This is a genomic window from Streptomyces sp. NPDC000410 (genome assembly GCF_040300305.1).
Classification (GTDB): domain Bacteria; phylum Actinomycetota; class Actinomycetes; order Streptomycetales; family Streptomycetaceae; genus Streptomyces.
The window spans coordinates 333,705-388,684 of sequence record NZ_JBEPDM010000002.1 but is presented as its reverse complement, the minus strand read 5'-3'; the positions used below and the strand labels follow the sequence as shown (position 1 = coordinate 388,684).

Sequence of the window (54,980 nt, the reverse complement as noted above, 5' to 3'; positions counted from 1 at the left end):
AGCGCAGCATCGGCGGGAGCGAGGCGAGCAGTTCGTCGGCGCCGCCGTCGAGGAGGGCCCGGCCGCGGGCGGCCCTGTCGGCCTCCACGGCGGCCTGGATCTGCGTCCAGTACGGGTCCACGGCGGCCCGGTGGTAGCTGCGCAGGGCGCCGATCAGCCGGGCCATCGGCTCGGCCGCGCCCTCGTCGAGCCCGGCGAGCCGGCCGGCCGGTGCGGTGTGCGGACGGTCGGCGGCGAGCAGCCCGAGCTCCGCGCGCAGCCGGCGCACCGGGGTGACGCGTACCGCTTCGAGCCCTTCGTCGAGGCCGTGGAGCGCTTCGGGCGGGGTGAGAAAGTCCGGGAAATAGCCGCGGGACGGCACGAGCGAGGCGAGCAGACGTGTTTCACCATTCAACCGGGCGCGGGTTTCGCTGCGCCATTCCCCGTAGACGGTGGCGCCGCGCCGGTCCCGTAAACGATGAAAGCTGAGAATTGTCTCCCACAATACGTCCGGCCTGACCGCCAGTCGGACCCTCGCAAGGTCCTCCCCGGTGAAATGGATACGCAGCACGGAACCCCCACTGTTGCATCCGCAATCGACCCGCCCCTGAGTATGCACTCAGTCACGCCACGTTACCACGATGTTTCGGTCAGAGCTGAAACGCAGTGCGGAGGACCCTGCCGAACCGAAAAGCTGTACGACGTCGGACGCGAAACCTTCCTGTACCGAAGGGGCGAGGCAAAGACCGTGGGGGGCTTTCCCCGCCCGGCGGCGGTCGGCGGAGGTTGCGGCTCCGTGTCCGGCATAGGTAATGGGGCGTGGCCTGCGGGTGGGGATCCGCAGGTCGCGCCCCGCCTCTTCTTTGCTCAAAGAATGGCGGAAATCAAACCGCCCACAATAGTCCGGAATTCAAGGACGAGGCCAAGGGCTGAACCAAGGGCGGGAAAGCCGAAGAGGGGCGCGCACCTCCGCACAAGGTGCACGCCCCTCTTCTTCTTCTGTGCGCCGGGACCATCGGCGGGTCGGTGAGGGTCAGGATGAACCACCGACGGTCCCGGGGTCATATGCCGGTCGACCGGAGGGCCGACCGGCGCCGCGGCATCACGCCGTACGGGTCAGCGGCTGTCGCTCCCGGTCGACTGCGCGGCCGCGCGGCCCGCCTCCAGCCGCGCCACCGGGATCCGGAACGGCGAGCAGGAGACGTAGTCCAGGCCCACCTCGTGGAAGAAGTGCACCGACTCGGGGTCGCCGCCGTGCTCACCGCAGACGCCGAGCTTGATGTCCGGGCGGGTGGCCCGGCCGGCCTCGGCCGCGCTGCGGACCAGCGCGCCGACGCCGTCCTTGTCGATCGTCTCGAACGGGCTGACGCCGAAGATGCCCTTCTCCAGGTACGCGGTGAAGAAGCTGGCCTCCACGTCGTCCCGGCTGAAGCCCCATACGGTCTGGGTGAGGTCGTTCGTTCCGAAGGAGAAGAACTCGGCGGCCTCGGCGATCTGTCCGGCGGTCACGGCGGCGCGCGGCAGCTCGATCATCGTGCCGAGCGCCAGCTTCAGCTCGATGCCGGTGGCGGCCTGGACCTCGGCGATGACCTTCTCGGCGTCCTCGCGGACGATCTCCAGCTCCTGGACGGTGCCCACGAGCGGGATCATGATCTCGGCGCGCGGGTCGCCCTTGGCGTCGATCCGTGCGGCGGCGGCCTCGGCGATGGCCCGGACCTGCATGGTGAACAGGCCGGGGATGACCAGGCCGAGGCGGACACCGCGCAGACCCAGCATCGGGTTCTGCTCGTGCAGCTTGTGCACGGCCTGGAGCAGGCGCAGGTCGTTCTCGTTGGCGTCCTTGCGGGCCTCGGCGAGGGCGACGCGCACCGACAGCTCGGTGATGTCGGGCAGGAACTCGTGCAGCGGCGGGTCGAGCAGCCGCACGGTCACCGGCAGCCCGTCCATCGCCTCGAACAGCTCGATGAAGTCCTGCTTCTGCTGCGGGAGCAGCGCCTTCAGCGCTTCCTCGCGCTCCTCGTCGGTGTCGGCGAGGATCAGCTTCTCGACCATCTCGCGGCGCTCACCGAGGAACATGTGCTCGGTGCGGCACAGGCCGATGCCCTGGGCGCCGAAGCGACGGGCGCGCAGCGCGTCCTCGGCGTTGTCGGCGTTGGCCCGTACGCGCAGCCGGCGGACCCGGTCCGCGTACGCCATGATCCGGTGCACGGCGGCGACGAGCTCGTCGGCGTCGTCGGCGCCGGCGTGCATGCGGCCCTCGAAGTACTCGACGACCGGGGAGGGCACGACCGGGACCTCACCGAGGTACACCTTGCCGGTGGAACCGTCGATGGAGACGACGTCGCCCTCTTCGACGACCGTGCCGTCGGCGGCGGTCATCCGGCGGCGCTTGGTGTCGACCTCGAGCTCCTCGGCGCCGCAGACACAGGTCTTGCCCATGCCGCGGGCGACGACGGCCGCGTGCGAGGTCTTGCCGCCGCGCGAGGTCAGGATGCCCTCGGCGGCGATCATGCCGTTGAGGTCGTCGGGGTTGGTCTCACGGCGGATCAGGATGACCTTCTCGCCGGAGCGCGACCACTTGACGGCCGTGTACGAGTCGAAGACGGCCTTGCCGACCGCCGCGCCGGGCGACGCGGCGATGCCGCGGCCGATCTTCTCGACCTTGGCGCTCTCGTCGAAGCGCGGGAACATCAGCTGGGCGAGCTGGGCGCCGTTGACGCGCTGGAGCGCCTCTGCCTCGTCGATCAGGCCCTGGTCGACCAGCTGGGTGGCGATCCGGAAGGCGGCACCGGCGGTGCGCTTGCCGACGCGGGTCTGGAGCATCCACAGCTGGCCGCGCTCGATGGTGAACTCGATGTCGCAGAGATCCTTGTAGTGGGTCTCCAGCGTCTCCATGATCTGCATCAGCTGGTCGTACGACTTCTTGTCGATCGACTCCAGCTCGGCGAGCGGCACGGTGTTGCGGATACCGGCGACGACGTCCTCGCCCTGCGCGTTCTGCAGGTAGTCGCCGTAGACGCCCTGGTGGCCGCTGGCGGGGTCACGGGTGAAGGCGACGCCGGTGCCGGAGTCGGGGCCGAGGTTGCCGAAGACCATGGAGCAGACGTTGACGGCCGTGCCGAGGTCGCCGGGGATGCGCTCCTGGCGGCGGTACAGCTTGGCGCGGTCCGTGTTCCACGAGTCGAAGACCGCCTTGATGGCGAGGTCCATCTGCTCGCGCGGGTCCTGCGGGAAGTCCCGGCCGGCCTCGGCCTTGACGATCTTCTTGAACTGCTTGACCAGCTTCTTCAGGTCGGCGGCGTCGAGATCGGTGTCGACGGTGACCTTCTTGGCGCGCTTGGCCTCGTCGAGCGCCTCCTCGAAGAGCTCGCCGTCGACGCCGAGGACGGTCTTGCCGAACATCTGGACGAGCCGGCGGTACGAGTCCCAGGCGAAGCGCTCGTCGCCGGCCTGCTTGGCGAGGCCCTCGACGGACTTGTCGGAGAGACCGATGTTGAGGACGGTGTCCATCATGCCGGGCATGGAGAACTTGGCACCGGAGCGTACGGATACGAGCAGGGGGTTGTCGGCCTGGCCGAGCTTCTTGCCCATCTCCTTCTCGAGCGCCTCGAGGTGCGCGCTGACCTCGTCACGGAGTGCCGCGGGCTCCTCACCGCTCTCGAGGTAGACCTTGCAGGCCTCGGTGGTGATGGTGAAGCCCGGAGGAACCGGGAGGCCGAGGTTGGTCATCTCGGCCAGGTTCGCGCCCTTGCCACCGAGAAGGTCCTTGAGGTCCCTGTTGCCCTCGGTGAAGTCGTAGACGAACTTCTGATCTTTGTTTTCCGACACGGGTCTCGACTCCTCGAGGACTCGGTGGCTGCCCTGACGGCGAGGAACATACCCAGATCGAAGGCAGATCGGTACGTCCACTTGTCTGTCATTCGGCCGTAACCACCCGTCCGCCACTAGATCGCAGGTTACCGATGCGTAAACAGAGTCGCCTCGACACCTTCACCCCTCGAAGAGCGCTTGACTCAAAGTAGGGGATCTGCGCTCAGGTGAGCGCCCTCTCGGGCAAGTGAGTTCAAATATTGAACACAACTAGACGATATTTGGAGCTGAGCCTTCGAGAACTGAAGTGGCTCATGTTTCGCTCATCTGAGCGCAACCCTTATCAAGGGTGGCGAGAATCACGCAGTGCGAGACGGCCTGATTTCACGATACGGACCTTCACGGCTCCCCACCTTCCGAGGCGCGGGCCCGCACGACGAACCCCCGCCGGGAGGTCCCACACCCCCCGACGTGGGGAAGTGTGAGCCCCGGCGGGGGTTCAGGGGTGGAGCCCCGCAGAAGGGGCGGGGCGCCTCAGCCGCCCGACGTGTCCAGTTCCGCGTCCTCCCCGACCGACGCGCAGTCGTACGGGTCCTTCAGCCAGCCGTCCGGCAGCACCACCCGGTTGTTACCCGACGTACGCCCGCGCGGACCGTCCGCACCCACCGGCCACGCCTGGTCCAGATCCAGCTCGCTCAGATGAGCGTCCATCTCGGCCAGCGACGACGTGATCGCCAGCTTCTTCCGCATCTCCGAACCGACCGCGAAGCCCTTCAGGTACCACGCCACGTGCTTGCGGAAGTCGATCACGCCGCGTGCCTCGTCCCCGATCCACTCGCCGAGCAGCTCCGCGTGCCGCCGCATGATGCCCGCGACCTCCCGCAGCGTCGGCGTCGCGTATCCCTCGGCACCCGTGCCCTCGAACGCCGCCACCAGGTCGCCGAACAGCCACGGCCGCCCCAGGCACCCGCGCCCCACCACGACCCCGTCGCAGCCGGTCTCGCGCATCATCCGCAGCGCGTCGTCCGCCGACCAGATGTCGCCGTTGCCGAGGACGGGGATCTCCGGCACGTGCTCCTTCAGCCGGGCGATCGCGTCCCAGTCGGCCGTGCCGCCGTAGTGCTGGGCGGCGGTCCGTCCGTGCAGGGCGATGGCGGTCACGCCCTCCTCGACCGCGATCCGCCCCGCGTCCAGGTACGTGATGTGGTCGTCGTCGATGCCCTTGCGCATCTTCATCGTCACCGGCAGGGATCCGGCGTTGCCGACGGCCTCGTTGAGGATGGCCCGCAGCAGCGGCCGCTTGTACGGGAGGGCCGACCCGCCGCCCTTGCGGGTCACCTTCGGCACCGGGCAGCCGAAGTTCAGGTCGATGTGGTCGGCCAGGTCCTCGTCCACGATCATGCGTACGGCCTTGCCGACGGTGACCGGGTCCACCCCGTAGAGCTGGATCGAGCGCGGCGTCTCACTCGCGTCGAAGTGGATGAGCTGCATCGTCTTCTCGTTGCGCTCGACCAGCGCCCGCGTCGTGATCATCTCGCTGACGAACAACCCCTTGCCACCGGAAAACTCACGGCAGAGGGTGCGGAACGGCGCGTTGGTGATGCCGGCCATGGGAGCGAGCACCACAGGGGGCTGCACGGTGTGCGGGCCGATGGAGAGCGTGGTCATTGGCCCATTGTCGCGCACCGCCACGGTCATTAGTTAGTCGTACTATGCATACATGTCCGAGTCCGCGCTCAGCCCCCGGCGACGGCTCCTGATCCTGGCCATCTGCTGCATGAGCCTGCTGATCGTCAGCCTGGACAACACCGTCCTCAACGTCGCGCTGCCCTCGATGCGCGAGGACCTGCACACCACCATCGCCGGAATGCAATGGACCGTCGACGCCTACACCCTCGTCCTCGCCTCGCTGCTGATGCTCGCGGGATCGACGGCCGACCGGATCGGCCGTCGCAAGGTCTTCAAGGCCGGACTCGTCCTCTTCACCCTCGGCTCCGTCCTCTGCTCGCTCGCCCCGAACCTCGAATCGCTCGTCGCCTTCCGCATGGTCCAGGCCGTCGGCGGCTCCATGCTCAACCCCGTCGCCATGTCGATCATCACCAACACCTTCACCGACCCGCGCGAGCGCGCCCGCGCGATCGGGGTGTGGGGCGGTGTCGTCGGCATATCGATGGCCGCGGGACCGGTGGTGGGCGGTCTGCTCACCGACACCGTCGGCTGGCGCTCGATCTTCTGGATCAACGTCCCGGTGGGCCTCGCCGCACTCCTCCTCACCTGGCGATACGTCCCCGAATCCCGCGCCCCGAGACCCCGCCGCGTCGACCCCGTCGGCCAGCTCCTGGTCATCGCGCTCCTCGGCTCCCTCACCTACGCGATCATCGAGGCCCCCGCGGTCGGCCTCCCCGCCGTCATCCCCTACGCCGTGCTCGCCGTCCTCGCCCTCGCCGGGCTGCTCCTGTACGAGCCCCGGCGCCGTGAACCCCTCATCGACCTGCGCTTCTTCCGCTCGGCGCCCTTCAGCGGGGCGACCGTCATCGCGGTCAGCGCCTTCGCGGCGCTCGGGGGCTTCCTCTTCCTCAACACCCTCTACCTCCAGGACGTACGCGGCCTGTCCGCCCTGCACGCCGGGCTGTTCATGCTGCCCATGGCCGCCATGACCTTCGTCTGCGCCCCGCTGTCCGGCCGGCTGGTCGGCGCCCGCGGCCCCCGCATCCCCCTGATCGTCGCCGGGGTCTCCATGGCGGCGTGCGGGCTGCTCTTCGCCGTCTTCCGGGCCGGGACGTCCACGGCGCTCCTCTTCACCGGTTACGTGCTCTTCGGGCTGGGCTTCGGCATGGTGAACGCCCCCATCACCAACACCGCCGTCTCCGGCATGCCCCGCTCCCAGGCCGGCGTGGCGGCCGCCGTCGCCTCCACCAGCCGCCAGACGGGCCAGACACTCGGCGTCGCGGTCATCGGCTCCGTCCTGGCGACGGGGGCGGGGGCGACGGGAGCCGGGGCGACCACGACCGCCTGGTGGATCATCACCGGCTGCGGCCTGTCCGTACTCCTCGTCGGCCTCGCCACCAGCGGCCCCTGGGCACGCGCCACGGCGGAACGCACCGCGCTCCGCCTGGAGTCGGCCGAGGCGCGCGTACCTGCCGACAGCCGCAGGTCCTGACCCCAGGCCGGAAAGCCGCACACGCACGAAACGGGCCCGGGTCGCCTGAGGCGACCCGGGCCCGTCCGTGTCCGCGAGGTGAGTGAGCGTCAGCTCTGGGCGTCGCCCTGGGCGTCCTGACCGTCCTGGTCGGCGGCCGAGGCGCCCTGGGCGCGCTCCTTCATCTTGCGCAGCAGTTCCTGCTTCTGGTCGGCGGACGCCTTGCGATCGGCGTTGCGCGCCGGGCCGTTGCCCTGCTGGTCGGCGCGGGACAGCTTCTTGCGCTGTCCGCCCACGCCGAGGAGGTTGTTACGGCTCTTGGCCACAGGGGGTTCTCCCGTCCTGGTGAGAAGTGATCCGGAATTCAGGTGATGGGGCGGGACGCGGCCGCCGCACTCTCACTCGTAGATCTGGAAGAAGGAGGACATGCGGGCGACGTTACCGCCCGGCGACGGAACACGGCATCCCATTTCTCGCCCCGCTCACCGCCTCGCCGACCGATCCGCCGTCCGACCCGCCGATCTCCATCGGATGACAAATATTGAAATCTGTCATCCGTCATGCCATAGTCGTCTCACGACCTCCCCCACCCCTCCCCCGAGGAGCCCCTCATGAGCACCTCCACCCCCACCCGCCCCCTCGGCACCACCGGTCCCCGGGTCTCCGCGCTCGGGCTCGGCTGCATGGGCATGTCCGCGCTGTACGGCGAGGCCGACCGGGCCGAGTCCATCGCGACGATCCACGCCGCCCTCGACGCCGGGATCACGCTGCTCGACACCGGCGACTTCTACGGCATGGGCCACAACGAGCTGCTGATCAACGAGGCCCTGCGCACCGCCCCGGCCGCCCTCCGCGAGACCGCGCTGACCAGCGTGAAGTTCGGTGCGCTGCGCGACCCGGACGGCGGCTGGTCCGGCTATGACGGCCGGCCCGCCGCGGTGAAGAACTTCGCGGCGTACTCGCTCCAGCGCCTGGGCACCGACCACATCGACATCTACCGGATCGCGCGGGTCGACCCCGGCGTACCGGTCGAGGAGACGGTCGGCGCCATCGCCGAGCTGATCGAGGCGGGCCATGTCCGGCACGTCGGCATGTCCGAGGTCGGGGCCGACACCCTGCGCCGGGCCGCCTCCGTCGCGCCGGTCTCCGATCTGCAGATCGAGTACTCACTGATCTCGCGCGGCATCGAGGACGAGATCCTGCCGACCGCCCGTGAGCTGGGCATCGGCGTCACGGCGTACGGTGTGCTGTCCCGCGGTCTGATCAGCGGGCACTTCACCAGCGACCGGCAGCTCGCGGCGAACGACTTCCGCGGCATGAGCCCGCGCTTCCAGGGCGAGAACCTGCGGCACAACCTCGACCTGGTCGAGCAGCTCCGCAAGATCGCCGAGCAGAAGGGCGTCTCGGTCGCCCAGATCGCGATCGCCTGGGTGCTCGCCCGCGGCGAGGACATCGTCCCGCTGGTCGGCGCCCGCCGCCGGGACCGGCTCGACGAGGCGCTCGGCGCGCTCGACGTCACGCTCGACGCCGCCGACCTGGACGCGATCGAGCGTGCCGTGCCGGCGGGGGCGGCGGCCGGGGCGCGCTACCCGGAGGCGCAGATGGCGCATCTGGACAGCGAGCACTGACAGGTACCGTCAATGCCATGTCCACCACCGAGATCCTGACCGCCGACCGCATCCTCGAAGCCACGGAGGAGGTGCTGCGTCGCTACGGCCCGGCGAAGGCCACGGTCGTCGATGTGGCGCGCGCCCTCGGGGTCAGCCACGGCAGCGTCTACCGGCACTTCCGGACGAAGGTGGCCCTGCGCGAGGCGGTCACCGAGCGCTGGCTCAAGCGCGCGGTGGCGGATCTGACCGGGATCACGGAGGGCGAGGGGCCCGCGGACGAGCGCCTGGAGCGCTGGCTGCGGGCCCTGTTCACCGCGAAGCGCCACAAGGCGGGCGACGATCCCGAGCTGTTCTCCACGTACGAGGTGCTGATCGGCGAGAGCAGCGGTGTCGTGGAGCAGCACGTGGAGGGCCTGGTCGACCAGCTCGCCCGCATCCTCGAGGACGGCGTACGGCGCGGGGACTTCGCCCCGCCCGCCGTCGACGTCCGTACGACCGCCCGCGCGGTCTTCGACGCCACCAACCGCTTCCACGATCCGGCGTACGCCGGGGACTGGGGGCGCGACGGGATCGACGACGCCTTCGACGCCACCTGCGCGCTGCTGCTGCGCGGGCTGCGGGCGTAAGCACGGAAAAGGCTCGGGACGGAAGAAGGCCGCCGGGGCGCACATCACATGCGCCCCGGCGGCCCTCGGCGTTGCTACCAGGTGTGCGCGACGTCCACGATCAGCTGGTCACCGGACTGGAGCACCCGGAACGGAAGCTTGGCGCGAACACCCAGGCCGACCTGGGTCTGCCCCTCGAAGCTCGCCCCGAACTTGGTGTCCTTGAACGTCTTGTATCCACTGATGTTGACACCCGGCAGGGGCTTCCCTGCCTGCCCCGCGTAGACCGGCTTCATGGTCGCCGGGTCGTAGCTCGGCGCGGACACGAAGATCTGCAGGATGGCGCCACCGCTGACCGGTATCAGGTCACCGGAGGCATCCTGATGGAACGCGTCGACGTAGCTGACGTGGTAGCCGACCTTGCCCGCCGCCGCCCCGGTGACGTCGAAGACCATGCGGTCGTAGCACGCGTTCTGGCCGGTCCGGATGTTCGTGAGCGGCTTGGACTGCGAGGCCGTCGACGACTTGAGGCCGCTGCCCCAGGCCGTCGAACAGGCCGCGGCCAAGGCACGCTGGCCCGCCTGGCCGCTCTCCGCCGCGCCCGCCGTACCGGCGCCCGCCACCCCGGCCGTGCCCACGAGTACGAGCGCAGCGGCCGCTGTCATCCACCGTCGCATGACTTACCTCCCGAATGAGAGCTGAGTAAAGCTTGCATGCGTGAGGACAGAGGCCTGTGGTGACACAGTTGCGCATGTGGTGGCTTTTGGCCAACAGGAACACGATGTTGTCGCAAAAGCGAAGCCCCCGGTTCCTTCCGAGGAACCGGGGGCTTCGTCCTGCAGGTCAGCAGCCAGGCGTCAGCAGCCGATGAGGCGGGTCGCGAGGTAGCCCTGGATCTGGTCCAGGGAGACGCGCTCCTGCTTCATGGTGTCGCGCTCGCGAACGGTGACCGCGTTGTCGTCCAGCGTGTCGAAGTCGACCGTGACGCAGTACGGCGTACCGATCTCGTCCTGGCGCCGGTAGCGGCGGCCGATCGCGCCCGCGTCGTCGAACTCGATGTTCCAGTTCTGCCGGAGGTCCGCCGCGAGGCCCTTGGCCTTCGGGGAGAGCTGCGGGTTGCGCGACAGCGGAAGGACCGCGACCTTGACCGGCGCGATGCGGTAGTCGAGGCGCAGCACGGTGCGCTTCTCCATCACGCCCTTGGCGTTGGGGGCCTCGTCCTCGTTGTAGCCGTCGAGGAGGAAGGCGAGCATCGTGCGGCCGACACCGGCGGCGGGCTCGATGACGTACGGCGTCCAGCGCTCCCCGGCCTCCTGGTCGAAGTACGTCAGGTCCTGGCCGGAGGCCTTGGAGTGGGCGCCGAGGTCGTAGTCGGTCCGGTTGGCGACACCCTCCAGCTCGCCCCACTCGCTGCCGCCGAACTGGAAGCGGTACTCGATGTCCGCCGTGCGCTTCGAGTAGTGCGAGAGCTTCTCCGCCGGGTGCTCGTACCAGCGCATGTTCTCTTCACGCATGCCCAGGCCGGTGTACCAGTTCCAGCGCTGCTCCATCCAGTACTCGTGCCACTTCTCGTCCTCGCCCGGCTTGACGAAGAACTCCATCTCCATCTGCTCGAACTCGCGCGTGCGGAAGATGAAGTTGCCCGGCGTGATCTCGTTGCGGAAGGACTTGCCGACCTGGGCGATACCGAACGGGGGCTTGCGGCGCGAGGTCTGCTGGACCTGGGCGAAGTTGGTGAAGATGCCCTGGGCGGTCTCGGGGCGCAGGTAGGCGATGGAGCCGGAGTCCTGCGTCGGGCCGAGGTGGGTGGCGAGGAGGCCCGAGAACTGCTTGGGCTCGGTGAACTGGCCCTTGTTGCCGCAGTTGGGGCAGTTGATGTCGGCGAGGCCGTTCGCGGGGACCTTGCCGTGCTTCTCCTCGTACGCCTCTTCCAGGTGGTCGGCGCGGTAACGCTTGTGGCAGGAGGTGCACTCGGTGAGCGGGTCGGTGAAGGTGGCGACGTGGCCGGAGGCCTCCCAGACCTCGGTCGCCAGGATCACCGACGAGTCGATACCGACGACGTCCTCACGCGAGGTGACCATGTAGCGCCACCACTGGCGCTTGATGTTCTCCTTGAGCTCGACACCCAGCGGTCCGTAGTCCCAGGCGGCCTTCTGGCCGCCGTAGATCTCGCTGCACGGGTAGACAAAGCCACGGCGCTTGCTCAGGTTGACGATCGTGTCGATCTTGTCGGCGGCCACGGTGCTCTCTTCATTACGACGACGGGCGAAGCGAATGCTTCAGATTACCGGCGGCCGCACCCCCGGGATCAAATCGGTGCCGGGATCGGCGGCCCATGGGCCTGGGGCGACCCTTTGTTGACAATCGTTTCCAGTTTTGTTGAAAATGAGAGTCATGAACGTACGACGCCTCATACCGTCCGCCACCATCGCCGGAGCAGCCGCTCTGTCGCTGGTGACTCTCTCCGCCTGCTCCGGCGCCTCCGACGCCACGAACGGCGAGAAGAGCGGCGGCAAGCTGGACGTGGTGGCGTCGTTCTACCCCATGCAGTATCTCGCCGAACAGATCGGTGGTGACCACGTCGCGGTCACCACCCTCACCAAGCCGGGCGTCGAGCCGCATGACCTGGAGCTGAAGCCCAGGCAGGCCTCCGAGCTCCGCCGGGCCGATGTCGTCCTCTACCTCAAGGGCCTCCAGCCCGCCGTCGACAAGGCGATCGACCAGGCCGGTGTCGAGAACACCGTGGACGCCGCCACCCTCACGAAGCTCGAGGACCACGCCGCGCACGAGGGCGAGTCCCCCGAGGAGCACGCCGACCACGAAGGCGAAGAGCACGGCGAAGAGCACGAGCACGAGGGCGCCGACCCGCACGTCTGGCTCGACCCGGTGAAGTACACCGAGATCGCCAAGGGCGTCGGCGCCTCGCTGGAGAAGGCCGACCCGGCCCACGCCGCCACCTACAAGAAGAACACCGAGGCGCTGGTCACCAAGCTGAAGGCGCTCGACACCAAGTTCTCCGGCGGCCTGAAGACCACCGGCACCAAGACCTTCATCACCACCCACTCCGCCTTCGCCTACCTCGCCGAGCGCTACGGCCTGGAACAGGAGGGCGTCGCCGGCGTCGACCCCGAGTCGGACCCGAGCCCCGCCCGGATCAAGGAGCTCCAGACCATCGCGAAGAAGGAGAAGGTCACCACCGTCTTCTTCGAGACGCTCGCCAGCGACAAGACCGCGAAGACCCTCGCCAAGGATGCCGACCTGAAGACGGACGTCCTGGACCCGCTGGAGGGAATCACGGAGAAGTCCAAGGGCGATGACTACATCGAGGTGATGGAGTCCAACCTCGCCGCGCTGCAGAAGGCTCTCGGCGCGAAGTGACGCACACATCCGGAGGCACCACCGTGAGCGAGCCCGTCGGCACCGAGCCCGTCATATCCGTCCAAGGGGCCAGGGCGACGCTCGGCTCGCGCCACGTGCTGCGCGGCGTCGACCTCACCGTCGAGCGCGGTGAGGTCGTCGCCCTGCTCGGCGCCAACGGCTCCGGCAAGTCGACGGTCGTCCGCTCGCTGATCGGCCAGGTGGCGCTCACCGGCGGGGAGGTCTCGCTCTTCGGCACGCGGCTGCGCCGCTTCCGCGACTGGTCGCGCGTCGGTTACGTACCGCAGCGCACGACCGCGACCAGCGGTGTTCCGGCCACGGTCCGTGAGGTGGTCTCCTCCGGCCGTCTTTCGCGTACGAAGCTGAAGTGGCCGTCCCGTCACGACAGGGCGGCCGTGCGGCACGCCATCGAGCTGGTCGGGCTCGCCGACCGGACGAAGGACTCGGTCAGCTCGCTGTCCGGCGGCCAGCACCAGCGAGTGCTGATAGCCCGCGCGCTGGCGGCCGAACCCGAGCTGCTGATCATGGACGAGCCGATGGCGGGCGTGGACCTGGCCAGCCAGGAGATCCTGGCGGCGACCCTGCGCGAGCAGGTCGCGGCCGGTGCGACGGTGCTGCTCGTCCTGCACGAACTCGGCCCGCTGGAGCCGCTGATCGACCGCGCCGTGGTGCTGCGCGACGGCTGCGTCGTCCACGACGGCCCGCCGCCGCAGGCCGTCGGCCAGCACGCGCTGCCCGGCCACGACCACGTACATCCGCACGCGGCCGACGAGCCGCTCCGCACGGGACTGCTGACCTGATCATGGAAATCCTCCAGGACCCCTTCATGCAGCGGGCGCTGCTGGCCGCCGTGCTGGTCGGCGTCACCGCGCCGGCCCTCGGCATTCACCTGGTGCAGCGCCGCCAGGCCCTGATGGGCGACGGCATCGGCCATGTCGCGATGACCGGTGTCGGCCTCGGCTTCCTGATGCAGGCCAACCCCGTGTGGATGGCGACGCTGGTGGCGGTCGTCGGCGCGATCGCGATGGAGCTGATCCGGGCGTACGGCCGGACGCGCGGCGACATCGCGCTCGCGATGCTCTTCTACGGCGGCATGGCGGGCGGCGTCCTGCTGACGAACCTGTCCGGCACCGGATCGAACGCCAACCTGGTCTCGTATCTCTTCGGCTCGCTGTCGACCGTCTCCGACGAGGACGTCACCGCGATCTGTCTGCTCGCCGGCTTCGTCCTGCTGATCACGGTCGGTCTGCGCAGGCAGCTGTTCGCGATCAGCCAGGACGAGGAGTTCGCGCGCGTCACGGGCCTTCCCGTGCGGGCGCTGAACCTGCTGGTGGCCGTGACGGCGGCGGTGACGGTCACGGTCGGGATGCGCGTCGTCGGCCTGCTGCTGGTCAGCGCGCTGATGGTGGTGCCGGTGGCGGCGGCCCAGCAGGTCACCCGCTCGTTCGCCGTCACGTTCGTCGCCGCTGTGGCGATCGGGGTCGCGGTGACCCTGTCGGGCACTGTCGCGTCGTACTACCGGGACGTGCCGCCGGGTGCGACGATCGTCCTGTTGGCGATCGGCGTCTTCGTGGTGCTCACGGCGCTGGCGACGCCGCTCGCCAGACGGCGCGCGAAGGCGCTGGAGACCGCCGAGGACGAATGCGATCTGGACCTCCCCGCCTCCGCGCGCGCGACCGACCGCGCAAGGGTCTGAACCGGGCCTGGCAGAATGGCCCGCGTCGGAGGAGCGCGGAACGAAGGAGGCACCTGTGGCGACGGCTGGACCCCCCGTACGCGGCCGGTCGACCCGGCAGCGGGCCGCGGTGTCGGCGGCGCTCGACGAGGTGGACGAGTTCCGCAGTGCGCAGGAGCTGCACGACATGCTCAAGCACCGCGGTGATTCGGTCGGCCTGACGACGGTGTACCGGACCCTGCAGTCCCTCGCCGAGGCCGGTGAGGTGGACGTGCTGCGCACGAGCGACGGCGAGGCGGTGTACCGGCGCTGCGAGTCGGGCGAGCACCACCACCATCTGGTGTGCCGCGTGTGCGGCAAGGCGGTCGAGGTCGAGGGCCCGGCGGTCGAGCAGTGGGCGGAGACGATCGCCTCGCAGCACGGCTATGTGAACGTGGCGCACACGGTGGAGATCTTCGGTACGTGCGCGGAGTGCGCGGCAGCGGCCGGGAACTGACCCGGCCTGACCCGGCCCGACCTGACCCGGCCTGACCGGGCCTGACCCGGCCCAGCCTGACCTGCCGGACTAGCCTGTCCGGCCGCTGCCGCCGGGCACTACCGCTTGTCGCGACGTCCGTTGCGACCGGTCAGCGACTCCCTGACCCGTTCCGCCTGTACCTCGATGTCCCGGAGTACGGCGGGGTTGTGTGTCCTGTTGCGGAACAGGTCCACCATGTCGTCCATCGTCCGCCTGGCCCGCCCGAGGTCACCCGCCCTGGCCTCCATCCGGGCACGGCGTTCCATCACCCAGCCCAGAGTGATGTTGTCGACGCCCCGGTCCGCCAGTGTGGCGTCGACGACCAGGTTCAGGTTCCGGATGCTCTCGTCGGGGTCGGCGGGCCTCATGGTCAGCCTCTTGTCGGAGCTCAGGTACTTGAAGTCCCGGGAGGCGTTGGCGCCCTTGACCAGCTGTGGATAGACGGCGAGCGGGTGGTCGGCGTACCGGTCGAGCACCTCGTCAAGAGCCGCGTTCCCGGAGCTGAGCGCCTGGCTGTCGGAGCCGAGCAGGTAGAAGAGCATGCCCTGCTCGTCGCCCATCATCAGCTCGGCCACGCTCTCGTCCTCCTCCGTACGGGGCGAGCGGACCGTCATGTGGTGGACCTGGGAGAGCACCCGGGAGCCGTCCGAGGCGATGTACTGGGCGCGCACCTGGTACCGGCCGGGCTGCTGGAAATACAGGCCGTCCTTGCCGTAGCCGATGTAGAAGCTCTCGTAGATCGCCGGCCGCTCGGCGTCCAGCCGGACGTCCGCGTCCCCCTCCACGCAGCGCGTCAGCGGTGGCCGGTACAGCCTGGTCTCGCCGGAAGGGCCGCTGATGGCGATGGCGACGAAGCCTTCCTCGGGATCCAGCCGCCCGTGGGTGGTGCGCCCGCGCTGGTCGGTGGTGGACAGCTTGAGTTCGACCACGACCGGCTGGCCGAAGCGGAAGGTGCTGTCGGAGCGCAGCTCCAGGGCGAGGCCGGAGTTGTCGGCCACGGGATCGGCGAAGAGGTCCGCGTCGACCTCGGCCGCGCCCACCTGGAACCGGTTCCCGCCCATGACCACGTCGCGGTAGAAGCCGTGCCTCAGGTGGATGAGCTCGCTCTCCGTGTACTGGAACGGGAACGCGGCCCAGTAGGCGGCCAAGCCGCCGGGTGCCGGCGGCGGGGGCCGGAAGTCCTGTGCGTAGTTCATCCATGACAGGTCGCCCAGACCGCCGTTGGGGCCCAGCGGCTGCGGCGGCACGGCGTTGTCCTTCTGCCACGAGTGCATCAGGTTGAAGGCGTGGCCCAGCTCGTGCACGTACGTACGCAGCTGTGCCCGTTGGCTGGCCGGGTCGGACCCCTTGATCTTGTCGTGAAAGACCGCGCAGCCTTGTCTCTGGACGGCTCCGGTGAAGTCGAACATGATCCCCCGGGTGGTGTCCGACACATGAGAGGTGGCCACCAGCAGCCACGCCTGCCACTGGGGCGCGTCACGCCAGAGGCTGAAGTGGTTGACCATCGCGTTGTGCAGCTCGGCGTTGTCCCACCTTGCGTCCGCTCCGGCGCCCGTGGTGTCGACGACGTTGGGCACCCCCGCGATCTGCACCTCGATCCCGGCCTCCTCGTACGCCTTCGGCACCGTCAGGATGCGCGCGGGGCTCCCCTGGGGCCCCGGCAGCGAGCCGGTGTCGTACGAGATGAAGGGCACGGTCCCGGCGACGGAGTCCTGCTCCAGCCGCAGGCTGCGGAAGTGCGGGGACACGAACGAGCACGGGAACGTCGACGTCGGGTTGGTGGCCGAGGCACCCGCCAGGAACTGCACGGTCGCCAGGCCCGGCCGTGGCGGGATCCCGGTCCCGCGCGGAATGGTCACGCGCACGTGCCGTGACGCGACGGGGAAGCTGAACCTCCCCGTTCCTTCGAGCTTCACCACCCCGGCCTCGGAGGTGACCGTCGGCGCCTCGACCACGAAGGACCCGACGTAGCTGGTGGTGGCGCCGGTGGTCTGGAAGAAGTCGCCGCTCACCCGCATGGTCGGCCGGAAGCCGTCCACGTCGACGCGCAGCTCCAGCTGGTGTTCCGCACCGGCGCTGCGATAGCGGCCGCGCACCAGGCGGGGTGTGCTTTCCGCCGCGTCCTTGAGCGCGATGTGCGCTTCCAGCTGCGCCACCTTCGCCTGGAGCCAGGCCGTCTGTTCCGGCCCTTGGGGCGTTGTGGAGGCCGCCTCCGTCAGCTGTTCGACTTCGGACGGTCTGATCAGGTCCTCGACCTCGTACACCCGGGCCGGCTGAGCCTGCCCGTCGAGTGACGTGGGGTCCGCCATGACTGCCATCGTTTGTGCTCCTCCGCTCGGGCACCGGGCCCGTCGTGTCGGCCTGGCAGTCCCAGCCGAGCACGGCGGCAGGGAACCGTCACGCCGAGCGCCCCTGTTGGGGTGGCGCCGGCCGTACGGTTCCCTGCCGTGAGGTCGTGCGGAGTGCGGGGTGTGGAGTGTGGGGTTACGCGGTCTGCGGGTCCGGGTCCTTGCCCTGCATCGCGAGCAGCTCCTCGTTCGGGATCGCCCCGCCGAAGCGCCGGTCGCGCTGGGCGTACTCCAGACAGGCCCGCCACAGGTCGCGGCGGTCGAAGTCGGGCCACAGCACGTCCTGGAAGACCATCTCGGCGTAGGCGCTCTGCCAGATCAGGTAGTTGGAGGTGCGCTGCTCGCCGCTCGGGCGCAGGAAGAGGTCCACGTCCGGCATGTCCGGGTAGTACAGGTACTTCGCGAGGGTCTTCTCCGAGACCTTCGACGGGTCGAGCCTCCCCGCCTTCACGTCCTCGGCCAGGGCCTGTGCCGCGTCGGCGATCTCCGCGCGCCCGCCGTAGTTCATGCAGAAGTACAGCGTGAGCTTGTCGTTGTCCGTGGTCTGCTCCTGGGCGATCTGGAGCTCCTTGGCCACCGACTTCCACAGCTTGGGCATCCGTCCCACCCAGCGGACACGGATGCCGAGCGCGTCGAGCTGGTCGCGGGTCTTGCGGATGAAGTCACGGTTGAAGTTCATCAGGAAGCGCACCTCGTCCGGCGAGCGCTTCCAGTTCTCGGTGGAGAAGGCGTACAGGGAGATGCTCCCGACGCCCATCTCGATCGCGCCCTGGAGGACGTCCAGCACCCGCTCGGCGCCGACCTTGTGCCCCTCGGTGCGCGGCAGGCCGCGGTCCTTGGCCCAGCGGCCGTTGCCGTCCATGACGATCGCGACATGCTTGGGCACCAGCTCGCCGGGGATCCTCGGCGGCCTGGCCCCGGACGGGTGCGGCTCGGGGGCCTGGTACTCGCGGCGGGAGCGTCCCAGGAATCCGCGTACTGCCATGCGCTTTCGTCTCCGATCTCGGTTACTTCTCTACGTACCGCAGTGAGCGCAGGCCGCGCTCCAGATGCCAGTGCAGATAGGCGGACACCAGCCCGCTGCCCTCCCGGACGTGGCGGTCCTCGGCCGCTTCCGCCGTGTCCCAGTCGCCGGTCAGCAGGGCACTGAGCAGACCGATGGCCTCAGCAGAGGGTACGACGCTGCCGGGCACCCGGCAGTCGGCGCATATGACTCCGCCGGCGGCGACGGAGAAGAAGCGGTTGGGCCCGTGGATGCCGCATCGCGCGCAGTCCCCGAAGCTGGGCGCGTAGCCGTTGACGGCGAGGGAGCGCAGCAGGAACGCGTCGAGGATGAGGTGCGGGGGGTGCTCTCCGCGCGAGAGGGTACGCAGCCCCCCGACGAGCAGCAGGTACTGCTGGACGGCCGGCTCGCCCTCGTGGTCGGTGAAGCGCTCCGCCGTCTCCAGCATGGCGGTCCCGGCGGTGTAGCGGGCGTAGTCGGTGACGATGCCGCTTCCGTACGGTGCGATCGTCTCGCTCTGCGTGCAGAGCGGCAGCCCGCGCCCGACGAGCTCGCTGCCGCGCGCGAAGAACTGCACGTCCACGTGCGAGAAGGGCTCCAGCCGGGCGCCGAACTTCGACTTGGTCCGGCGTACGCCACGGGCGACGGCGCGGACGCGGCCGTGGCCGCGCGTGAGGAGGGTGATGATGCGGTCCGCTTCACCCAGCTTCTGGGTGCGCAGCACGATGCCGTCGTCGCGGAACAGGCTCATGGACCCATTCTCCCGTACGGGGAGGGCGCGCCGGACCCTCCGGGCCCCATCAGGCCGCGCGAGGACGACGAGGTCGTCGACCGTGCTCAGCGGGGGACGTTCAGCATGGGGCCGCCGCCGTATCAACGCGGCGGCCTTCTTCCCGCCACCGGGAGCGGAACATCTTCTGATCCATGCCGGCGTGCCTACCGGGGCCCACACTCATGCCGGTGAAGCTTCCGGTCCGGCCCGGGGCGGAGCCCCGTCCCCGCCGGTACGGTACGAGGACCTACCTCATCCGCACCGGAGGCCCTCTTGAGCGCACAGCCTGATGGCCCGTACGGGCCGCTGATCCCGATGCCCGACCTCACTCCCGATGCCTTGCGGGCGGCGGTCTCACGGATCGCTCCGAGCCGCCTCCCCGCGCTCACCCAGCACCTCTTCGAAGCGACGACCAACGCGCAGCAAACGCAGAGCCTCGCCCCACTGCGAGCCTTCGTACACTCCTGGGCCGTATTCGTCGCGATCGAACGGCATCCACAGCGTGCCTCGCGCCTGCGGGAGCTGGAACGCATCGTGGACGCGGGTGAGCAGGACCCGACGGACGCAATTGCGGAGATCGGCCGAATCCGCGAGGCAGCGGAGGCAGAGGCCGGCCTGTGAGCGACTGGACCTGGGACTACAACCCGACCGAGGAATACATCACCAAGGGGCTGCCCCCAGGAGTGGTCGCCGAGGTGGAACGCCTGACCACCGAGCTCGCCGCGCTGGGCAAGGACTCGGTCAGGGTCGGCAGACCGTTCGACCGCGAGGGCGGGTTACGGGAGTTCGACATCCTCGGCGGACGCGGCTTCATCAGCTTCCTGCCCGTCCCGCGCCACGAGTGCGTCTACATCTGCAACATCACCTGGTACGGCTGACGACGTCCGGCGACGGCGCCTCGCCCCGGCTGCGCGCGTTCGCGTAGGCCGCCGCGCCGGCGGCGCGGCGCGGATGCGGGCACGCCACCAGCGCCCGGTCAGCTCCCGCAGGCACATCCGGCGGTGGTGCCGCAGCAGCCGTCGGGGGCGGCGTCGGCGCTCTTGCCGAGGGTGTCGGCATCGGCCTTGACGACGTAGACCTCCCAGGGCTCCTTGCCGGGCCCTGTCACCCACACCTTGTCCTGAAGGGCGTAGCAGCAGGAGGTGTCGGCCTCCTCGAAGGTCGCCAGGCCGGACTCCTTCAGTCGCTCGGTGGCGGCGGTGGCCTCTTCGGTGGAGGCGACCTCGACGCCGAGGTGGTCCAGGCGGGTGTCCTCGCCGGCCTCGCCCTCGATCAGGACGAGCTTGAGCGGGGGCTCGGCGATCGCGAAGTTGGCGTAGCCCTCGCGGCGCTTGGCCGGTTCGGTGCCGAAGAGCTTGGAGTAGAAGGCGATCGACCCTTCGAGGTCGGCGACGCGCAGGGCGAGCTGGACACGGGACATGGCGGTCTCCCATCCGGGATTCTTCTTGTTTCGACATCTGTCGATACAGTCGACCTTGCCACCGGATTAGATGACTGTCAACATAGAGAAATGTCGAAACAAGCTGGCCTGCCGGTGCTCGGACAGGACGACGACGCGGTGTGCTGCGCGCCGCTGGTCCGCGAGCCCCTGGGCGAGGAGGACGCGGCCGAGCTGTCGCGGATGTTCAAGGCGCTGTCCGACCCGGTCCGGCTGCGCCTGCTGTCGCTGATCGCCTCCCATGAGGGCGGCGAGGCGTGCGTGTGCGACCTGACCGGCCCGTTCGACGTATCCCAGCCGACGATCTCCCACCACCTGAAGGTGCTGCGCGAGGCCGGTCTGGTCGGCTCCGAGCGGCGGGGGACGTGGGTGTACTACTGGGTGCTGCCCGAGGCCCTGGCGAAGCTGTCCGCCCTGCTCCAGATCCCCGCCGCCGCGCCCGCGAAGGCCCTCGCGTGAGCGGCGAGGCGCCGCTGGCGCGGCGGGCGGCCGTCGAGGCGCTCGGCACGGCCGCGCTGGTCGCGGTGGTGGTCGGCTCCGGCATCCAGGCCACCGAGCTCACCCGGGACATCGGGGTGCAGCTGCTGGCCAACTCCCTGGCCACGGTCTTCGGCCTGGGCATGCTGATCGCGTTCCTCGGGCCCGTGTCCGGGGCCCACTTCAACCCGGCGGTGACGCTCGCGGCCTGGTTCACCGGCCGCGGGACCGGGGACGGCCCCGCACTGCGCGACGTCGGGGCGTACGCGGCGGCCCAGGTCACCGGCGCGATCGGCGGTGCGGTGCTCGCGGACGCCATGTTCGGCAGGCCACTGGTGCGCCTGTCCACCCATGACCGCTTCGCGGCCCACCTGTGGCTGGGCGAGGTCGTCGCCACCGCCGGGCTGATCTGGCTGATCTTCGGCCTGACCCGGGTCGGGCGGGCGCAGCTCGCGCCCCTGCTGGTCGCCTCCTACATCGGAGCCGCGTACTGGTTCACCTCCTCCACCAGCTTCGCCAACCCGGCGGTGACGATCGGCCGCGCCTTCACCGACACCTTCGCCGGTATCGCCCCCTCCTCCGTGGCACCGTTCCTCGCCGCCCAGCTCGTCGGCGCCGCCGTCGGCCTGGTCCTGGTCGCGATCAGCTTCGGCCGCCGCCCGGACACCGCGACACCGCCGAAGGGCGCGACCGCCCGCTCCTCCGAAGAAAGCTCCTCCGAAGAAAGCGCCCTGACCTCATGACCACTTCCGCCGTTCCCAATGTGCTGTTCGTCTGCGTGCACAACGCCGGCCGGTCCCAGATGGCCGCCGCCTTCCTCACCCACCTCGGCGGCGACCGCGTCCAGGTCCGCTCGGCCGGCTCCGCCCCCGCCGACGCCGTGAACCCGGCGGTGGTGGAGGCCATGAAGGAGACCGGCATCGACATCTCGGCCGAGACCCCGAAGGTCCTCACCACGGAGGCGGTGCGGTCCTCCGACGTGGTCATCACGATGGGGTGCGGCGACGCCTGCCCGTACTTCCCCGGCAAGCGGTACCTGGACTGGACCCTCGACGATCCGGCCGGGCAGGGCGTCGACGCGGTCCGCCCGATCCGCGACGAGATCGAGCGGCGCGTCCGGGGCCTGCTGACCGAACTCGGCATCCCGAGTTCTTGACGCAAGGGGCTGCTCGCTCAGCCGGTGGCGGCGCCGAACCACAGCGGCAGTCGGCCGAGCAGATCCTGCTGATCGTCACCCACCCACGCCACATGTCCGTCCGGCCGCAACAGTACGGCCGGTACGTCCAGTTCCTCGCTGACGTCGACGACGTGGTCGACCCGGTCCGCCCAGCCCTCCACCGAGAGCCGGCCGGTCTGGTCGAGCAGCAGCCCGCGCCCGCCGTGCATCAGCTCGTACAGGCGGCCCCGCTTCAGCTGCACGTCCCGCATCCGTCGGCCGAGCAGTTCATGGCCCTCACCGAAGTCGTACCGGACGCCGACCGCCGTGATCATCTCGGTCATGTACCGGTTCACCTCCTCGAAGTCCATCAGCTTCGAGAACAGCCCCCGCAGCGCCGTCGCGCCCGGATCGGCCCCCAGCAGCGTGATCTGCGCGCGGGTGTTCTCCAGTACGGCGGCGCCCACCGGGTGCCGTTCGGCGTGATAGGTGTCCAGCAGCCCCTCCGGCGCCCAGCCGCCCACCGCGGCAGCCAGCTTCCAGCCGAGGTTGAACGCGTCCTGCACGCCGAGGTTCAGCCCCTGCCCACCGGTCGGCGGGTGGATGTGCGCCGCGTCGCCGGCCAGCATCACCCGGCCGACCCGGTAGCGCTCGGCCTGCCGGGTCGCGTCGCCGAACCGGGACAGCCAGCGCGGCGAGTGCACGCCGAAGTCGGTCCCGGCGAACGCCCGCAGCTGCTGCTTGAACTCGTCGAGGGTCGGCGCGGCCCGGTCCTCGGCCACCCCGTCGGCGGGCACGACGACGCGGTAGAACCCGCCCTCGATGGGGGCGAGACCGAACCGCAGCTGGGTCTTGTGGACCTCCGCGACGGCGGCGGAGATCGTCGCCTGATCCGCGGTCGCCTGCATCTCGCCCAGCAGCGTCTCGACCTTGGCGGGCTCGCCGGGGAACCCGACGCCGAGCAGCTTGCGCACCACACTGCGGCCGCCGTCGCACCCGACGAGATAGCGCGAGCGCAGCTCCGTGCCGTCCGCCAGCCCGACGGTCACCCCCTCCTCGTCCTGGCTCAGCCCGACCACTTCGCAGCCGCGCCGGATCTCGGTTCCGAGTTCGAGGGCGCGCTCGTTGAGCAGCCGCTCGGTGACCGGCTGCGGGGTGGCGACGCCGAAGGGGTGGGCCGTGTCCACCTGGTCGGGCCACGGCTTCATGATGCCGCCGAACAGACCCCCGACCGAGAACTTCTCGTTCACCGCGAGGAACCGGTCCAGCAGGCCGCGCTGGGCCATCACCTCCACACTCCGCGCGTGCAGGCCCTGCCCGCGGGACTGCTGGGTCGGCTCGGTCAGCTTCTCCAGTACGACCACGTGCACCCCGTGCAGACGGAGCTCGCAGGCCAGCATCAAGCCGGTCGGTCCGCCACCGGCCACGATCACGTCGATCATCAAATCAAACACCCATTTCCGCAGGTCCAGGCTTTGAGATCAGTGATTCTGCGGCACGACCGGGGCCTTGCCGCAAGCCCCCCGGTGCGCTATAGGTTGAGAGTGGCAAGGAGTGAGTGACCTCCTTGCCTTTGCTTTTTCCCCCGCCCGCTCACGGCACCTCGCCCCGGCTGCGCGCGTTCGCGTACGCCGTCGCCGCGCTCAGCCGCTCGGCGGCGGTCGCGATGCGCAGTATGTCGGGGGCGCAGTCCCATTCCCGGCCGCCGCCAAGCGGTCTGAGCTGCGCGTACGGGCCCTCGTAGCCCATCAGGCGGCCAACACGCCCCGTATCCGTGTCGATTACGTACGCCCCCACGGGCGGTGTCGTCGTCATCGGTCGGCGGCCTCCTTCGGCAGGGCGGCGACCATGCGCCGGGCGGTCTCGATGTTGCAGCGGCCCAGATCGACCAGCACGCGCGCGTCCTCGCCGGCGTACGAGACGGGATCCAGGCCCAGCGACGGCAGGGTCACACCGGCGCGGGCGAGAGCGGTGCGCAATTGGGCCACGACGGCTTCGGCTTCTTCGAGGTTTCCCATTGTTTCCATGAACTCATGTCTCCTCGGTCCATTGGATTAGTTTTCCCCCTTCTCGGTACGAGTGTGAAGACGCCGCCCTAGGATCGTCAGCCATACGCACGCAACAACTGCTCGGCAGCACAAAGGAGTTAATCCATGGCCAACGCAGGCAGGGGGCGAGGGACCGGGTCGAGCCAGAGGGCCTGGGAGTTCTTCGGGCAGGAACTCAAGGCGAGGCGGGAGGCGGCGGGGCTGACACAGCGGGAACTGGGGATGCGGGTATTCGTGTCCGGGGCATACATCGGCCAATTCGAACAGGCCATTCGTAAGCCGCAGAAGGATGTCGCGATCCGGCTCGACGAGGCGCTACAAACCGACGGTATTTTCGAGCGGATGTGGCGAAAGCTGATCGCGAAGTCGCCGTACGCGGATTACTTCGCGGAGGTGGCGGAGCTGGAGGCACTGGCGACGAAGATCTGCGAGTTCGCGCCGTCGGCCGTGCCGGGGCTGCTCCAGACCGCCGAGTACGCGCGGGCGGTCACGATCGCGGCCAACCCGTTCGCCGCCGAGGAGTACGTGGAGGAGAAGGTCCGGTCCCGGATGGACCGGCAGCAGATCCTCAAGGACGCTACAAGGCCCGAGTATTGGGCGACGCTGCATGAAAACGTGCTGCGCGTCCCGGTCGGCGGCCACGCCGCGATGGCCCGGCAGCTGGACCACATCGCGGCGGCGATCCGCGAGCGCAAGGCGCTGGTGATGGTGATCCCGCGCTCGGTGGGGGCCCATGCGTCCATGAACGGGGCGTTGAAGCTCATGGAGTTCGAGGACGCTCCGCCAACCGCCTATACAGAGACCTCGTTTTCGGGGACTCTGCTGGACGATCCGGCTGTGGTGAAGCGGGCACAGCGCGCCTACGATCTGCTCAGGGTCGCCGCGCTGTCGCCGGCGGCGTCCCTGGCCCTGATCGAATCGGCGGCGGAGGAACACAGACGATGCGCAAGTACGACCTGAGCACCGCCCGCTGGTTCAAGAGCAGCTACAGCAACGGCGAGGGCGGCGACTGCGTCGAAGTCGCGTACGACTTCCCCGGCGCCGCCCCCTGGCGTAAGAGCACGTACAGCAACGGTGACGGCGGCAGCTGCGTCGAGGTCCTCGACAACGTCCCTGGCGTCGTCCCCGTCCGTGACTCCAAGGTCCCCTCCGGACCCGTCCTCGTCGTGAACGCCCCCGCGTGGGCCGCCTTCATCGACGGAGTCGTCACGCGCTGAGCTTGCGGCGGATCTCGGCCTCCCGTACGTGGTCGCCGAGGTCCGCGTACACCGCCGCCGCGCGGTGGTACTCCGCGTCGGCGGCCGCCTGGTCGCCCTGCGCGAGCAGGTTGTCGCCGATGGCCTCGGCCGCCGCCGCGACGCCCTTGCCGTAGCCGACGCGGTCGAACGTGTCCAGCGCGGCACGGTGGTAGACCGCGCCCGGACCGTACGCGCCCCGGCGTTCCTCCAGGTAGCCGAACTCGCGCAGGGTCCAGCCCTCGCCCACCGGGCGGTTCTGCCGGCCGTAGAGGGCGAGTGCGGCGCGCAGGCTCCGCTCGGCGGCCGCGAGGTTGCCGGTCTGGACGTACGCGGCACCCAGGTGGCGTTCGGCGTCGGCGCAGCGCGGGAGGGCGATGACCGCCGGTTCGAGGCAGGCGATCGCCTGGTCGGGGCGGCGGCGGTCCATGTGGAGCGCGCCCAGGCTGCTGAGGATCTCCGCCTCGCACCTCGGCCGGTGCAGGGCGCGACAGACGTCCAGGGCCGTACGGAGCTCGCGCAGGGCCTCGTCGTATCGGCCCGCCTTGTGCAGGGCGTCGCCCAGGAGCCGGCGGGCCTCCATCTGGTCGGCGCGGGTGTCCGCCCGTTGCTGCACAGCTATGGACATCCGCAGATGGTCTATCGCCCGGTCGTAGCGGCCCTCGCGGGCGTACGCCTCGCCCAGGCAGCGCAGGGCCTGCGCCGCGCAGCCGTTCTCGCCCGACCGGCGGGCCGCGTCGAGGACCGCCGACCACATCGCGATACGCGCGACCTGACTGGGCTCGTCCCGCAGGCGGACCTCCGCCGTCGCCGCCAGGCGATACGTCGCGGCATGGAGGCCCTCGCGCACTCCCGCGCGGACGAGGAGGGGGATGGCGGCGGGGTCCACCGGGTCGGCGGCGAGGAGGCGTTCGAGGGCGGCGCGGCGGTCGGCGGGGGAGACGTCGGCTTCGAGGCGTTCGGCGGCGAACCGGCGGATGAGGTCGTGGATGCGGTACGTGTCGCGGCCCTCGGGACGTATGAGCTGGGCGGCGGCGAGGCGCTCCAGACCCACACGGGCCGCTCGCTGTTCCCAGTCCGCTGCCGCCGCCGCGACGGGGACCGTGAGGCGCAGACAGGGGTAGGCACCGAGGCTGCGGAAGAGGTGGCGGTCGGAGTCCGCGAGGGCGGCGTAACCGGTCTCGAAGGCGGCGCGGATGGCGAGGTCGCCGATGCCGAGGGCCGCGAGGCGGGCGCGCTCCGCGGCGACCCGGTCCGCGGGCTGGCCGGAGGCTGCGGCGATGCGGATCGCCAGCGGCAGCAGGTCGCTGTCCGGGGGCGCGACGGTGGGTGGCTTGTGCCCACCCGCCGCGGCCCACAGCAGGGGGGCTTCCTGCGGCGTGAGGGGGGCCAGGGTGAAGGAGGCCGCCCCGGGGAGGTCCAGGGAACGCGCCGTGATCAGGGTCAGGCACTGCTCCCCCGCCGGGAGCAGCGGGGCGACCTGGGCCGCGTCGGCCGCGTCGGCCAGAACCACCAGGATGCCGCGCCGGGCGGTACGGCCGCGGAAGCGTGCGGCGAGGGCCGGAGTATCGCCCCGCTGCTCCTCCTCGGACGCCCCGAGGGCGGCGAGGAAGCTCGGCAGCGCGTCGCCGTGGTCGGTGCCGAGGTCGGCGTACAGCTGGCCGTCCGGGAACCGCGGGCGCAGTTCGTCGGCGAGGCGGAGGACGAGCGAGGACTTGCCGACACCGGCCGGGCCGGTGACAACGATGGCGCGATGCCCGTCGTCGACGAGGCGGCGGAGTTCCTCCAGGTCTCCGGCGCGGCCCGTGAAGTCCCGTACGGGAGAAGGGAGTTCGGGCGAATCGGCAGGGGCGGCGGAAGCGGTGTCCGGATGGCCCGCTCCAGGCCTGCGGGCGCGGGCGCGACGCAGGGCGACCAGGGCCGCCCCGATGGTCAGGACGCCGAGGGCGACCGCGAGCAGCACGGTCGGCAGACTCAGTCCCGCAGCCAGCACGACCGTCGCACGACTCCCCCGCACAGTCCCCCCGTCCACCTTGCGGTACGCGTGCGCCCATTGTGGCGCACGCGACCAGGCTCGCACGGTACCGGCGAGCTCCGGACGAAGATCACAGAATTTGCGTCACCGTGAGATGAGCGTGTGTCACTAACGGTGAGACGTGCGGTCGGCTTGTTCGGTTGCTCCTAATGCTGCCCCGTGTTGGTGTTCGTCCCCGTGTCGGTGCTCGTGCCCGTGTCGGTGCTCGTCCCCGGATCCGTGTGCTGGCCCGGATCCGTGTGCTGGCCCGGATCCGTGTGCTGACCCGGATCCGTGTGCTGACCCGGATCCGTGTGCTGCGAGTCATCCCCCGGCGGGTCGTCCGTATGACCCTGCCCGTCCTGCTTCTTCTCCCCGTCCTGCTTCTTCTGACCGTCCCGCTGATCTTGATCGTCGTCGTCCTCAGGAGGAGGATGCTCCTCACCCTTGCATATCTTGTTGAAACCGGCGACGTAGCCCGCAGACACCGCGGTGTGCTGCTCCGGCGGGAACTGCTTCAGGTACTCCTTGATCCTGTTGATGCAGCCGCCCTTGCCGTCTATCTCCCCGCGAACGAGGCCGCTGCTGTAACCGGGCTTGTCCGGGTCCCCGCGCGGCGGGGCACCGACGGCTTCCCCGGCGAGCCCCGTCGGGAACGCCAGAGAGGCGATGACGACTGGACATACTCGTATGAGGTACCGCTTGCCGCGCATGGCTTCCTCCCTTCGGTGAGAAGCCGGTGCAAAATACCGCTAAAACCTCTGCAACCTCACGATACGCCGGGGCCGTCGGCCGCCCGCGCCGCCGCCAGCAGCCGCGCCGTGTCGTCGGCGGACAGCTGCAGCGCACTGCCGACCGTGGCGAGGACATCGCGCTCGGCCGCGACGTACGGCCCGTCGGCGAGGGCGATCCGCGCGCCCTGACGCAGGATCGATTCGCGGCCGGCGGCCGCGAGGTGCGGGGAGAGGGGCTCCAGGGCCTCGTGCAGTTCGATGGCGAGGGCCGCGCCGCACGGGCCGGTGTCGGTGATGAAGCGGCCGGTGTCGGCGGCGAGGGCCTCGATCATCGCGGTGAGCTGGTCCTCGGTGCAGTCCGTGATTCCGGCGGCGCGGACCGCGGCGACCGCCGTCTGCCGCACCGCACGGGACGAGGTGCCGCCGGCGGCGAGGACGGCGAGGGCGACGGTGTGGATGGCGTCGCGGAGCATCGCGGAGAAACGGGCGGTGGTGGGGTGGTCGAGGACCTCGGTGCCGAAGTGGGCGTGGCAGGCCGCGCATTCGACGACGGGGCCGGTGGCGCCGCGCGGCAGGACGGGGATGCCGAGGAGGGTGAAGCGGCGGCGGCCGGTGCGGCGGCGGTAGTTGCGGTCTCCACCGCACTCGGGGCAGAAGAACTCGCCGTCGCCGACCGTGGTCCAGGACGTACGAATGCCGCACATGCGCAGTTTCCGGCCACGCGATCCTCGGACTGGCAGCACGTCGCACCTCCGTAACGGCCCGGCAACATCGCCGCGTTGACGTGATGTTAGCCACATGAGCGAGGTGGCGTCAGCACCCCGGCGACACATCGCCAGGACATGGCCGAACCCCGCCCCCCGGGAAGGGGGACGGGGTTCGGGAGCCTTCGCGAAGGATGCGCGGAAGAGGCGTCAGCGGGCGGCGCGGTTGACGGCCGAGATGACCGCCTTCAGCGAGGCGCGCGTGGTGTTGGCGTCGATGCCGATGCCCCACAGGACCTTTCCGTCGATGGCGCATTCGATGTACGAGGCGGCCTGCGCGGAGGCGCCCTCGCTCATCGTGTGCTCCTGGTAGTCCAGCAGGCGGGCGTCCACGTCGATGGCGGCCAGCGCGTCGAAGAACGCGGAGATCGGGCCGTTGCCGCTACCGGTCAGCACCGTGTCGACGCCGTCCACGACCGCCTCGACGGTCAGGGTGTCCGTACCGTCGGTGTCGGAGGTGGTCTGGCCGGAACGCAGCTGGATGCGGCCCCAGCGGTTGTCCGGGTTGGGCAGGTACTCGTCCTGGAAGACGGACCAGATCTCCTTCGGCGTGACCTCGCCGCCCTCGGCGTCGGTCTTGGCCTGAATGGTGCGGGAGAACTCGATCTGCATGCGGCGCGGCAGGTCCAGCTTGTGGTCGTTCTTCAGGACGTACGCGATACCGCCCTTGCCGGACTGCGAGTTGACCCGGATGACCGCCTCGTACGACCGGCCGACGTCCTTCGGGTCGATCGGCAGGTAGGGCACGGCCCACTCGATCTCGTCCACGGTCTTGCCCTGCGCCTTGGCAGTGGCCTCCATGGCGTCGAAGCCCTTCTTGATGGCGTCCTGGTGGGAGCCGGAGAAGGCGGTGTAGACCAGGTCGCCCGCGTAGGGGTGGCGCGGGTGGACCTCCATCTGGTTGCAGTACTCGCTCGTACGACGGATCTCGTCGATCTGCGAGAAGTCGATCTGCGGGTCGACACCCTGCGAGAACAGGTTCATGCCCAGCGTCACCAGGTCGACGTTGCCGGTCCGCTCGCCCTGCCCGAACAGGCAGCCCTCGATGCGGTCCGCACCGGCCATGATGGCCAGCTCGGCGGCGGCGACGGCGGTGCCGCGGTCGTTGTGGGGGTGGACGGAGATGCAGACGTGCTCGCGACGGGTCAGGTTGCGGGCCATCCACTCGAAGCGGTCCGCGTGCGTGGACGGCGTCGAACGCTCCACGGTGGCGGGCAGGTTCAGGATGATCTCGCGGCCCGGGCCGGGCTGCCAGACGTCACAGACGGCCTCGCAGACCTCCAGGGCGAAGTCCAGCTCGGTGTCGGTGAAGATCTCCGGGCTGTACTGGTAGCCGAAGGTCGTCTCGTCGCCCAGCAGCTTCTCGGCGTACTCCATCACCAGACGGGTGCCGTCGACGGCGATCTGCTTGATGTCGTCCTTGGAGCCGCGGAAGACGACCCGGCGGAACGTCGGGGCGGTCGCGTTGTACAGGTGCACGGTGGCGCGCTTGGCGCCGACCAGGGACTCGACGGTGCGCTCGATCAGGTCCTCGCGGGCCTGGGTCAGGACGGAGATGGTCACGTCCTCGGGGATCGCGCCCTCTTCGATGATGGAGCGCACGAAGTTGAAGTCGGTCTCACCGGAGGACGGGAAGCCGACCTCGATCTCCTTGTAGCCCATGCGGACCAGCAGGTCGAACATCTCGCGCTTGCGGGCCGGCGACATGGGGTCGATCAGCGCCTGGTTGCCGTCGCGCAGGTCGGTGGAGAGCCAGCGGGGTGCCTTGGTGATCCGCTTCTCGGGCCAGGTCCGGTCCGGGATCTCGACGGCCTCGTACTGGCCGTACTTGTGGATCGGCATGCCGGAGGACTTCTGGGTGTGCGTCGTGTTGGTGATCGGGGTGGGACGGCCGATCCACTGCGACTGAGACATTGCGTAGGGCTCCTCGGGGTCCTGCTGGGCGGGACGGCCGACTGGGTCGCACTGTGTCGAAGCAGCACCAGACTCCGCGGGGAGGGGGTCGGCCTACGACTACAGGCCCTCGCCGCGGCAGCTAAGAAGAAGCAGCCCGAAACGCATGATGCGGACGAGCCTAGCTGAGCTTCGGCGGGAACGCCGGTCCTGTTTCAGTATGCGGGACACCCATCGAATAACGGAGAGGTAACGGGCAAATGTGAGCTATCACCCTATTTCACTAATCACCGTCGCAGCTAGTGACACGAGAGTGACGCAGTGCCACATTGCCAGACATGGATTCCTTCACGCCAACGGCCCTGTCCCCCGTCTTCTGCGGCATCGTCCCGCCGCACGTCCTCGACAAGCTCGCCCGCGCCGACGACCCCGCCCGCGCCGATGCCGCACTCCGCACGCTCGAACACGACGCCCTCCAGCGCACCCGCCGCCGCATCACCACCGTGCGCGGGCTGGCCGCCCCCGCCGGGCAGCCCTCCGACAAGCCGAACCGGACGATCTTCGACGCCGAGCACAGGGAAACGCTCCCGGGCCGCAAGGTCCACTCCGAGAGTGACGGGCCCTCCCAGGACGCGACCGTCAACCGCGCCCACGCGGGCCTCGGGGCGACCTTCGACCTGTTCCTGAAGGAATACGGCAGGCACTCCATCGACGACAACGGGATGCCGCTGGACGCGACCGTCCACTACGGCGAGAAGTATGGCAACGCGTTCTGGGACGGGCGCCAGATGGTCTTCGGGGACGGCGACGACGACATCTTCCTCGACTTCACCCTGCCCGTGGACGTGATCGGACACGAGCTGACCCACGGGGTCACGCAGTACACGGCGAACCTGGAGTACTTCGGCCAGTCGGGCGCGCTCAACGAGTCCGTGTCGGACGTCTTCGGCTCGCTGATCAAGCAGTACGCGCTGGGGCAGAGCGCCGACCAGGCGGACTGGCTGATCGGCGAGGGCCTGCTGCACCCGAACGTCCAGGGCCAGGCCCTGCGCTCGATGAAGGCCCCGGGCACGGCGTACGACGACGACGTGCTGGGCAAGGACCCGCAGCCCGCCACCATGGACGACTACGTCCGGACGAGCCGCGACAACGGCGGCGTGCACATCAACTCGGGCATCCCCAACCACGCCTTCTACCTGCTCGCCACCGCGCTGGGCGGCAACGCCTGGGAACGCGCGGGCAAGATCTGGTACGCGACGTTGACCAGTGGCGATCTCGGCGTGGACGCGCAGTTCACCGATTTCGCGAGGTCGACGGCGTCCGCGGCACGCGGGCTGTTCGGGGAGGGCGACGAGCTCGCGGCGGTGCTCAAGGCCTGGTCGCAGGTAGGTGTGCCTGCCAACTGACTCGGGGGCGTACCAGAATCGGGCCTATGCGCATTCAGGTACGACGCACAGGCGGATTCGCCGGCATCGAGCACATCCGCGAGGTGGACACCTCGCAGCTCCCCGATGCCGAGGAGTGGCATGCCCTGGCCGAACAGGCCGTACGTGACGGCCGGGGCACGCCACCGGTGGGGGTGCCGGACGGGTTCCAGTACCAGCTCACCGTGGACGGGAAGACGGTGTACTGCGCCGATCCACGGCTGACGGAGGAGCAGCGCAAGCTGATCTCGCGGGTGCTGAAGGAAGGCGCCTGAGGGACCCGAGGGCCTGGGCGGGTCTCAGGCCCTCGGCTCTCCGAGACCTTCCGCCACCGAGGCCGCGGCGGCCTCCGGGCGGTCCCCGGCCGCGACGGCGAAGTCGTGGAGGGCCCCGGCGAGGACCTGGCCGGGGGTGTAGTCGCCCATGATGTAGCCGACGCGGTTCAGCTCGGCGATGCCGTGCATCTGGGCGAAGAGCTGGCGGACCAGGAGGCCGGGGTCCGCGTCGGGGCGGAAACGGCCGGCGTCGACGCAGCGGGCGATGGCGTCGCGGGGGAAGCGCAGGACGGACGTGCCCATGCGGCGGTCCTCGTCGGTGAGCTCGAAACCGGCCAGGGTGGAGCCGCCGAACAGCACGGCGTAGACGTGGGGCTCGTCGCGCGCGAAGTCCTGGTAGCAGCGGCAGAGCGCGGCGAGCTCGACGACCGGGTCGGAGTCCTCTCCCATGGCCCCCACCACGGCCAGCCCGCGGGCGCGGAAGCGTGCGAAGCCCTCGCGCATCAGCTCGCGGACGAGCCCCGGCATCGAGCCGAAGTGGGTGTAGACGACCATGGTGGAGGCGCCGACCTCCTTGACCAGGCGGCGGGCGGAGAGCGCGGCGGGGCCCTGTTCGGCGAGGATGCGGGCGGCCTCGTCGAGGAGCTGGCGGCGTACGGCGGTCGCGGTCGGCACGGCAGCAGCGTAACGCCGTTATGGGGCGGAAGAGGACCTTCCGCGGACGTCAGAAGCCCAGCTTGCGGAGCTGCTTCGGGTCGCGCTGCCAGTCCTTGGCGACCTTCACGTGCAGGTCGAGGTAGACCGGCGTGCCCAACAGCGCCTCGATGTGCTTGCGGGACTTGATGCCGACCTCCTTCAGCCGGCTGCCCTTGGGGCCGATGATGATGCCCTTCTGGCTGGGCCGCTCGATGTAGACGTTCGCGTGGATGTCGAGAAGCGGCTTGTCCGCCGGGCGGTCCTCCCTCGGCAGCATCTCCTCGACGACCACCGCGATCGAGTGCGGCAGCTCGTCCCGTACGCCTTCGAGCGCGGCCTCGCGGATCAGCTCGGCGACCATGACCATCTCGGGCTCGTCGGTGAGGTCGCCCTCCGGGTACAGCGGGGGGCTCTCCGGGAGGAGCGGAACGAGGAGGTCGGCGAGGAGGGAGACCTGCTTGTCGCCGACGGCCGAGACCGGGACGATCTGGGCCCACTCGAAGCCCAGCTCGCGGCCCAGCTGGTCGATGGCGATCAGCTGCTCGGCGAGCGTCTTGGAGTCGACCAGGTCGGTCTTCGTGACGATCGCGACCTTGGGGGTCTTCTTGATCCCCGCGAGTTCCTTGGCGATGAAACGGTCACCGGGACCGATCTTCTGGTCCGCCGGCAGACAGAAGCCGATCACGTCGACCTCGGCCCACGTCGTCCGTACGACGTCGTTGAGCCGCTCACCGAGCAGCGTGCGCGGCTTGTGCAGACCGGGCGTGTCCACCAGGATCAGCTGCGCGTTCAGGTCGGGGCGGTGCACGATGCCTCGCACGGTGTGCCGGGTGGTCTGCGGCCGGTTGGAGGTGATCGCCACCTTCTGGCCGACCAGAGCGTTCGTGAGGGTGGACTTGCCCGCGTTGGGGCGGCCGACGAAGCAGGCGAAGCCGGCGCGGTGCGGGGCTTCGGATCCAGGGGTGTGAACGCTCATGCGGGCCATTGTCCCCGATCCACAGGGCCCTCACGTACCGCCCACCTGGCGGGCACGTATCAACCGCTGCGGGCACCTCATGTACCGCGCGCCTCCCGGGCACGTATCAGCCGCCATGCCGCCGTGCTCGCCGCCGCGGCGAGCAGGGCGCCCGTGAGCAGCCAGGGAACGGCGAGGAAGGACACTCCCGCGGACTCGCGTACGTCCTTGGCCGTCGCCGTGACCGTGACCTCGCCCCAGTCCAGGTGAGGGGGTCCCGACCAGCGTTCGGTGAGCCGGATCTTCTGGCGGGGCAGCAGCTCGGAGGGGATCTTGGTCAGCGTGCGGGCGAGCAGCGTACGGCCGAAGAGTCCCTCGGCGCGGAGCGCGACCCGGGGGTTCAGGGTGATGTTGCCCCGGTTGTGGAGGGTGTAGGAGATGACGGCGGTGCTGTCGCCGGTGCCGGGCACGAGGGGCGTGTCGGGGGCGTAGGTGATGTCCTCGACGGAGAGCGCGGGCACGGTGGGGCCGTTCACGCGGAGGTAGACGCGGGCGCCGACGGCTCGCTGGACGCCGACGGCGACGGGTCCGCCGTCCTGGGCGGCGACGCGCTCGTCGAGCGCGACGAGGGCGCCGGCGTGGTCGCCGGGCTCGGCGGACTCGGGGACGGTGAGGGTGTAGGGGACGGTGACGGAGGAGCGGGCGGGGACGGTGATCCGGTCGCGCTCCGGCTTCGCCCAGGCGCCGATGCCGCGCTGCCGCTCTCCCTGGGTGCGTACGGCGAAGCCGCCGTCCCGGGCGGTGTTGTACGCGTCGGCGGCGTACAGCCGGAAGGTCAGCGGGGCGGCGGTCTTGTTGGCGACGGTGACCCGGTCGGTGAGGCTGCTGCCGGGTGCGGCGGAGAGGTAGAAGTACGGGCGGCCGCCGAGCTCGGAGGCGGCGGGGTGGACGGACCATTCGCCGTTGTCGGCGGCGTGGCCGCCAGGGGCGGCGAGGAGCAGCGCGGCCACGGCCAGGACCAGGGCCGCCGCGGAGAGTCTTGTGCGCACGGTGCGAAACCCCCGGGGTAGGGGCGGGCCGACCGGGTGCGCGCCCGGCCCGCCGGATGGTCAGGTGAGGGTGAGGGTCAGCACGCCGGCGTACGCGCCGGGGGCGGTGAACGCCGGGACGTCCAGCGACACCTTCGCGCCCGCGGTGAACTCACCGCCGGTCAGCGCCCCGTTCGGGGTGGACGCCAGGGTCGCGCCGGCGCTGCCGACGACGCCCGCGGAGCCCGCCGCGCAGGTGCTGGGGCTGCCCGCCTTGGTGGTGCAGGACGGGGTCCAGCTGAGCTTCCCGGCACCGATCTTCGCGCCGCCGGGTCCGGTGAAGTCGGTGACCTTGCCCGTGAGGGACCAGCCCGCCGGGCCGCCGCGGAAGTCCTTGACCGTGACGCCGTGCAGGTCGCCGGTGGCGGCCCCGCCCTTGCCGAAGTCGACGGACGTCAGCTGGACGGTGTCACCGGCCTGCGTCATGGACAGCGTCCCGGCCGCGACCGCCGCGTTCAGCTTCTGACCGTTCGGCGGGGCGGGGGTGTCGTCGATGACGGTGTATGCCGCCGGGCCCGCGCCCTTGTCGGCGTTCCAGGCGGTGCCCTCGTACGCGACGATGCCGGTCGTCGCCTTGTCGTTCACCGTGAGCTGTGCGGTGAAGGTGCCCGTCGAGCTCGCCTTGACGGTCATCTTGTCGGCGGTCTCGGCGGCCCCGGCGCGGCCGACGACGGTGACGTCGGCGAGCGGGGTGAACTTGGTGCCGGTGACGGTGGCGCGCTCGCCCGGTTTGCCGGACGCGGTCCCGAGCTGGATGGCGCGCTCGTTGGCACCGGGCTGGGGCGACGCGATGATCGTCTGGGAGACGGGTGCGGGCGGGTTCGTCACCGTGCAGGGGGTGTCCAGCTCCATGATGTAGCTGGTGTGGATGTTGTAGTCGCCGGGCGAGAGGGTGATCGAGCCGGGCGCGGTGACCGTGAACGTACCGGTCATGGAGAACGGCGGGAACGTCCCCTTGCCCGGCACCGGCGGGTTCTTCTTGGGCCCGGTGACGGTGACGGAGCCCGTCTGGGCGCCACCGAGGGCGACCTTGCCGGTGGGCGTCATGATGTCCGCGGGCAGCGCCAGGTCGACGGGGTTGCCGGCGGCGGGCTTGGTGACCGTGTAGGTGACGGTGACCGTGTCGCCGACCTTGGGCGCGGCCTTGTCGACGGTGATCTCGGCGGAGGTCGTGCCGTCGATGGGCGGGATGCCGGCGATCGGCGGCGGCACGCAGTGGGTCGGGAAGTCGACGGCCTGCGAGGCCGTCGCGTCCGCGTACGCGGCGGGCGCGGCGAGGAGCCCGTTGCCGGCGAGCGCGAGGGCGGTGACGCCCAGCGCGGCGGTCCAGCGGTGTCTTCGCGGGGCGGGGCGGGCGCGTAAGGACAGCAGCGATGCCATGTGGTTTTTCCCCTTTGGTCGGTGGGCCTCGGTGGGCGCCATTGACGGCGTGCGGGGAAGAGAAGTCAATGGAATCGAAATGCGCCGACTGATGGGCCATCAGATGCTGTCATGATCCACGTTTCCGCAGGTCAGGAACGCACACCCGAGGTCCGCCGGGGGTCCACCCGGGGTCCAGCCACGCCTGCGGGGCGTGGGTGGAATGTGAGGCTCGGGAGGTTTGGGTCCGCGGGCCCCACCGGGGGTCAGGCCGGCGAGGAGGCGCGGGCCCAGTGGAGGTCAGGCCGGCGAGGAGGCGCGGGCGCGCACACGCGCCACCGCGGCCATGACGAGCACCACGAGATAGAGCACGACCAGCACCCCCAGCATCAGATCCAGCCACGCGAACGGCTCGCCCCGCAGCACCGCGGCCGCCGCCGGAACACCCGCCGCGAGCCCCGCCACCGCGACGGCCGTGGCCGCGACGGCGCGCAGAGCACGCCGCGCGCGGCCCTTCGCCAGTTCGGCGCCCGCGCCCGCCGCCACCAGGAGCGGGAAGACGTCGGACGGCACCAGGTCGCCGGAGACGGCCCAGTCGACGAGGTTGATACCGATCCCGACGAGGCCGACGACCAGCGCGATCCGGGCCCAGCGGCGGCGCCTGGCCGCCTCCGGGGCCGGGCCCGGCATCGTCAGCCCGCCGTCACGGTCGTACGCAGCACCCCGTCGGGGCCGGCGAGCAGCACCGGCGTACCGGCACCGCCGAGGTCGCGTACCGCCGCGCGGTCCGCGTCGCTGACCGCATCGGTGTCGGCGACGACAGCCGCGGCCTCCAGGGACTTCGCCCCGCTCGCGACCGCCATGGCGACGGCGGTCTGGAGCGCGCTGAGCCTCAGCGACTCCAGATCCACCGTCCCCGCGACGTACGTACGCCCGGTCTCGTCCCGTACCGCCGCGCCCTCGGGCACACCGTTGCGGGCGCGGGCGCTGCGCGCCAGGGTGATGATCTTGCGGTCCTCGGGGCCGATCTCGGTGCTCTCAGTCATGCGCCGAGCATAGATCGGACCTCGGGGTCAGCTCTTCGCGCCCTTGACGAACTTGTCGCCCGCGCGCTTGGCCAGGTCGTCGAAGTCCTTGTGGCCCGCCGCGTCGGAGGGGATGAAGGCGATCTGGGTCGCACCCGCGCCCTGGCTCACGACGAACAGGTCCGTCTCGAACTTCATCTGCATCCCCGCGATCTCCATGTACAGCCGGAAGGCGTGGGAGGCGTCACCGGCCTTCGGAGTCGTCAGCTTCTTGACCCCGACCTCGAACGTCGTGCCCTGCTCCGTGACGGAGAACCCGGGGCAGGCGTCCAGGGAGGTGCCGAGCGCCTTCATGTGGTCCGCGGCGCCGGTGGTGCCGGGGAAGGTGTAGATCCGCTGGCTCAGCTGGTAGCTGCCCGCCTCGCGCTCGAACTCCGCGGGCTTGCCCATCGTGGCCCCGGCGATCTTGTCGGCCATCATCGCGGCGATCGGCTGGCAATCGGGGTTGTCCGCCTTGTAGTCCTCCGTGGTGGGCGGCGTGATCTCGCCGGCCTTCCAGCCCGCCGGCAGGTCCTTGAGCTCCAGGGTCGCGGCCGTCATCTGAGCCTCCGTCAGCGCCCCGGCGCCCGCGGCGTCGTCCTTCTTCGGCGCCTCCTGCCCGGCAGGCTTCTCGCCCGACTTGTCGGACGCCTTGTCGGACGAGCCACCGCAGGCGGCGGTGAAGAACAGCGCCGAAACTGCGAGGGCAGCGGCAGCGCCGCGACGTATCTGGGTGCGCATGAAGTGATTTCTCCCCTGAATCGTCATCTTGTGGTGCCCAGAGGAGTTCACCCATCCTCATCGACCGGCCACAAGATATACACACCGACGATCAGCCCGCGAGCGGGTACATCGACCCCCTGCGCCCCTCCGGCGACGCCAGCCACTCCAGCTTCGCCGCCGTGTCCTGCTCCGCGAGCGGGGTGTGCAGAACGATCGTCAGATCCGGCCTGGCCGGCAGCTTCAGCTGCGTCGACTCCAGGCACAGCGTGCCGACCAGCGGGTGCTCCAGCTCCTTGGTCAGCTGCCCGCCCGGTGCGATGTCGCGCCGCTCCCACAGCTCGGTGAACTCCGCGCTCGCCTCCTTCGCCTCCTCCACCAGCGCACGGAACCCCTCGTCGTCCGGGCACTCCGAGCACGCCGCCCGGAACTGCGCCACGACGGCCGCCGCGTTGCGTCCCCAGCTCAGCGCCCGTTCCCGGTAGATGGGGTCGGTGAAGAAGGCGATGAGACAGTTCTGGGAGATCTCCGGACGCATGCCCATCACCAGCGAGGCCGCGTCGTTGTACATGATCGTGTTCCAGTAGCCGTCCATGATGTGGGCCGGGAAGGGCATCCAGGCGTCGATCAGCCGCCGCAGGCCCTCGCAGTGCTGCTTCTGGCTGTCCGGCTCGACCTCGGGCTGGGGCGGGTTGAGCCCGGCCAGGACGTACAGGTGGCGGCGCTCCGCGCCGCTCAGGCGCAGCACCCGCGCCACCGAGTCCAGCACCTGCGGCGAGACCGTGATGTCCCGCCCCTGCTCCAGCCACTGGTACCAGGAGACGCCGACGCCCGCGAGGACCGCGACCTCCTCGCGGCGCAGTCCGGGCGTACGGCGCCGGGGCCCGCCGTCCGGAAGACCCGCCTCCGCCGGACTGACCCGGGCACGGCGGCTGCGCAGGAACTCCCGCAGCTCGCCGAGGCGGTGGGATTTCAGCTCGTCGACCATCACGTCAATCTCCCCCTGGGTGGTGGTGCGACCAACAGGATAAGTACCCGCTCCCCACGGCCGCTTCGGGCGCCGGAGGGTGTGGACATGGCAATCGACACCTCCGTCCCCCTCGACAAGGACGCGGCCGACAAGAACAGGGCCGGTAAGAACGAGACACCATCGACGCGGCTGACCGGCCGCGCCCGACTGGTCCTCTTCGTGCTGTGCGCCGCGCAGTTCATGGTCGCGCTCGACTTCTCCGTACTGAACGTGGCGCTCCCCGTCCTCGGCAGCGACCTCGGCATGAGCACCTCCGCCCTGCAATGGGCGGTCACCGCCTTCGCGCTGCCGTCCGGCGGCTTCCTGCTGCTCTTCGGGCGGATCGCCGACCTGTACGGGCGCCGCAGGCTGTTCCTCGGCGGACTCGCCCTCTTCGGTGCCGCCTCGCTGCTCGCGACGTTCGCCTGGAACCCGGCGTCGTTCCTCGCCGGGCGGGCGCTGCAAGGACTCGGCGCCGCGGCCATCGTGCCGACCGGCATGGCCCTGCTGACCACCACCTTCCCCGAGGGCCCGCAGCGCGACCGGGCGCTCGGCATCAGCGGCACGCTGATGTCGCTGGGCTTCACGGTCGGCATGGTGCTGGGCGGGGTCATGACCGACACCCTGGGCTGGCGCTCCACGATGGGCCTGCTGGCCGTGTTCACCCTGATCGTGCTGCCGCTGGCGCCGGGCCTGCTGGCCGAATCCCGTACGCCCGAGCGCCCGCGCCTGGACGTCCCCGGCGCGATCACCGTCACCGGCGGGCTGCTCGCGCTGATCTACGCCCTCACCACGGCCGCCGAGCGCGGTTTCGGCGGCGCGGACGTGCTGGTCACGCTCGTCGCGGGCGTGGTGCTGCTGGCCGCTTTCGTGATCGTGGAGTCGCGGTCCGCGGCGCCGCTGGTGTCCCTGCCGATGCTGCGCCGCCGGACGGTGGCGTTCGGCAACCTGGGCGGCCTGATCACCTTCTCGATGATGTCCACCGTCGTGTTCGTCCTGACCCTCTACCTCCAGGAGGTGCTGGGCCTGAGCGCGTTCCGCACGGGTCTGGTCTTCGGCATCCAGGGCGTGCTGTCCATCGTCGCCGGAAGCTACGCCTCCAGGCTGATCGGCCGGTTCGGCGCCCGGCGCACCCTGGCCGGCTCGCTGCTGGGCCAGGGGCTGCTCACCGCCGGGCTGCTCGGCGTCGGCGCGCAGTCCGGTGCCGTCCTCGCGACGGTCGCCGTCTCGCTGGCGAGCATGTGCCACCTGGGCGCGATCATCTCGTACGGCGTCACGGTCACCTCGGGCGTCCCGGACGAGGAGCAGGGGCTCGCGACCGGCCTCGTCACGACGACGCAGCAGGTGGGGCTCACGGTCGGCATCCCGCTGCTCGGGGTGCTGGCGACGACGACGGGCAGCGGGCTGTACGAGGGCGTACGCACCGTACTGGCGCTGGACGCGGCGATCGTGGTGGCGGTGGCGCTGCTGGTGGCGCTGGGCCTGCGCAGGGCCCGGTAGGGCTTGGAGGCGTCAGGGCCTAGGGGGTGTCCGGTGGATCAGGCTGGATCAGCGAGCGGCGTCATGCGGCTTCGGATCCAAGGCGGAGGAGGAAGTCGACGCGGTGGGGGCACCTCCCGTGCCCGAAGGGCTACGGGGGAGTCGGCGACTGACGACAACGCAGGAGACGGAGTCGCAGGGCGTCGTGAGCCCAGCATGATCCGCCGGACACCCCCTAGGGGCGGTCGAGGCGGAGCCGCTCCGCCTTCGGCAGCCCGGCCACGACGAGGTCGTACGAGTCCTCGATGAGCTCCCGGACCATCCGTGCCGGGAGCTCATCGACCGTCACCGTGTTCCAGTGGCGCTTGTTGAGGTGGTAGCCGGGGACGATGACGGACGCGTGCTCGGCGCGCAGCCGGACCGCCTCGTCCGGGTCGCATTTGAGCGAGATCTTCAGCGGGGTGGCGTCGAGGTCGCTGAGCGCGAACATCTTCCCGGCGACCTTGAAGACGGAGAACTCGGGGCCGAAGGGGAAGTCCTCGACCGCCGCGTTCTGCTCCAGGCAGATGGCCTTCAGGTCCTTCGGCTCCATGCGGCCCTCCGACTCCATGCGGTCCTCCGACTCCATGCCGTCCCCCTCGAACTCACGCGGCCCCCGACGCCCCGCTGCCGCCGGCGTCACGCGGGGGCGTCACACGGGCTCCACCAGTACCGTCACGATCTTGTTGCGGCGGCCGGCCGGCGATTCGGCGGTCAGCCGCAGCGAACGCCCGTCCGGCAGCTCGACCACGGCGCTCGCGCCCGCGATCGGCACCCGGCCCAGGGACTTGGCGAGCAGCCCGCCGACAGTCTCCACGTCCTCGTCGTCGAACTCGTCCAGGCCGACCAGCTCACCCAGGTCGCTGACGTCGAGCCGGGCGGTGACCCGGTAGCGCGAGTCGCCCAGCTCCTGCACGGGCGGCAGCTCCCGGTCGTACTCGTCGGTGATCTCGCCGACGATCTCCTCCAGGATGTCCTCGATGGTGACGATCCCGGCCGTGCCGCCGTACTCGTCGATGACGACGGCGACGTGGTTGCGCTCCTGCTGCATCTCGCGCAGCAGATCGCCCGCGTTCTTGGTGTCGGGGACGAAGGCCGCCGGGCGCATCGCCGTGGACACGAGCTCGGACTCCGCGTCCCGCTTGATGTGCGTCTTGCGGACGAGGTCCTTCAGATACACGATCCCGACGATGTCGTCCTCGTTCTCCCCGGTCACCGGGATCCGGGAGAAACCGGAGCGCAGCGCGAGGGTGAGGGCCTGGCGGATGGTCTTGTAGCGCTCGATGCAGACCAGGTCGGTGCGCGGCACCATGACCTCCCGTACGAGCGTGTCGCCGAGCTCGAAGACCGAGTGCACCATGCGGCGCTCCTCGTCCTCGATCAGCGACTCCTGCTCGGCGAGGTCGACCATGGCGCGCAGCTCCGCCTCGCTCGCGAACGGGCCCTTGCGGAAGCCCTTCCCCGGCGTCAGCGCGTTGCCGATGAGGATCAGCAGCTGCGGGATGGGCCCCATGACGCGGGCGAGCGGCAGCAGGACGTACGCGGCGGCCGTCGCCGTGTTCAGCGGGTGCTGGCGGCCGATGGTGCGCGGGGAGACCCCGACGGCGACGAAGGAGACGAGGACCATGACGCCGATGGCGACGGCAAGCGCCTGCCAGGTCTCGGAGAACTCCTGGAGGCAGGCGTACGTGACGAGGGCGCCCGCCGCCATCTCGCAGGCGACCCGCACCAGCAGGGCCACGTTGAGGTACCGGGTGGGGTCGGCGGCGACCTGGGTGAGTCGCTCCGCGCCGCGGCGGCCGGAGCGCAGTGCCTCGGCGGCCCGGAAGCTGGAGACGCGGGCGATCCCGGCCTCGGCGCACGCCGCCAGCCAGGCGACGACGACGAGCAGGACCGCCCCGGTGATCAGCTGGACGCTCATCGGACGGCCACGCTCACCGTCGTACGGGTGCTCATGCTCTTGTGACTGATCATGAGACGGTCGGCGCCGGGGACGGACCGGTCAGGCCCTTGTCCGCGCGCCAGCCGTCGACGATCGCCGCCTGGAGCCCGAACATCTCTGCGCGCTCGGCCGGCTCCTCGTGGTCGTAACCGAGCAGATGGAGCACTCCATGAACGGTGAGCAGCTGCAGCTCCTCGTCCATGGAGTGCCCGGTCGGCGCCTCTTCGCCCTGCTTCTTGGCGACTTCGGGGCAGAGCACGATGTCGCCGAGGAGCCCCTGCGGGGGCTCCTCGTCGTCCTTGGCCGGCGGGCGCAGCTCGTCCATCGGGAAGGACATGACGTCGGTGGGGCCCGGCAGGTCCATCCACTGGATGTGGAGCTGCTCCATGGCCTCGGCGTCGACGACGATCACCGAGAGCTCGGAGAGCGGGTGGATGCGCATCCGCGCGAGCGCGTAGCGGGCGATGTCGAGGATCGCCTGCTCGTCGACCTCGGTTCCGGACTCGTTGTTGACGTCGATCGACATGGTGTTCTTCGGTCTACTTCCGGTTGATGCCGTTACGGCTGTCGTACTGCTCGTACGCGTCGACGATACGGCCGACGAGCTTGTGCCGGACGACATCCTGCGACGTCAGCATCGAGAAGTGCACATCGGGGACGCCGTCCAGGATCTCCCGGACCTGGCGCAGACCGCTCTTGGTCCCGCCGGGCAGGTCGATCTGGGTGATGTCACCGGTGATGACGATCTTCGAATCGAAGCCGAGACGGGTCAGGAACATCTTCATCTGTTCCGGATTCGTGTTCTGCGCCTCGTCGAGGATGATGAACGCGTCGTTGAGCGTGCGGCCTCGCATGTACGCCAGCGGCGCGACCTCGATCGTGCCCGCCGCCATCAGGCGGGGGATCGAGTCGGGGTCGAGCATGTCGTGCAGGGCGTCGTAGAGCGGCCGCAGATACGGGTCGATCTTCTCGTAGAGCGTGCCGGGCAGGAATCCGAGCCGCTCGCCCGCCTCGACGGCCGGCCGGGTCAGGATGATCCGGTTGACCTGCTTGGACTGGAGCGCCTGGACCGCCTTGGCCATGGCCAGGTACGTCTTGCCGGTACCGGCGGGGCCGATACCGAAGACCACCGTGTGCTTGTCGATGGCGTCGACGTAACGCTTCTGGTTGAGGGTCTTGGGGCGGATGGTGCGCCCGCGGCTGGAGAGAATGTTCTGCGTGAGGACCTCGGCCGGGGTCTCGTCCGGTCCTTCACCGTTCTCGCTCGCCCTGAGCATGGCGATCGAGCGTTCCACTGCGTCCTCCGTCATCGGCTGTCCGGTGCGGAGCACCAGCATCATCTCGTCGAACAGGCGCTGGATCAGGGCGACTTCCCGCGCGTCGCCGACCGCGCTGACTTCATTGCCCCGGACGTGGATGTCGGCCGCCGGGAAGGCCTTCTCGATCACGCGCAGCAGTGCGTCACCCGAACCGAGAACGGTCACCATCGGATGCTTGGCGGGGACGGTGAACTGGGCGCGTGCCTGACCCGGCGCCGGGGTCTGGGCTGTGGGTGTCTGAGTCATGGGCCGGCTCTGTGGCCTGCACATACCTCCCGTTGCAGGGTTCTCGCTGCTCGACAACCTCTGGAACTCAAGCGTACGACCCCGCGGTGACAGTCCTGAAGGGGTTTTCGCGGGCGGTGACGGGCTTGCCCGTGCCGGTGCCCATACGCGGAGCGCGTGGGGCGGGCTTCTCTCCCCGCCCCGCCCCCTCCCGACAACTGGGGGCTTCGCCCCCAGACCCCGTCCGGGCTACCCCGCGCGGCCGAAGCCGATCGTCGGGACCGCGCGGGGCAGGGGCCAGGGGCGGCTCGGCGAGGGCAGCAGGCCGGCGAGGAACGCGTAACGGGCCAGGGCGTGCGGATCCTGGTCGGGGCGGCCCTGGACGTGCTGCCACCACGCCGCCACCTCCGCCCATCCCGGCGCGGACAGCGACCCGCCGAACTCCTGCACGGACAGCGCCGCGGTCAGCCCGGCGAAGGCGAGCCGGTCCGCCAGCGGCCACCCCGCGAGGGTGCCGGTGACGAACCCGGCCACGAAGACGTCGCCCGCCCCGGTCGGATCCAGCTCGCGCACCTCGATCGCCGGCACCTCCGCGGTCTCCCCGGTCGCGCCGTCCACGGCGTACGCGCCCTCCGAACCGAGCGTGACGACGGCGACCGGCACCTTCTCGGCCAGCGCCCGAGCCGCGGCGCGCGGGCAGTCGGCGCCGGTGTACCGCATCGCCTCCTGCGCGTTGGGCAGGAACGCCTCGCAGAGCCCGAGATCGGGCAGCGCGGACAGGTCCCACCGTCCGGAGTCGTCCCAGCCGACGTCGGCGAAGATCCGCGCGCCGCGCCCGGCGAGGTCCGCGATCCACTGCTCGCTGCGGCCCGGCGCCAGCGACGCGACGGCGGCGCGCGCCCGGTGGGGGCACGCGGGCACGCTGCCCTCGGGCGGCGGCGCCTCGTGCCCGTGCGTGATCATCGTCCGTTCGCCCTCGTACGCCATGGACACGGTCACCGGGGAGTGCCAGCCGGGCACGGTCCGCGACATCGTCAGGTCGATGCCCTCGCCCTGGGCCAGGGCGTCCCAGCAGTACTCCCCGTAGTGGTCGTCGCCGAAGGCGGCGGCGAGCGAGGTGCGCAGCCCCAGCCGGGCGAGCGCGGTGGCCATGTTGGCGACACCGCCGGGGCTGGAGCCCATGCCCCGGGCCCAGGACTCGGTGCCGCGGACCGGGGCGCTGTCGAGGCCGGTGAAGATGATGTCCAGGAAGACCGTGCCGGTGAGGAACACATCGCACTCCGGGTCGCCGTCGGCGCGCAGCGCGACCAACGGGTCGACGCCTGCGTTGTGTTGCTGCGGTCCGTCGGTCGTGATCACGGTGGCTCCCGGTTGCGCGGTGCCGAGCTGTACGGCGCTGTACGGAGCTGCACGAGGCTGTACGGCGCCGTACGGATCAGGTCGGCGTGCGAAGCGAAGGCAGCTCGCCTACCCCTGAAACCCCGGCACAAACTGAATGTGGTCCGCATCACACCATCCCACCTTCTCCCGCCCCGGGCACGCTTGATACAAATTGGCCCGCGTTCCCGTGCAACACCGGGCGCTCCACCCCTCTTTCGCCCCCCTTTCCCGGGAACGCCCATGCCTTCGCGCCCGCGCGCCGCGTGGCCCCTCGTCGCCGTCTTCGGCGCCGGCCACCTCGCCGCGTACCTCCTGCCGACCGTCGTCGGCCGGCTGTCCTCCGGACTCGGACTCACCCCCGCCCAGGCCGGACTTGTCGGCTCCGCCCTGTTGCTGAGCTCGGCGTGTGCGGGCGTCGTCATCGCCTCGCTCACCTCTCTCACCTCGCTCACCGAACGGCACGGGCCGCGCCGGCTCGCCCGGCTGGGCCTGCTGCTCGCCCTGACGGGCTACGGCACCGCCGCGCTGACCTCGTCCGTCCCGCTGGTCGTGGCGGGCGCGGCGGTGGGCGGACTCGGCTCCGGTACGGCCACGGCGGTCGCCGCGGCCGGAATCGCCGCGCAGCGCGACCCGCACCGGGTGTCGGCCCTCGGGCTGCTCGCGGTGTCGGCGACGGCGGGTGCGCTGTACCTGACGATTCCACGGCTCGGCGGCGGCCACGTGCTGCCGTTCGCCGCACTGGCCTCGGCGGCGGTGCTGGTGTGGCCCGCGACAGGGCTGCTCGACGGATCCGGCACCCGGGTGGGTGTGCGGGCGGCGGCACGGACCCGCCTCCCCCGGCAGCGCGCGGGGGCCGTGCTCGCGGCCGCGATGGTGTGCTGGTCCATGGCGCAGAACGCCCTGTGGGGTGTCAGCGGCCGGATCGGCACCGTGCAGGCGGGGTTGAGCGAGGTCACGGTCGGCGCGGTGTTCGCGGTGGGCCTCGGGGCGGGCCTCGCGGGCGTCATCGGCGCGGGCGCGCTGGGAGCGCGGCTGGGGCGGGCGGTGCCGATCGGCGTGGGTACGGCGCTGATCGGCGGGTGCATCGTGGTCAGTTCGTCGGCCCGGGGCCTGGTGTCGTTCGGCGTGGGCGAGATCCTGTGGAACCTCTTCTACCCGGTGGTCCTGTCGTATCTGATCGGCCTCGCCGCCTCGCTGGACCCGCGCGGACGGTGGGCGGTGCTGGTGGGCTCCGCGTCGTCGCTGGGCGTGGCCTGCGGCCCGGTGACCGGGAGTCTGCTCTCCGAGCACGCCGGGTATCCGGGGATGGGGCTCGTGCTGTGCGGGCTGTTGCTGCTGGTGGCGGTCCCGATGACGGCGGTGGCGCTGGGCGCCGCGCCCCGGCGGGAGATCACGGAGGTCGCCCTGCCGGTACGGGACAGGGCGCCCCAGGCCCTCGCCTCCTGACCCTTCCCCCGCTATCCGGATATCCGGTTACCCGGCGGCGTCGAAGTCGTACGAATCCACCTCGGCGAGGTAACGCTCGCGGCGGAGCTCGTCGTGGTCGAGGAAGGACGCGCGGAAGGAGTTCCGTGCGAGTTCGCGCAGCTGCTCCTGGCTCAGTGCCAGGGCCTCGCGCACCGCGTGGAAGGTGTCGCCGACGTAGCCGCCGAAGTACGCCGGGTCGTCGGAGTTGACGGTCACCAGCAGCCCGGCGTCCATCATCGCGCGGAGGGGATGGTCCTCCAGGGTGTCGACGGCGCGCAGGCGCACGTTCGACAGCGGGCACACGGTGAGCGGGACGGCGTCGCGGACCAGCCGGGCGACCAGCTCGGGGTCCTCCAGGGCGCGCAGGCCGTGGTCGATCCGCTCGACGCCGAGGATGTCGAGGGCCTCCCAGATGTAGGCGGGCGGCCCCTCCTCCCCCGCGTGCGCCACCTTGCGCAGGCCGAGCGACTCCGCGGCGGCGTACACCTCGCGGAACCCGGCGGGCGGGTGGCCGGCCTCCGCCGAGTCCAGGCCGACCCCGGCGATGTGGTGGAGGTACGGCTTCGCGGCGTCCAGGGTCTCCATGGCCGACTCGGCGGGCTCGTCGCGCAGGAAGCACATGATCAGCTGGGTGGAGACCCCGTGCCGCTCCTCACCGCGGTCCAGCGCGTGGGCGAGCCCCTCGATCACCGTGCCGATGGGGACGCCGCGGGCGGTGTGCGCCTGCGGGTCGAAGAAGATCTCGGCGTGCCGTACGCCCTGGGCGGCCGCCCGCGTGAGGTACGCGTCGGCGAGCTCGGTGAAGTCGTCGGCGGTGCGCAGGACCGCCATCAGCGCGTAGTACAGGTCGAGGAAGGACTGCAGATCGCTGAAGAGGTACGCCGTGCGGAGGTCCTCGGTGCCGGCGTAGGGCAGCGACACGCCGTTGCGCTCGGCGAGGGCGAAGGCGAGTTCGGGTTCGAGGGTGCCCTCGATGTGCAGGTGCAGTTCGGCTTTGGGGAGTGCCATCGGTGCTCGCTCAGAGTTCGCGTTTGGGGACGGGGACCCGGACGAGGTCCCGCGCCACGGAGAGCTCACCCTCGAAGCCCGCGGCCCTGGCCTGCCGCTCGAACTCCTCCGGCTCGCTGTAGCGCTGCGAGAAGTGTGTCAGCACGAGGTGCCGTACGCCCGCGTCCCGCGCCACGCGCGCCGCCTGACCGGCGGTCAGATGGCCGTGGTCGGTGGCCAGCCGGTGGTCCTCGTCCAGGAAGGTCGACTCGATGACGAGCATGTCGCAGCCCTCCGCCAGCTCGTACGCCCCGTCGCACAGCCGGGTGTCCATGACGAACGCGAACCGCTGTCCGCGCCGCACCTCGCTCACGTCCTCCAGGGTGACGCCGCCGAGCGCGCCCTCGCGCTGGATGCGGCCCACGTCGGGGCCCTTGATGCCGTGCGCGGCCAGCCGCTCGGGCAGCATGCGCCGCCCGTCGGGCTCGGTGAGGCGGTAGCCGAAGGACTCGACGGGGTGCGAGAGCTCGCGGGCGTCCAGGGTGTACGCGCCGGTCTCGGCCAGCACTCCGCCGGGTGCGGCGACCGGGGCCTCGGTCAGCGGCACGGACTCACGGTAGGCGGTGGCGTACCGCAGCCGGTCGAAGAAGCGCTGCCCGCTCGCCGGATAGTGCGCGGTGACCGGGTGGGGCACCTGGTCGAGGTTGATCCGCTGGATCACGCCGGCGAGGCCGAGGGAGTGGTCGCCGTGGAAGTGCGTGACGCAGATCCGGTTGATGTCGTGCGCGGCGACGCCGGCCCGCAGCATCTGCCGCTGGGTTCCCTCGCCCGGGTCGAAGAGGATGCCCTCGCCGTCCCAGCGCAGCAGATAGCCGTTGTGGTTGCGGTGCCGGGTGGGCACCTGGCTGGCGGTGCCGAGCACGACCAGTTCTCGTACGGACACGGTGCTCGTCCGGGCCTATCCGGGCGGCCAGTTGAAGCCGCGCCCGCCCAGGACGTGGCAGTGGGTGTGGAAGACGGTCTGGCCGGCGCCGCTGCCGGTGTTGAAGACGATGCGGAAGCCGGTGGCGTCGACCTTGTCGTCCGCGGCGACCTGGGCGGCCTCGCGCAGTATGTCGGCGGCGACGGTGGGCTCGGCGGCCGCGAGCGAGGCGGCGTCCGGGTAGTGCGCCTTGGGGACGACGAGCACATGGGTCGGTGCTTGCGGATTGATGTCGCGGAAGGCGATGGTCGTCTCCGTCTCACGGACGACGGTGGCGGGCACCTCCCCCGCGACGATCTTGCAGAACAGGCAGTCGGCCTGCGGTTCTCCCGCCATGGTCCAGACCCTCCACGACTCCGGCGATCAGTACGGTCAGGGGCATGCTATCGGGGTGCGTCAGGTGCGTACCGTGGGGCGCGGGCCGGTCGCCGACGACGGTGTACGGCTGCGGATCGTGTTCCCGGCCGGGCCGGTTCCGAGGCCGGGTCAGGTCCGGTGATCCACCACCGCGGTGAGGCCGGGTCAGGACCAGCGGCCGGTACGCCCCAGGAGCAGCGCGGTCGCGGCCGTACCGGCGGTGGAGGTGCGCAGCACGCTCGGGCCCAGCCGGTACGGGCCCGCCCCCGCCTCGGCGAACACCGCCAACTCCTCCGGGGACACACCCCCTTCGGGCCCGACCACGAGCACGATCTCGCCCGAGGCCGGGAGCTCGGCGGTGGCGAGCGGCTCGGCGCCCTCCTCGTGGAGTACGGCGGCGAAGTCGGCGGCGGCGAGCAGCTGGACGACCTGCTTGGTCGTCATGGGCCCGGCGATCTCCGGGAAGCGCACGCGGCGCGACTGCTTGCCCGCCTCGCGCGCCGTGGCCCGCCACTTGGCGAGGGACTTGGCGCCCCGGTCGCCCTTCCACTGCGTGATGCAACGGGACGCGGTCCACGGCACGACGGCGTCGACGCCGGTCTCCGTCATGGTCTCGACGGCCACTTCGCCGCGGTCGCCCTTGGGGAGGGCCTGTACGACGGTGATGCGGGGCGTTGCCACTGGCTCCTCGTGGACCGAGTCCAGCCGCACGATCAGCCGGTCCTTGCCCTCGGTGTCCAGGACCACGCAGTCCGCCCAGCGGCCGGCGCCGTCGGTGAGGACGACGTCCTCCCCGGAGTGCAGCCGCTTCACGGAGACGGCGTGCCGTCCTTCCGGGCCGTCGAGTACGTAACGGCCGCCGGAGCCCGCGTCGAAGTGCTCGACGACGAATACGGGGGCGGTCATGAGGCGGTCCGCAGGGCGAGGGCGGCGCTCGCGGCGCCGAGTTCGGCGGCGAGCACCTCGACGAGCTGCCCGGCGGGCAGTTCGCGGGCCTGCCGGTGCCCCTGCCCGGCCCACAGGGCCATGCCCTGCGGGTCCCCGGCCGCCGCGGCGGCCTTGCGCAGCGGGGAGGTGAGGTGGTGGACCTCGGGGTAGGCGGCGGGGGCGTACGGTCCGTGCTCGTGCAGGAAGCGGTTGACGAGCCCGCGGGCGGGGCGGCCGGAGAAGGCGCGGGTCAGCTCGGTCCTGGTGAACAGCGGGTTCGTCATGGCCTGCTTGTGCAGGGTGTTCGCCCCGGACTCCGGGCAGACGAGGAAGGCGGTGCCGAGCTGCGCGGCGTCCGCTCCGGCGGTCAGCGCGGCGGCGATCTGGCTGCCGCGCATGAGCCCGCCGGCGGCGACGATCGGGAGCTGCACGGTCTCGCGGATCTGCGTGATGAGGGAGAGCAGGCCGATCCCGGTGCCGTCGTTGGCCGGGTCGTCGCGGTGGGTTCCCTGGTGGCCGCCCGCCTCGATGCCCTGGACGCATACGGCGTCGGCGCCCACGTGCTGGGCGGCCAGCGCCTCGTCGGGCGTGGTGACGGTGACGACGGTGAGCGTTCCGGCACGCTTGAGGGCGGCGACGGTGTCCCGGGTGGGGCAGCCGAACGTGAACGACACGACCGGTACGGGGTCGTCGCGCAGGATCGCCAGCTTGGCCTCGTAGCCGTCGTCCCGGCCGGCCTCGGGGTCACCGAGGGACGTGTCGTACCAGTTCACCTCGCCCGCGAGCTGGTGGCGGTAGACCTCGACGGCGGCGGGGTCGGCGTAGTGCGGCTGCGGCATGAAGAGGTTGACGCCGAAGGGGCGGGTGGTGAGCCCGCGCACCTGCTTGATCTCCTGGTACATGCCGTCGGCGGTCTTGTACCCCGCGGCCAGGAACCCGAGCCCACCGGCCTCGCACACGGCGGCGGCGAGCTGCGGACAGGAAGCGCCACCCGCCATGGGGGCCTGCACGATCGGGTAACGACAAAGATCGGTCAGCGCGGAGGACATGCCCGCATCGTGCCACGTCCCCGTGCTATGACCGAATCCGGCCGCCGCTCCCGCCCCGCTGCCGAAGGACCGCGCCTCTGGGCGCCCGCGGGCCGTACGCGGCCGCGAGGAACGAACGCCCACGGGAGGGTGCGCCGGTCGCGCGCGAGCGCGGGGCCGGAACCCACCCGGCGGGGGACGGTTACGCACGGCACGAAGCCCACGCGGGCACGGAGCCGGAACCCACCCGGCGAAGGCCAGGACCGGCACCGGATCGGGTACGGCAGTTCACGCGCGGCGCGAAGCGCATGCGAGCACGGGGGCCGGGGCCCGCCGAGCGGGTGGGCCGGTCTCCCGCAGCGCGAAACGCACGCGCGAACGGGGGCCGGGGCCCACGGAGCGGGTGAGCTGGTCCCCCGCAGCGCGAAACGCACGCGCGAACGGCGGCGGGGGCCGCCCCGGTGGGACGGCCCCCGCCGGGGGAGCCCAGGTGAAGGGGTTCCCCTCACCTACCGTTGAACGCGTCCTTCAGGCGGGAGAACAGCCCCTGCTGCCCCGGCTGGAACTGCCCCATCGGCCGCTCCTCGCCCCGCAGCTTCGCCAGCTCCCGCAGCAACCGCTCCTGCTCCGGATCCAGCTTCGACGGCGTCTGGACCTCGACGTGGACGATCAGATCGCCACGGCCGCCGCCCCGCAGGTGCGTGACGCCGCGCCCGTGCAGCGGGATCGACTGGCCCGACTGGGTGCCCGGACGGATGTCGATCTCCTCCATGCCGTCGAGCGTCTCCAGCGGCACCTTCGTGCCGAGCGCGCCCGCCGTCATCGGGATCGTCACCGTGCAGTGCAGATCGTCGCCGCGCCGCTGGAACACCGCGTGCGGCAGCTCGTGGATCTCCACGTACAGATCACCGGCGGGCCCGCCGCCCGGGCCGACCTCGCCCTCGCCCGCGAGCTGGATCCGGGTGCCGTTGTCGACACCGGCCGGGATCTTGACCGTGAGCGTACGACGGGAGCGGACCCGGCCGTCACCGGCGCACTCCGGGCACGGGGTCGGGACCACGGTCCCGAAGCCCTGGCACTGGGGGCACGGACGGGACGTCATGACCTGGCCCAGGAAGGACCGGGTGACCTGCGAGACCTCACCACGGCCCCGGCACATGTCACACGTCTGCGCCGACGTCCCCGGCGCCGCACCCTCACCCGAACACGTCGTACAGACGACGGCCGTGTCGACCTGGATGTCCTTCGTCGTCCCGAAGGCCGCCTCGTTGAGGTCGATCTCCAGGCGGATCATCGCGTCCTGGCCGCGCCGCGTCCGCGAGCGCGGCCCGCGCTGCGACGCCGTCCCGAAGAACGCGTCCATGATGTCGGAGAAGTTGCCGAAGCCACCCGCGCCGAAGCCACCCGCGCCACCGCCGCCGGAGGCGGACAGCGGGTCACCACCGAGGTCGTAGACCTGCTTCTTCTGCGGGTCCGACAGCACCTCGTACGCGGCGTTGATCTCCTTGAAGCGCTCCTGCGTCTTCGGGTCCGGATTCACATCCGGGTGGAGCTCCCGGGCGAGGCGTCGGAACGCCTTCTTGATCTCGTCCTGGGACGCGTCGCGGCGTACGCCGAGTACGGCGTAGTAGTCCGTGGCCACTTACGACTCCGCCAGGATCTGTCCGACGTAACGTGCCACTGCGCGTACCGCTCCCATCGTTCCGGGGTAGTCCATGCGGGTCGGTCCGACCACGCCGAGTTTGGCGACTGCCTCGTCGCCCGAACCGTAGCCGACCGCGACGACGGACGTGGAGTTGAGACCCTCGTAGGCGTTCTCATGCCCGATCCGTACGGTCATGCCCGAGTCCTTCACTTCGCCGAGCAGCTTCAGCAGCACGACCTGTTCTTCCAGTGCCTCCAGCACGGGCCGGATGGTCAGCGGGAAGTCATGGCCGAACCGCGTCAGATTGGCGGTGCCGCCGATCATCAGCCGCTCCTCGGTCTCCTCGACCAGCGTTTCCAGCAGAGTGGAAAGCACCGTGGAGACCGTGCCCCGGTCGTCCGGCTCGAACGACTCGGGAAGATCCTGTACCAGCTGCGGGACGTCCGTGAAGCGGCGGCCGACCACCCGGCTGTTCAGCCGGGCCCGCAGATCCGCCAGCGAGGTCTCGCCGAACGGGGCCGGGCAGTCCACGTGCCGCTGCTCGACCCGGCCGGTGTCCGTGATCAGCACCAGCATCAGCCGCGCGGGCGCGAGGGACAGCAGCTCCACGTGCCGCACGGTCGAGCGGGTCAGCGAGGGGTACTGGACGACCGCCACCTGGCGGGTCAGCTGGGCGAGCAGCCGTACCGTACGGGCGACCACGTCGTCGAGGTCGACGGCGCCGTCCAGGAAGTTCTGGATCGCGCGCCGCTCGGGCGACGACAGCGGTTTGACCCCCGCGAGCTTGTCCACGAACAGGCGGTAGCCCTTGTCGGTCGGGATCCGCCCGGCGCTGGTGTGGGGCTGGGCGATGAACCCTTCCTCCTCCAGCACCGCCATGTCGTTACGCACGGTGGCCGGCGAGACACCCAGCTTGTGCCGCTCGGTGAGCGCCTTGGAGCCGACGGGCTCCTCCGTCCCGACATAGTCCTGGACGATGGCGCGCAACACCTCGAGTCTGCGTTCGCTGAGCATCGCGCACACCTCCAGCTGCGATTCGTCGGCTGCTCGGTCGGTCCCTGGTCCCTGGTCCCCTGGCACTCGTTACGTCTGAGTGCCAGCATTCCCCCGGTCAGTGTACGGCGGGGAGGTACACCACGAGCAAGGGCGACCGGACACGGTACCTGGCTGTGATGTCCACGAGACTCCGCTGGTCGCCCCGTATTCGCCCGGTATAGCGTCGCCGTATGGACGTCGCTTGGGAAGACTTCGGGTGGGAGCGCCTCGCCGACGGAGTGGGCCGGCGGCGCCTTCCCGTCTGGGACGCGACGGTCGGCGTGGTGGTCGGGGACGACTCGGTGCTGTTGTACGACACGGGCGCGACGCTCCGCGAGGGCGCCGAGATCCGCACCCAGGTCGAGTCCCTCCTCGGGGGCCGGCGTGTGACCCATATCGCGCTCAGCCACCCCCACTTCGACCACGTCTTCGGCACGGCGGCGTTCTCGGCGGTACGGGTGTACGGCGCGGTGGGCGTCGACCAGCTGCTCGTACGGGACCGGGACGTGCTGCGCGACGACGCCATCCGCCACGGTGTGGCGTCCGGCGACGCCGCACAGGCCGCGGACGTGCTGGTACGGCCGCGGCATGTCGTCTCCGGCGAATGGACCCTGGACCTCGGCGGCCGGCAGGTGCTGCTGGCGAACGTCGGCCCCGGTCACTCCGGCCACGACCTCGTCCTGCTCGTGCCGGGCGCTGCCTCGGAGCCCGAAGTCGTCTTCTGCGGCGACCTGGTGGAGGAGTCGGGCGAGCCCCAGGCAGGCCCGGACGCGATCCCCGCCCGCTGGCCCGACGCCCTCGACCGGCTGCTGGCGCTGGGCGGCGAGGACGCGGTGTACGTACCGGGACACGGCGCGGCCGTGGACGCCGCGTTCGTACGCGCTCAACGCGATGAGCTGGCCCGGCGGTTCGGGGTGTCGTAGCGTCTGCCGAATGCGCAGCTACAGCCCTGACCTGACCCCTCCCTGGCTGCATCCCCCGGG

General features: G+C 70.7%; 56 protein-coding genes (1 of these 56 only partly in view). 19 read left to right on the top strand and 37 right to left on the bottom strand.

What is annotated here, in order from left to right:
• The 3 genes from ABT342_RS05100 to dusB all read right to left on the bottom strand — a co-directional run.
• On the bottom strand, positions 1 to 550 hold the start of the coding sequence (locus tag ABT342_RS05100) for an ArsR/SmtB family transcription factor (RefSeq protein WP_351567168.1). The gene continues 572 nt to the left of window position 1, outside the view; the window shows 550 of its 1,122 coding nt (coding positions 1–550); its start codon is at positions 548 to 550; its stop codon lies off the left edge, out of view.
• Between the two features lie 545 nt (positions 551 to 1,095).
• Entirely contained in the window at positions 1,096 to 3,807 is a 2,712-nt protein-coding gene (gene ppdK / locus ABT342_RS05095; RefSeq protein WP_351567165.1) for a pyruvate, phosphate dikinase, read from the bottom strand.
• Positions 3,808 to 4,323: 516 nt separating this feature from the next.
• Positions 4,324 to 5,457, bottom strand: coding sequence for a tRNA dihydrouridine synthase DusB (gene dusB / locus ABT342_RS05090; protein ID WP_351567163.1), 1,134 nt, complete (start codon positions 5,455 to 5,457; stop codon positions 4,324 to 4,326).
• Positions 5,458 to 5,509: 52 nt separating this feature from the next.
• Here dusB and ABT342_RS05085 point away from each other — a divergent pair, with 52 nt between their 5' ends.
• Positions 5,510 to 6,949 (top strand): MFS transporter, encoded by a 1,440-nt coding sequence (locus ABT342_RS05085; protein WP_351567161.1) that lies wholly within the window; start codon positions 5,510 to 5,512, stop codon positions 6,947 to 6,949.
• A gap of 89 nt (positions 6,950 to 7,038) precedes the next feature.
• Here the strand turns inward: ABT342_RS05085 and ABT342_RS05080 are convergent, their stop codons facing one another.
• Positions 7,039 to 7,254 (bottom strand): DUF6243 family protein, encoded by a 216-nt coding sequence (locus ABT342_RS05080; RefSeq protein ID WP_351567158.1) that lies wholly within the window; start codon positions 7,252 to 7,254, stop codon positions 7,039 to 7,041.
• Between the two features lie 285 nt (positions 7,255 to 7,539).
• On the opposite strand from ABT342_RS05080, the gene ABT342_RS05075 reads away from it, so the two are divergent.
• Both ABT342_RS05075 and ABT342_RS05070 read left to right on the top strand, forming a co-directional pair.
• Entirely contained in the window at positions 7,540 to 8,556 is a 1,017-nt protein-coding gene (locus ABT342_RS05075; protein WP_351567155.1) for an aldo/keto reductase, read from the top strand.
• Between the two features lie 17 nt (positions 8,557 to 8,573).
• A complete protein-coding gene (locus ABT342_RS05070) occupies positions 8,574 to 9,164 on the top strand; it encodes a TetR/AcrR family transcriptional regulator (protein WP_351567152.1) in 591 nt (196 codons plus the stop codon).
• A gap of 74 nt (positions 9,165 to 9,238) precedes the next feature.
• On the opposite strand, the gene ABT342_RS05065 is transcribed toward ABT342_RS05070, so the two are convergent.
• Together ABT342_RS05065 and ABT342_RS05060 are read right to left on the bottom strand one after the other, a co-directional pair.
• Complete coding sequence (locus ABT342_RS05065; RefSeq protein ID WP_351567149.1) at positions 9,239 to 9,820, bottom strand: AMIN-like domain-containing (lipo)protein; 582 nt, start codon at positions 9,818 to 9,820, stop codon at positions 9,239 to 9,241.
• Positions 9,821 to 10,000: 180 nt separating this feature from the next.
• Positions 10,001 to 11,383, bottom strand: a complete 1,383-nt coding sequence (locus ABT342_RS05060; protein WP_351567146.1) for a glycine--tRNA ligase — start codon at positions 11,381 to 11,383, stop codon at positions 10,001 to 10,003.
• A 154-nt stretch (positions 11,384 to 11,537) separates the two neighbouring features.
• On the opposite strand from ABT342_RS05060, the gene ABT342_RS05055 reads away from it, so the two are divergent.
• From ABT342_RS05055 to ABT342_RS05040, 4 genes are read left to right on the top strand one after another with little or no spacing between them, the layout of a single operon-like run.
• Positions 11,538 to 12,521, top strand: coding sequence for a metal ABC transporter substrate-binding protein (locus tag ABT342_RS05055; protein WP_351567143.1), 984 nt, complete (start codon positions 11,538 to 11,540; stop codon positions 12,519 to 12,521).
• 23 nt (positions 12,522 to 12,544) lie between these two features.
• The gene (locus ABT342_RS05050; protein WP_351567140.1) at positions 12,545 to 13,321 is read left to right on the top strand and encodes a metal ABC transporter ATP-binding protein; all 777 of its coding nucleotides are present in this window, start codon (positions 12,545 to 12,547) and stop codon (positions 13,319 to 13,321) included.
• A gap of 2 nt (positions 13,322 to 13,323) precedes the next feature.
• Entirely contained in the window at positions 13,324 to 14,217 is an 894-nt protein-coding gene (locus ABT342_RS05045) for a metal ABC transporter permease (RefSeq protein ID WP_351567137.1), read from the top strand.
• A gap of 55 nt (positions 14,218 to 14,272) precedes the next feature.
• The gene (locus ABT342_RS05040; RefSeq protein WP_351567131.1) at positions 14,273 to 14,692 is read left to right on the top strand and encodes a Fur family transcriptional regulator; all 420 of its coding nucleotides are present in this window, start codon (positions 14,273 to 14,275) and stop codon (positions 14,690 to 14,692) included.
• A gap of 98 nt (positions 14,693 to 14,790) precedes the next feature.
• Here the strand turns inward: ABT342_RS05040 and ABT342_RS05035 are convergent, their stop codons facing one another.
• From ABT342_RS05035 to recO, 3 genes are all read right to left on the bottom strand, one after another.
• Positions 14,791 to 17,031: a hypothetical protein gene (locus ABT342_RS05035; protein ID WP_351567128.1), complete on the bottom strand. Its 2,241-nt coding sequence runs from the start codon at positions 17,029 to 17,031 to the stop codon at positions 14,791 to 14,793.
• 166 nt (positions 17,032 to 17,197) lie between these two features.
• On the bottom strand, positions 17,198 to 18,046 hold the full coding sequence (locus ABT342_RS05030) for an isoprenyl transferase (protein WP_351567125.1): 849 nt from the start codon (positions 18,044 to 18,046) through the stop codon (positions 17,198 to 17,200).
• A gap of 22 nt (positions 18,047 to 18,068) precedes the next feature.
• On the bottom strand, positions 18,069 to 18,815 hold the full coding sequence (recO, locus tag ABT342_RS05025; RefSeq protein ID WP_351567122.1) for a DNA repair protein RecO: 747 nt from the start codon (positions 18,813 to 18,815) through the stop codon (positions 18,069 to 18,071).
• Positions 18,816 to 19,109: 294 nt separating this feature from the next.
• Here recO and ABT342_RS05020 point away from each other — a divergent pair, with 294 nt between their 5' ends.
• Entirely contained in the window at positions 19,110 to 19,457 is a 348-nt protein-coding gene (locus ABT342_RS05020) for a DUF6247 family protein (RefSeq protein ID WP_351567119.1), read from the top strand.
• A complete protein-coding gene (locus tag ABT342_RS05015; protein WP_351567116.1) occupies positions 19,454 to 19,714 on the top strand; it encodes a hypothetical protein in 261 nt (86 codons plus the stop codon). The genes ABT342_RS05020 and ABT342_RS05015 overlap by 4 nt, the downstream gene beginning before the upstream one ends.
• A gap of 98 nt (positions 19,715 to 19,812) precedes the next feature.
• Here the strand turns inward: ABT342_RS05015 and ABT342_RS05010 are convergent, their stop codons facing one another.
• Positions 19,813 to 20,256: an ArsI/CadI family heavy metal resistance metalloenzyme gene (locus ABT342_RS05010; protein ID WP_351567114.1), complete on the bottom strand. Its 444-nt coding sequence runs from the start codon at positions 20,254 to 20,256 to the stop codon at positions 19,813 to 19,815.
• A gap of 90 nt (positions 20,257 to 20,346) precedes the next feature.
• On the opposite strand from ABT342_RS05010, the gene ABT342_RS05005 reads away from it, so the two are divergent.
• From ABT342_RS05005 to ABT342_RS04995, 3 genes are read left to right on the top strand one after another with little or no spacing between them, the layout of a single operon-like run.
• Positions 20,347 to 20,733: an ArsR/SmtB family transcription factor gene (locus ABT342_RS05005; protein ID WP_351567111.1), complete on the top strand. Its 387-nt coding sequence runs from the start codon at positions 20,347 to 20,349 to the stop codon at positions 20,731 to 20,733.
• Positions 20,730 to 21,494, top strand: coding sequence for an aquaporin (locus ABT342_RS05000; RefSeq protein ID WP_351567108.1), 765 nt, complete (start codon positions 20,730 to 20,732; stop codon positions 21,492 to 21,494). The genes ABT342_RS05005 and ABT342_RS05000 overlap by 4 nt, the downstream gene beginning before the upstream one ends.
• The gene (locus ABT342_RS04995; protein WP_351567105.1) at positions 21,491 to 21,907 is read left to right on the top strand and encodes an arsenate reductase ArsC; all 417 of its coding nucleotides are present in this window, start codon (positions 21,491 to 21,493) and stop codon (positions 21,905 to 21,907) included. The genes ABT342_RS05000 and ABT342_RS04995 overlap by 4 nt, the downstream gene beginning before the upstream one ends.
• Positions 21,908 to 21,924: 17 nt before the next feature.
• Here the strand turns inward: ABT342_RS04995 and rox are convergent, their stop codons facing one another.
• The 3 genes from rox to ABT342_RS04980 all read right to left on the bottom strand — a co-directional run bounded on the left by rox (position 21,925) and on the right by ABT342_RS04980 (position 23,925).
• Positions 21,925 to 23,349, bottom strand: coding sequence for a rifampin monooxygenase (gene rox / locus ABT342_RS04990; protein WP_351567102.1), 1,425 nt, complete (start codon positions 23,347 to 23,349; stop codon positions 21,925 to 21,927).
• Between the two features lie 151 nt (positions 23,350 to 23,500).
• Positions 23,501 to 23,722, bottom strand: coding sequence for a hypothetical protein (locus tag ABT342_RS04985; protein WP_351567099.1), 222 nt, complete (start codon positions 23,720 to 23,722; stop codon positions 23,501 to 23,503).
• Positions 23,719 to 23,925, bottom strand: coding sequence for a hypothetical protein (locus ABT342_RS04980; protein WP_351567329.1), 207 nt, complete (start codon positions 23,923 to 23,925; stop codon positions 23,719 to 23,721). The genes ABT342_RS04985 and ABT342_RS04980 overlap by 4 nt, the downstream gene beginning before the upstream one ends.
• Before the next feature lie 135 nt (positions 23,926 to 24,060).
• On the opposite strand from ABT342_RS04980, the gene ABT342_RS04975 reads away from it, so the two are divergent.
• Complete coding sequence (locus ABT342_RS04975; protein ID WP_351567096.1) at positions 24,061 to 24,915, top strand: helix-turn-helix domain-containing protein; 855 nt, start codon at positions 24,061 to 24,063, stop codon at positions 24,913 to 24,915.
• Positions 24,897 to 25,172: a DUF397 domain-containing protein gene (locus tag ABT342_RS04970; protein WP_351567093.1), complete on the top strand. Its 276-nt coding sequence runs from the start codon at positions 24,897 to 24,899 to the stop codon at positions 25,170 to 25,172. Before ABT342_RS04975 ends, ABT342_RS04970 begins: the two co-directional genes overlap by 19 nt.
• On the opposite strand, the gene ABT342_RS04965 is transcribed toward ABT342_RS04970, so the two are convergent.
• From ABT342_RS04965 to leuA, 4 genes are all read right to left on the bottom strand, one after another.
• Entirely contained in the window at positions 25,162 to 27,183 is a 2,022-nt protein-coding gene (locus ABT342_RS04965; protein WP_351567090.1) for a tetratricopeptide repeat protein, read from the bottom strand. The two genes, ABT342_RS04970 and ABT342_RS04965, sit on opposite strands and share 11 nt — an antisense overlap.
• Before the next feature lie 188 nt (positions 27,184 to 27,371).
• On the bottom strand, positions 27,372 to 27,917 hold the full coding sequence (locus ABT342_RS04960) for a hypothetical protein (protein WP_351567087.1): 546 nt from the start codon (positions 27,915 to 27,917) through the stop codon (positions 27,372 to 27,374).
• Between the two features lie 56 nt (positions 27,918 to 27,973).
• A complete protein-coding gene (locus ABT342_RS04955; RefSeq protein WP_502965458.1) occupies positions 27,974 to 28,681 on the bottom strand; it encodes a tellurite resistance TerB family protein in 708 nt (235 codons plus the stop codon).
• Positions 28,682 to 28,852: 171 nt separating this feature from the next.
• Complete coding sequence (leuA, locus tag ABT342_RS04950; RefSeq protein ID WP_351567084.1) at positions 28,853 to 30,616, bottom strand: 2-isopropylmalate synthase; 1,764 nt, start codon at positions 30,614 to 30,616, stop codon at positions 28,853 to 28,855.
• 317 nt (positions 30,617 to 30,933) lie between these two features.
• Between leuA and ABT342_RS04945 the strand changes: the two genes are divergently transcribed.
• Together ABT342_RS04945 and ABT342_RS04940 are read left to right on the top strand one after the other, a co-directional pair.
• On the top strand, positions 30,934 to 32,001 hold the full coding sequence (locus ABT342_RS04945) for a M4 family metallopeptidase (RefSeq protein WP_351567081.1): 1,068 nt from the start codon (positions 30,934 to 30,936) through the stop codon (positions 31,999 to 32,001).
• A 26-nt stretch (positions 32,002 to 32,027) separates the two neighbouring features.
• Positions 32,028 to 32,294: a protealysin inhibitor emfourin gene (locus ABT342_RS04940; protein ID WP_351567078.1), complete on the top strand. Its 267-nt coding sequence runs from the start codon at positions 32,028 to 32,030 to the stop codon at positions 32,292 to 32,294.
• Between the two features lie 24 nt (positions 32,295 to 32,318).
• Here the strand turns inward: ABT342_RS04940 and ABT342_RS04935 are convergent, their stop codons facing one another.
• The 8 genes from ABT342_RS04935 to ABT342_RS04900 all read right to left on the bottom strand — a co-directional run bounded on the left by ABT342_RS04935 (position 32,319) and on the right by ABT342_RS04900 (position 39,164).
• On the bottom strand, positions 32,319 to 32,969 hold the full coding sequence (locus ABT342_RS04935) for a TetR/AcrR family transcriptional regulator (protein ID WP_351567075.1): 651 nt from the start codon (positions 32,967 to 32,969) through the stop codon (positions 32,319 to 32,321).
• A 49-nt stretch (positions 32,970 to 33,018) separates the two neighbouring features.
• Positions 33,019 to 33,966, bottom strand: coding sequence for a GTPase Era (era, locus tag ABT342_RS04930; RefSeq protein ID WP_351567073.1), 948 nt, complete (start codon positions 33,964 to 33,966; stop codon positions 33,019 to 33,021).
• Between the two features lie 77 nt (positions 33,967 to 34,043).
• Positions 34,044 to 34,994 carry a WxL protein peptidoglycan domain-containing protein gene (locus ABT342_RS04925; protein ID WP_351567071.1) on the bottom strand — a complete coding sequence of 317 codons (951 nt, stop codon included), beginning with the start codon at positions 34,992 to 34,994 and terminating at the stop codon, positions 34,044 to 34,046.
• A gap of 60 nt (positions 34,995 to 35,054) precedes the next feature.
• Positions 35,055 to 36,413, bottom strand: coding sequence for a WxL domain-containing protein (locus tag ABT342_RS04920; protein WP_351567069.1), 1,359 nt, complete (start codon positions 36,411 to 36,413; stop codon positions 35,055 to 35,057).
• A gap of 279 nt (positions 36,414 to 36,692) precedes the next feature.
• Positions 36,693 to 37,082, bottom strand: coding sequence for a hypothetical protein (locus ABT342_RS04915; protein WP_351567066.1), 390 nt, complete (start codon positions 37,080 to 37,082; stop codon positions 36,693 to 36,695).
• A gap of 2 nt (positions 37,083 to 37,084) precedes the next feature.
• A complete protein-coding gene (locus tag ABT342_RS04910; RefSeq protein ID WP_351567063.1) occupies positions 37,085 to 37,438 on the bottom strand; it encodes a cytidine deaminase-like protein in 354 nt (117 codons plus the stop codon).
• 27 nt (positions 37,439 to 37,465) lie between these two features.
• Entirely contained in the window at positions 37,466 to 38,197 is a 732-nt protein-coding gene (locus ABT342_RS04905; protein ID WP_351567060.1) for a hypothetical protein, read from the bottom strand.
• 91 nt (positions 38,198 to 38,288) lie between these two features.
• On the bottom strand, positions 38,289 to 39,164 hold the full coding sequence (locus ABT342_RS04900) for a helix-turn-helix transcriptional regulator (RefSeq protein ID WP_351567323.1): 876 nt from the start codon (positions 39,162 to 39,164) through the stop codon (positions 38,289 to 38,291).
• Positions 39,165 to 39,251: 87 nt separating this feature from the next.
• Here ABT342_RS04900 and ABT342_RS04895 point away from each other — a divergent pair, with 87 nt between their 5' ends.
• Positions 39,252 to 40,685, top strand: coding sequence for an MFS transporter (locus ABT342_RS04895; RefSeq protein WP_351567057.1), 1,434 nt, complete (start codon positions 39,252 to 39,254; stop codon positions 40,683 to 40,685).
• 214 nt (positions 40,686 to 40,899) lie between these two features.
• Here the strand turns inward: ABT342_RS04895 and ABT342_RS04890 are convergent, their stop codons facing one another.
• From ABT342_RS04890 to ABT342_RS04870, 5 genes are all read right to left on the bottom strand, one after another.
• A complete protein-coding gene (locus ABT342_RS04890; RefSeq protein WP_351567320.1) occupies positions 40,900 to 41,256 on the bottom strand; it encodes an MmcQ/YjbR family DNA-binding protein in 357 nt (118 codons plus the stop codon).
• 99 nt (positions 41,257 to 41,355) lie between these two features.
• Positions 41,356 to 42,624 carry a hemolysin family protein gene (locus ABT342_RS04885; RefSeq protein WP_351567054.1) on the bottom strand — a complete coding sequence of 423 codons (1,269 nt, stop codon included), beginning with the start codon at positions 42,622 to 42,624 and terminating at the stop codon, positions 41,356 to 41,358.
• Between the two features lie 49 nt (positions 42,625 to 42,673).
• Entirely contained in the window at positions 42,674 to 43,171 is a 498-nt protein-coding gene (gene ybeY, locus ABT342_RS04880; protein WP_351567051.1) for an rRNA maturation RNase YbeY, read from the bottom strand.
• Between the two features lie 13 nt (positions 43,172 to 43,184).
• On the bottom strand, positions 43,185 to 44,210 hold the full coding sequence (locus ABT342_RS04875) for a PhoH family protein (RefSeq protein ID WP_351567048.1): 1,026 nt from the start codon (positions 44,208 to 44,210) through the stop codon (positions 43,185 to 43,187).
• Between the two features lie 228 nt (positions 44,211 to 44,438).
• Positions 44,439 to 45,548 (bottom strand): carbohydrate kinase family protein, encoded by a 1,110-nt coding sequence (locus ABT342_RS04870; RefSeq protein WP_351567046.1) that lies wholly within the window; start codon positions 45,546 to 45,548, stop codon positions 44,439 to 44,441.
• A 261-nt stretch (positions 45,549 to 45,809) separates the two neighbouring features.
• On the opposite strand from ABT342_RS04870, the gene ABT342_RS04865 reads away from it, so the two are divergent.
• Positions 45,810 to 47,015, top strand: a complete 1,206-nt coding sequence (locus ABT342_RS04865) for an MFS transporter (RefSeq protein ID WP_351567043.1) — start codon at positions 45,810 to 45,812, stop codon at positions 47,013 to 47,015.
• Between the two features lie 27 nt (positions 47,016 to 47,042).
• On the opposite strand, the gene ABT342_RS04860 is transcribed toward ABT342_RS04865, so the two are convergent.
• The 7 genes from ABT342_RS04860 to hrcA form a co-directional block, all read right to left on the bottom strand.
• Positions 47,043 to 48,044 (bottom strand): adenosine deaminase, encoded by a 1,002-nt coding sequence (locus ABT342_RS04860; RefSeq protein ID WP_351567041.1) that lies wholly within the window; start codon positions 48,042 to 48,044, stop codon positions 47,043 to 47,045.
• A gap of 10 nt (positions 48,045 to 48,054) precedes the next feature.
• Positions 48,055 to 48,966, bottom strand: coding sequence for a ribonuclease Z (locus ABT342_RS04855; RefSeq protein ID WP_351567038.1), 912 nt, complete (start codon positions 48,964 to 48,966; stop codon positions 48,055 to 48,057).
• A gap of 15 nt (positions 48,967 to 48,981) precedes the next feature.
• Positions 48,982 to 49,341, bottom strand: coding sequence for a histidine triad nucleotide-binding protein (locus ABT342_RS04850; RefSeq protein ID WP_351567035.1), 360 nt, complete (start codon positions 49,339 to 49,341; stop codon positions 48,982 to 48,984).
• 186 nt (positions 49,342 to 49,527) lie between these two features.
• The gene (locus ABT342_RS04845; protein ID WP_351567033.1) at positions 49,528 to 50,268 is read right to left on the bottom strand and encodes a 16S rRNA (uracil(1498)-N(3))-methyltransferase; all 741 of its coding nucleotides are present in this window, start codon (positions 50,266 to 50,268) and stop codon (positions 49,528 to 49,530) included.
• Positions 50,265 to 51,338: a nitronate monooxygenase gene (locus ABT342_RS04840; RefSeq protein ID WP_351567031.1), complete on the bottom strand. Its 1,074-nt coding sequence runs from the start codon at positions 51,336 to 51,338 to the stop codon at positions 50,265 to 50,267. The genes ABT342_RS04845 and ABT342_RS04840 overlap by 4 nt, the downstream gene beginning before the upstream one ends.
• A gap of 484 nt (positions 51,339 to 51,822) precedes the next feature.
• Positions 51,823 to 52,959, bottom strand: coding sequence for a molecular chaperone DnaJ (gene dnaJ / locus ABT342_RS04835; RefSeq protein WP_351567028.1), 1,137 nt, complete (start codon positions 52,957 to 52,959; stop codon positions 51,823 to 51,825).
• Positions 52,960 to 53,976 (bottom strand): heat-inducible transcriptional repressor HrcA, encoded by a 1,017-nt coding sequence (gene hrcA, locus ABT342_RS04830; protein WP_351567026.1) that lies wholly within the window; start codon positions 53,974 to 53,976, stop codon positions 52,960 to 52,962.
• A gap of 212 nt (positions 53,977 to 54,188) precedes the next feature.
• On the opposite strand from hrcA, the gene ABT342_RS04825 reads away from it, so the two are divergent.
• The gene (locus ABT342_RS04825) at positions 54,189 to 54,920 is read left to right on the top strand and encodes an MBL fold metallo-hydrolase (protein WP_351567023.1); all 732 of its coding nucleotides are present in this window, start codon (positions 54,189 to 54,191) and stop codon (positions 54,918 to 54,920) included.
• Positions 54,921 to 54,980 lie beyond the last annotated feature (60 nt).

What these genes read in the sequence shown, in the direction of transcription:
- ABT342_RS04980 (WP_351567329.1), bottom strand. Translation starts at nt 23,925, where the DNA reads ATGGGAAACCTCGAAGAAGCCGAAGCCGTCGTGGCCCAATTGCGCACC.
- ABT342_RS05005 (WP_351567111.1), top strand. Translation starts at nt 20,347, where the DNA reads ATGTCGAAACAAGCTGGCCTGCCGGTGCTCGGACAGGACGACGACGCG.
- ABT342_RS05055 (WP_351567143.1), top strand. Translation starts at nt 11,538, where the DNA reads ATGAACGTACGACGCCTCATACCGTCCGCCACCATCGCCGGAGCAGCC.
- ABT342_RS04975 (WP_351567096.1), top strand. Translation starts at nt 24,061, where the DNA reads ATGGCCAACGCAGGCAGGGGGCGAGGGACCGGGTCGAGCCAGAGGGCC.
- ABT342_RS04905 (WP_351567060.1), bottom strand. Translation starts at nt 38,197, where the DNA reads ATGCGCACCCAGATACGTCGCGGCGCTGCCGCTGCCCTCGCAGTTTCG.
- ABT342_RS04865 (WP_351567043.1), top strand. Translation starts at nt 45,810, where the DNA reads ATGCCTTCGCGCCCGCGCGCCGCGTGGCCCCTCGTCGCCGTCTTCGGC.
- ABT342_RS04915 (WP_351567066.1), bottom strand. Translation starts at nt 37,082, where the DNA reads ATGCCGGGCCCGGCCCCGGAGGCGGCCAGGCGCCGCCGCTGGGCCCGG.
- ABT342_RS05010 (WP_351567114.1), bottom strand. Translation starts at nt 20,256, where the DNA reads ATGTCCCGTGTCCAGCTCGCCCTGCGCGTCGCCGACCTCGAAGGGTCG.
- ABT342_RS05065 (WP_351567149.1), bottom strand. Translation starts at nt 9,820, where the DNA reads ATGCGACGGTGGATGACAGCGGCCGCTGCGCTCGTACTCGTGGGCACG.
- dusB (WP_351567163.1), bottom strand. Translation starts at nt 5,457, where the DNA reads ATGACCACGCTCTCCATCGGCCCGCACACCGTGCAGCCCCCTGTGGTG.
- ABT342_RS04850 (WP_351567035.1), bottom strand. Translation starts at nt 49,341, where the DNA reads ATGGCGGGAGAACCGCAGGCCGACTGCCTGTTCTGCAAGATCGTCGCG.
- ABT342_RS05045 (WP_351567137.1), top strand. Translation starts at nt 13,324, where the DNA reads ATGGAAATCCTCCAGGACCCCTTCATGCAGCGGGCGCTGCTGGCCGCC.
- ABT342_RS04840 (WP_351567031.1), bottom strand. Translation starts at nt 51,338, where the DNA reads ATGTCCTCCGCGCTGACCGATCTTTGTCGTTACCCGATCGTGCAGGCC.
- leuA (WP_351567084.1), bottom strand. Translation starts at nt 30,616, where the DNA reads ATGTCTCAGTCGCAGTGGATCGGCCGTCCCACCCCGATCACCAACACG.
- ABT342_RS04825 (WP_351567023.1), top strand. Translation starts at nt 54,189, where the DNA reads ATGGACGTCGCTTGGGAAGACTTCGGGTGGGAGCGCCTCGCCGACGGA.
- ABT342_RS04985 (WP_351567099.1), bottom strand. Translation starts at nt 23,722, where the DNA reads ATGACGACGACACCGCCCGTGGGGGCGTACGTAATCGACACGGATACG.
- ABT342_RS04920 (WP_351567069.1), bottom strand. Translation starts at nt 36,413, where the DNA reads ATGGCATCGCTGCTGTCCTTACGCGCCCGCCCCGCCCCGCGAAGACAC.
- ABT342_RS04875 (WP_351567048.1), bottom strand. Translation starts at nt 44,210, where the DNA reads ATGACTCAGACACCCACAGCCCAGACCCCGGCGCCGGGTCAGGCACGC.
- ABT342_RS04960 (WP_351567087.1), bottom strand. Translation starts at nt 27,917, where the DNA reads ATGCGCGGCAAGCGGTACCTCATACGAGTATGTCCAGTCGTCATCGCC.
- recO (WP_351567122.1), bottom strand. Translation starts at nt 18,815, where the DNA reads ATGAGCCTGTTCCGCGACGACGGCATCGTGCTGCGCACCCAGAAGCTG.
- ABT342_RS04895 (WP_351567057.1), top strand. Translation starts at nt 39,252, where the DNA reads ATGGCAATCGACACCTCCGTCCCCCTCGACAAGGACGCGGCCGACAAG.
- ABT342_RS04995 (WP_351567105.1), top strand. Translation starts at nt 21,491, where the DNA reads ATGACCACTTCCGCCGTTCCCAATGTGCTGTTCGTCTGCGTGCACAAC.
- rox (WP_351567102.1), bottom strand. Translation starts at nt 23,349, where the DNA reads ATGATCGACGTGATCGTGGCCGGTGGCGGACCGACCGGCTTGATGCTG.
- ABT342_RS04910 (WP_351567063.1), bottom strand. Translation starts at nt 37,438, where the DNA reads ATGACTGAGAGCACCGAGATCGGCCCCGAGGACCGCAAGATCATCACC.
- era (WP_351567073.1), bottom strand. Translation starts at nt 33,966, where the DNA reads ATGAGCGTTCACACCCCTGGATCCGAAGCCCCGCACCGCGCCGGCTTC.
- hrcA (WP_351567026.1), bottom strand. Translation starts at nt 53,976, where the DNA reads ATGCTCAGCGAACGCAGACTCGAGGTGTTGCGCGCCATCGTCCAGGAC.
- ABT342_RS05070 (WP_351567152.1), top strand. Translation starts at nt 8,574, where the DNA reads ATGTCCACCACCGAGATCCTGACCGCCGACCGCATCCTCGAAGCCACG.
- ABT342_RS04900 (WP_351567323.1), bottom strand. Translation starts at nt 39,164, where the DNA reads ATGGTCGACGAGCTGAAATCCCACCGCCTCGGCGAGCTGCGGGAGTTC.
- ABT342_RS04945 (WP_351567081.1), top strand. Translation starts at nt 30,934, where the DNA reads ATGGATTCCTTCACGCCAACGGCCCTGTCCCCCGTCTTCTGCGGCATC.
- ybeY (WP_351567051.1), bottom strand. Translation starts at nt 43,171, where the DNA reads ATGTCGATCGACGTCAACAACGAGTCCGGAACCGAGGTCGACGAGCAG.
- ABT342_RS05085 (WP_351567161.1), top strand. Translation starts at nt 5,510, where the DNA reads ATGTCCGAGTCCGCGCTCAGCCCCCGGCGACGGCTCCTGATCCTGGCC.
- ABT342_RS04845 (WP_351567033.1), bottom strand. Translation starts at nt 50,268, where the DNA reads ATGACCGCCCCCGTATTCGTCGTCGAGCACTTCGACGCGGGCTCCGGC.
- ABT342_RS04885 (WP_351567054.1), bottom strand. Translation starts at nt 42,624, where the DNA reads ATGAGCGTCCAGCTGATCACCGGGGCGGTCCTGCTCGTCGTCGTCGCC.
- ABT342_RS04860 (WP_351567041.1), bottom strand. Translation starts at nt 48,044, where the DNA reads ATGGCACTCCCCAAAGCCGAACTGCACCTGCACATCGAGGGCACCCTC.
- ABT342_RS05030 (WP_351567125.1), bottom strand. Translation starts at nt 18,046, where the DNA reads ATGGCAGTACGCGGATTCCTGGGACGCTCCCGCCGCGAGTACCAGGCC.
- ABT342_RS05075 (WP_351567155.1), top strand. Translation starts at nt 7,540, where the DNA reads ATGAGCACCTCCACCCCCACCCGCCCCCTCGGCACCACCGGTCCCCGG.
- ABT342_RS04940 (WP_351567078.1), top strand. Translation starts at nt 32,028, where the DNA reads ATGCGCATTCAGGTACGACGCACAGGCGGATTCGCCGGCATCGAGCAC.
- ABT342_RS05035 (WP_351567128.1), bottom strand. Translation starts at nt 17,031, where the DNA reads ATGGCAGTCATGGCGGACCCCACGTCACTCGACGGGCAGGCTCAGCCG.
- ABT342_RS04970 (WP_351567093.1), top strand. Translation starts at nt 24,897, where the DNA reads ATGCGCAAGTACGACCTGAGCACCGCCCGCTGGTTCAAGAGCAGCTAC.
- ABT342_RS04890 (WP_351567320.1), bottom strand. Translation starts at nt 41,256, where the DNA reads ATGGAGCCGAAGGACCTGAAGGCCATCTGCCTGGAGCAGAACGCGGCG.